This window comes from Neisseria macacae ATCC 33926 (genome assembly GCF_022749495.1).
In the GTDB taxonomy this organism is placed as follows: Bacteria; Pseudomonadota; Gammaproteobacteria; order Burkholderiales; family Neisseriaceae; genus Neisseria; species Neisseria macacae.
Genome location: NZ_CP094241.1, coordinates 1034130 through 1091634 on the forward strand (window position 1 = coordinate 1034130; position 57505 = coordinate 1091634).

General features: G+C 50.0%; 58 protein-coding genes and 1 tRNA gene (2 of these 59 only partly in view). 43 read left to right on the forward strand and 16 right to left on the reverse strand.

Annotated features, from left to right (window positions below; translation table 11 throughout):
- Both MON40_RS04975 and MON40_RS04980 read left to right on the forward strand, forming a co-directional pair.
- Window positions 1-201 carry the final stretch of an efflux transporter outer membrane subunit gene (locus tag MON40_RS04975; RefSeq protein ID WP_003779302.1) on the forward strand. It extends 1254 nt beyond the left edge of the window, so 201 of the gene's 1455 nt are visible here — the last part of the coding sequence; its start codon lies off the left edge, out of view; its stop codon occupies window positions 199-201.
- Window positions 202-343: 142 nt separating this feature from the next.
- Window positions 344-760 (forward strand): hypothetical protein, encoded by a 417-nt coding sequence (locus tag MON40_RS04980; RefSeq protein WP_242926013.1) that lies wholly within the window; start codon window positions 344-346, stop codon window positions 758-760.
- A gap of 159 nt (window positions 761-919) precedes the next feature.
- Here MON40_RS04980 and MON40_RS04985 read toward each other — a convergent pair.
- Both MON40_RS04985 and MON40_RS04990 read right to left on the reverse strand, forming a co-directional pair.
- Window positions 920-995 (reverse strand) — tRNA-Asn (locus MON40_RS04985).
- A 175-nt stretch (window positions 996-1170) separates the two neighbouring features.
- Window positions 1171-1659, reverse strand: coding sequence for a hypothetical protein (locus tag MON40_RS04990; protein WP_003779305.1), 489 nt, complete (start codon window positions 1657-1659; stop codon window positions 1171-1173).
- Between the two features lie 371 nt (window positions 1660-2030).
- Here MON40_RS04990 and dapF point away from each other — a divergent pair, with 371 nt between their 5' ends.
- The 4 genes from dapF (at window position 2031) to MON40_RS05010 (ending at window position 5248) form a co-directional block, all read left to right on the forward strand.
- Window positions 2031-2882 (forward strand): diaminopimelate epimerase, encoded by an 852-nt coding sequence (gene dapF, locus MON40_RS04995; protein ID WP_003779306.1) that lies wholly within the window; start codon window positions 2031-2033, stop codon window positions 2880-2882.
- Window positions 2879-3487 (forward strand): hypothetical protein, encoded by a 609-nt coding sequence (locus MON40_RS05000; RefSeq protein WP_003769226.1) that lies wholly within the window; start codon window positions 2879-2881, stop codon window positions 3485-3487. The genes dapF and MON40_RS05000 overlap by 4 nt, the downstream gene beginning before the upstream one ends.
- A gap of 114 nt (window positions 3488-3601) precedes the next feature.
- Window positions 3602-4534 (forward strand): cysteine synthase A, encoded by a 933-nt coding sequence (cysK, locus tag MON40_RS05005; protein ID WP_003779307.1) that lies wholly within the window; start codon window positions 3602-3604, stop codon window positions 4532-4534.
- A 201-nt stretch (window positions 4535-4735) separates the two neighbouring features.
- Entirely contained in the window at window positions 4736-5248 is a 513-nt protein-coding gene (locus tag MON40_RS05010) for a lipoprotein (RefSeq protein ID WP_003779308.1), read from the forward strand.
- A gap of 69 nt (window positions 5249-5317) precedes the next feature.
- On the opposite strand, the gene MON40_RS05015 is transcribed toward MON40_RS05010, so the two are convergent.
- Complete coding sequence (locus tag MON40_RS05015; RefSeq protein WP_003755567.1) at window positions 5318-5716, reverse strand: YkvA family protein; 399 nt, start codon at window positions 5714-5716, stop codon at window positions 5318-5320.
- Window positions 5717-6214: 498 nt separating this feature from the next.
- Here MON40_RS05015 and sdhC point away from each other — a divergent pair, with 498 nt between their 5' ends.
- The 18 genes from sdhC (at window position 6215) to MON40_RS05105 (ending at window position 24865) form a co-directional block, all read left to right on the forward strand.
- Complete coding sequence (sdhC, locus tag MON40_RS05020; protein WP_003779309.1) at window positions 6215-6592, forward strand: succinate dehydrogenase, cytochrome b556 subunit; 378 nt, start codon at window positions 6215-6217, stop codon at window positions 6590-6592.
- Window positions 6586-6927, forward strand: a complete 342-nt coding sequence (sdhD, locus tag MON40_RS05025) for a succinate dehydrogenase, hydrophobic membrane anchor protein (RefSeq protein ID WP_003755562.1) — start codon at window positions 6586-6588, stop codon at window positions 6925-6927. The genes sdhC and sdhD overlap by 7 nt, the downstream gene beginning before the upstream one ends.
- 2 nt (window positions 6928-6929) lie before the next feature.
- A complete protein-coding gene (sdhA, locus tag MON40_RS05030) occupies window positions 6930-8693 on the forward strand; it encodes a succinate dehydrogenase flavoprotein subunit (RefSeq protein WP_003741796.1) in 1764 nt (587 codons plus the stop codon).
- Between the two features lie 124 nt (window positions 8694-8817).
- Window positions 8818-9525: a succinate dehydrogenase iron-sulfur subunit gene (locus MON40_RS05035; protein ID WP_003678833.1), complete on the forward strand. Its 708-nt coding sequence runs from the start codon at window positions 8818-8820 to the stop codon at window positions 9523-9525.
- A gap of 3 nt (window positions 9526-9528) precedes the next feature.
- The gene (locus MON40_RS05040) at window positions 9529-9777 is read left to right on the forward strand and encodes an FAD assembly factor SdhE (RefSeq protein WP_003779310.1); all 249 of its coding nucleotides are present in this window, start codon (window positions 9529-9531) and stop codon (window positions 9775-9777) included.
- Between the two features lie 117 nt (window positions 9778-9894).
- Window positions 9895-11178, forward strand: coding sequence for a citrate synthase (gene gltA / locus MON40_RS05045; RefSeq protein ID WP_003779311.1), 1284 nt, complete (start codon window positions 9895-9897; stop codon window positions 11176-11178).
- A gap of 207 nt (window positions 11179-11385) precedes the next feature.
- Entirely contained in the window at window positions 11386-14214 is a 2829-nt protein-coding gene (locus MON40_RS05050; protein ID WP_039863149.1) for a 2-oxoglutarate dehydrogenase E1 component, read from the forward strand.
- Between the two features lie 112 nt (window positions 14215-14326).
- Window positions 14327-15508, forward strand: a complete 1182-nt coding sequence (odhB, locus tag MON40_RS05055; protein ID WP_003779313.1) for a 2-oxoglutarate dehydrogenase complex dihydrolipoyllysine-residue succinyltransferase — start codon at window positions 14327-14329, stop codon at window positions 15506-15508.
- A gap of 192 nt (window positions 15509-15700) precedes the next feature.
- Complete coding sequence (locus MON40_RS05060; RefSeq protein WP_039405330.1) at window positions 15701-15970, forward strand: hypothetical protein; 270 nt, start codon at window positions 15701-15703, stop codon at window positions 15968-15970.
- Between the two features lie 195 nt (window positions 15971-16165).
- Window positions 16166-17599 carry a dihydrolipoyl dehydrogenase gene (gene lpdA / locus MON40_RS05065; protein WP_003779316.1) on the forward strand — a complete coding sequence of 478 codons (1434 nt, stop codon included), beginning with the start codon at window positions 16166-16168 and terminating at the stop codon, window positions 17597-17599.
- A 199-nt stretch (window positions 17600-17798) separates the two neighbouring features.
- The gene (locus tag MON40_RS05070) at window positions 17799-18086 is read left to right on the forward strand and encodes a hypothetical protein (RefSeq protein WP_003755543.1); all 288 of its coding nucleotides are present in this window, start codon (window positions 17799-17801) and stop codon (window positions 18084-18086) included.
- A gap of 98 nt (window positions 18087-18184) precedes the next feature.
- Window positions 18185-19351 carry an ADP-forming succinate--CoA ligase subunit beta gene (gene sucC, locus MON40_RS05075; protein ID WP_003779317.1) on the forward strand — a complete coding sequence of 389 codons (1167 nt, stop codon included), beginning with the start codon at window positions 18185-18187 and terminating at the stop codon, window positions 19349-19351.
- Between the two features lie 10 nt (window positions 19352-19361).
- Complete coding sequence (sucD, locus tag MON40_RS05080; protein ID WP_003745608.1) at window positions 19362-20252, forward strand: succinate--CoA ligase subunit alpha; 891 nt, start codon at window positions 19362-19364, stop codon at window positions 20250-20252.
- 348 nt (window positions 20253-20600) lie between these two features.
- Window positions 20601-23120, forward strand: a complete 2520-nt coding sequence (locus MON40_RS05085; protein WP_003779319.1) for a TonB-dependent siderophore receptor — start codon at window positions 20601-20603, stop codon at window positions 23118-23120.
- 232 nt (window positions 23121-23352) lie between these two features.
- Window positions 23353-23787, forward strand: coding sequence for an ElaB/YgaM/YqjD family protein (locus MON40_RS05090; RefSeq protein ID WP_003764337.1), 435 nt, complete (start codon window positions 23353-23355; stop codon window positions 23785-23787).
- A gap of 141 nt (window positions 23788-23928) precedes the next feature.
- A complete protein-coding gene (locus tag MON40_RS05095; RefSeq protein ID WP_003779322.1) occupies window positions 23929-24327 on the forward strand; it encodes a phage holin family protein in 399 nt (132 codons plus the stop codon).
- Window positions 24320-24589: a hypothetical protein gene (locus MON40_RS05100; RefSeq protein ID WP_242926014.1), complete on the forward strand. Its 270-nt coding sequence runs from the start codon at window positions 24320-24322 to the stop codon at window positions 24587-24589. Before MON40_RS05095 ends, MON40_RS05100 begins: the two co-directional genes overlap by 8 nt.
- Entirely contained in the window at window positions 24590-24865 is a 276-nt protein-coding gene (locus MON40_RS05105) for a hypothetical protein (protein ID WP_242926015.1), read from the forward strand.
- A gap of 373 nt (window positions 24866-25238) precedes the next feature.
- On the opposite strand, the gene MON40_RS05110 is transcribed toward MON40_RS05105, so the two are convergent.
- Both MON40_RS05110 and MON40_RS05115 read right to left on the reverse strand, forming a co-directional pair.
- A complete protein-coding gene (locus MON40_RS05110) occupies window positions 25239-25604 on the reverse strand; it encodes a DUF3969 family protein (protein ID WP_003779325.1) in 366 nt (121 codons plus the stop codon).
- Window positions 25605-25896: 292 nt separating this feature from the next.
- A complete protein-coding gene (locus MON40_RS05115) occupies window positions 25897-26703 on the reverse strand; it encodes an outer membrane protein assembly factor BamD (protein ID WP_003755523.1) in 807 nt (268 codons plus the stop codon).
- Here MON40_RS05115 and rluD point away from each other — a divergent pair.
- The 10 genes from rluD (at window position 26702) to MON40_RS05160 (ending at window position 35992) form a co-directional block, all read left to right on the forward strand.
- Entirely contained in the window at window positions 26702-27826 is a 1125-nt protein-coding gene (rluD, locus tag MON40_RS05120; RefSeq protein ID WP_003779326.1) for a 23S rRNA pseudouridine(1911/1915/1917) synthase RluD, read from the forward strand. The two genes, MON40_RS05115 and rluD, sit on opposite strands and share 2 nt — an antisense overlap.
- Before the next feature lies 1 nt (window position 27827).
- Entirely contained in the window at window positions 27828-28409 is a 582-nt protein-coding gene (locus tag MON40_RS05125; protein ID WP_039863151.1) for a hypothetical protein, read from the forward strand.
- 227 nt (window positions 28410-28636) lie between these two features.
- Window positions 28637-29407 (forward strand): peptidoglycan editing factor PgeF, encoded by a 771-nt coding sequence (pgeF, locus tag MON40_RS05130; protein WP_003779329.1) that lies wholly within the window; start codon window positions 28637-28639, stop codon window positions 29405-29407.
- Window positions 29408-29651: 244 nt separating this feature from the next.
- Window positions 29652-30362, forward strand: coding sequence for a class I SAM-dependent methyltransferase (locus tag MON40_RS05135; protein WP_003779331.1), 711 nt, complete (start codon window positions 29652-29654; stop codon window positions 30360-30362).
- Between the two features lie 73 nt (window positions 30363-30435).
- The gene (locus tag MON40_RS05140) at window positions 30436-30993 is read left to right on the forward strand and encodes a hypothetical protein (protein WP_242926016.1); all 558 of its coding nucleotides are present in this window, start codon (window positions 30436-30438) and stop codon (window positions 30991-30993) included.
- A gap of 57 nt (window positions 30994-31050) precedes the next feature.
- Complete coding sequence (locus MON40_RS13365; RefSeq protein WP_003779336.1) at window positions 31051-31179, forward strand: hypothetical protein; 129 nt, start codon at window positions 31051-31053, stop codon at window positions 31177-31179.
- Window positions 31180-31226: 47 nt separating this feature from the next.
- Window positions 31227-31607, forward strand: a complete 381-nt coding sequence (locus MON40_RS05145) for a VOC family protein (RefSeq protein ID WP_003779337.1) — start codon at window positions 31227-31229, stop codon at window positions 31605-31607.
- Between the two features lie 39 nt (window positions 31608-31646).
- On the forward strand, window positions 31647-34736 hold the full coding sequence (locus MON40_RS05150) for an ABC transporter ATP-binding protein/permease (protein ID WP_003779338.1): 3090 nt from the start codon (window positions 31647-31649) through the stop codon (window positions 34734-34736).
- Between the two features lie 175 nt (window positions 34737-34911).
- Window positions 34912-35262, forward strand: coding sequence for an MmcQ/YjbR family DNA-binding protein (locus MON40_RS05155; RefSeq protein ID WP_003779339.1), 351 nt, complete (start codon window positions 34912-34914; stop codon window positions 35260-35262).
- Window positions 35263-35299: 37 nt separating this feature from the next.
- Window positions 35300-35992 carry an aspartate/glutamate racemase family protein gene (locus tag MON40_RS05160; RefSeq protein ID WP_003779340.1) on the forward strand — a complete coding sequence of 231 codons (693 nt, stop codon included), beginning with the start codon at window positions 35300-35302 and terminating at the stop codon, window positions 35990-35992.
- A gap of 114 nt (window positions 35993-36106) precedes the next feature.
- On the opposite strand, the gene MON40_RS05165 is transcribed toward MON40_RS05160, so the two are convergent.
- The gene (locus MON40_RS05165) at window positions 36107-36565 is read right to left on the reverse strand and encodes a hypothetical protein (RefSeq protein ID WP_003779341.1); all 459 of its coding nucleotides are present in this window, start codon (window positions 36563-36565) and stop codon (window positions 36107-36109) included.
- 325 nt (window positions 36566-36890) lie between these two features.
- Between MON40_RS05165 and MON40_RS05170 the strand changes: the two genes are divergently transcribed.
- The gene (locus tag MON40_RS05170) at window positions 36891-38003 is read left to right on the forward strand and encodes an ABC transporter permease (RefSeq protein WP_003779345.1); all 1113 of its coding nucleotides are present in this window, start codon (window positions 36891-36893) and stop codon (window positions 38001-38003) included.
- Window positions 38004-38465: 462 nt separating this feature from the next.
- On the opposite strand, the gene pgmB is transcribed toward MON40_RS05170, so the two are convergent.
- The 3 genes from pgmB to MON40_RS05185 all read right to left on the reverse strand — a co-directional run bounded on the left by pgmB (window position 38466) and on the right by MON40_RS05185 (window position 42877).
- Window positions 38466-39131, reverse strand: a complete 666-nt coding sequence (pgmB, locus tag MON40_RS05175) for a beta-phosphoglucomutase (protein WP_003779347.1) — start codon at window positions 39129-39131, stop codon at window positions 38466-38468.
- A gap of 12 nt (window positions 39132-39143) precedes the next feature.
- Window positions 39144-41402 carry a glycoside hydrolase family 65 protein gene (locus MON40_RS05180; RefSeq protein WP_003779348.1) on the reverse strand — a complete coding sequence of 753 codons (2259 nt, stop codon included), beginning with the start codon at window positions 41400-41402 and terminating at the stop codon, window positions 39144-39146.
- 122 nt (window positions 41403-41524) lie between these two features.
- On the reverse strand, window positions 41525-42877 hold the full coding sequence (locus MON40_RS05185) for an SLC45 family MFS transporter (RefSeq protein ID WP_039863152.1): 1353 nt from the start codon (window positions 42875-42877) through the stop codon (window positions 41525-41527).
- Window positions 42878-43874: 997 nt separating this feature from the next.
- Here MON40_RS05185 and MON40_RS05190 point away from each other — a divergent pair.
- From MON40_RS05190 to ilvC, 8 genes are all read left to right on the forward strand, one after another.
- Window positions 43875-44990, forward strand: coding sequence for an ATP-grasp domain-containing protein (locus MON40_RS05190; protein ID WP_242926017.1), 1116 nt, complete (start codon window positions 43875-43877; stop codon window positions 44988-44990).
- The gene (locus MON40_RS05195; RefSeq protein WP_003779354.1) at window positions 44980-46068 is read left to right on the forward strand and encodes a GNAT family N-acetyltransferase; all 1089 of its coding nucleotides are present in this window, start codon (window positions 44980-44982) and stop codon (window positions 46066-46068) included. The genes MON40_RS05190 and MON40_RS05195 overlap by 11 nt, the downstream gene beginning before the upstream one ends.
- Before the next feature lie 185 nt (window positions 46069-46253).
- Window positions 46254-46706 (forward strand): hypothetical protein, encoded by a 453-nt coding sequence (locus MON40_RS05200; protein WP_003779356.1) that lies wholly within the window; start codon window positions 46254-46256, stop codon window positions 46704-46706.
- Window positions 46707-46787: 81 nt separating this feature from the next.
- Window positions 46788-47780: a Rieske 2Fe-2S domain-containing protein gene (locus MON40_RS05205; protein WP_039863155.1), complete on the forward strand. Its 993-nt coding sequence runs from the start codon at window positions 46788-46790 to the stop codon at window positions 47778-47780.
- Window positions 47781-48289: 509 nt separating this feature from the next.
- On the forward strand, window positions 48290-50014 hold the full coding sequence (ilvB, locus tag MON40_RS05215; protein ID WP_003779359.1) for a biosynthetic-type acetolactate synthase large subunit: 1725 nt from the start codon (window positions 48290-48292) through the stop codon (window positions 50012-50014).
- Window positions 50015-50025: 11 nt separating this feature from the next.
- Window positions 50026-50517, forward strand: coding sequence for an acetolactate synthase small subunit (gene ilvN / locus MON40_RS05220; protein ID WP_003766119.1), 492 nt, complete (start codon window positions 50026-50028; stop codon window positions 50515-50517).
- A gap of 62 nt (window positions 50518-50579) precedes the next feature.
- Window positions 50580-50873 (forward strand): putative quinol monooxygenase, encoded by a 294-nt coding sequence (locus MON40_RS05225; protein ID WP_003779360.1) that lies wholly within the window; start codon window positions 50580-50582, stop codon window positions 50871-50873.
- A 73-nt stretch (window positions 50874-50946) separates the two neighbouring features.
- The gene (gene ilvC / locus MON40_RS05230) at window positions 50947-51960 is read left to right on the forward strand and encodes a ketol-acid reductoisomerase (RefSeq protein WP_003755457.1); all 1014 of its coding nucleotides are present in this window, start codon (window positions 50947-50949) and stop codon (window positions 51958-51960) included.
- Between the two features lie 321 nt (window positions 51961-52281).
- Here ilvC and MON40_RS05235 read toward each other — a convergent pair whose 3' ends face one another.
- The 7 genes from MON40_RS05235 to mfd form a co-directional block, all read right to left on the reverse strand.
- A complete protein-coding gene (locus MON40_RS05235; protein ID WP_003779361.1) occupies window positions 52282-52851 on the reverse strand; it encodes a hypothetical protein in 570 nt (189 codons plus the stop codon).
- Between the two features lie 86 nt (window positions 52852-52937).
- Window positions 52938-53750, reverse strand: coding sequence for a hypothetical protein (locus MON40_RS05240; protein ID WP_003755453.1), 813 nt, complete (start codon window positions 53748-53750; stop codon window positions 52938-52940).
- A gap of 35 nt (window positions 53751-53785) precedes the next feature.
- Window positions 53786-54073 carry a hypothetical protein gene (locus tag MON40_RS05245; RefSeq protein ID WP_039863163.1) on the reverse strand — a complete coding sequence of 96 codons (288 nt, stop codon included), beginning with the start codon at window positions 54071-54073 and terminating at the stop codon, window positions 53786-53788.
- Window positions 54074-54281: 208 nt separating this feature from the next.
- A complete protein-coding gene (locus MON40_RS05250; protein ID WP_003755449.1) occupies window positions 54282-54857 on the reverse strand; it encodes a toxin-antitoxin system YwqK family antitoxin in 576 nt (191 codons plus the stop codon).
- Between the two features lie 187 nt (window positions 54858-55044).
- Window positions 55045-55491: a hypothetical protein gene (locus tag MON40_RS05255; RefSeq protein ID WP_003755447.1), complete on the reverse strand. Its 447-nt coding sequence runs from the start codon at window positions 55489-55491 to the stop codon at window positions 55045-55047.
- A 249-nt stretch (window positions 55492-55740) separates the two neighbouring features.
- On the reverse strand, window positions 55741-56310 hold the full coding sequence (locus tag MON40_RS05260) for a hypothetical protein (protein WP_003755442.1): 570 nt from the start codon (window positions 56308-56310) through the stop codon (window positions 55741-55743).
- A gap of 194 nt (window positions 56311-56504) precedes the next feature.
- A protein-coding gene (gene mfd, locus MON40_RS05265) for a transcription-repair coupling factor (RefSeq protein ID WP_003779363.1) crosses the window boundary here: on the reverse strand, window positions 56505-57505 show its 3' end. The gene runs 2683 nt beyond the window's last position; only the last 1001 of its 3684 coding nucleotides appear in the window; the start codon falls outside the window, past its right edge — the gene reads right to left on this strand; it ends in the stop codon at window positions 56505-56507.

Below are 57505 nucleotides of genomic sequence, written 5' to 3' on the forward strand. Positions count from 1 at the left end.
CAAACCGCCCATAATCAGGCAGCGCGCCACGCGGCCGATACGGAAAAAATGTTCCGCAACGGCTACAAAACGCTGGATGTCGCCCTTAAAGCCCATATCGCCGAAGGCCAAATGCAGGAAAACCTGATTGCGGCGCGGCTGGCAAGGGCGCAGATGCTGGTGTCGCTGTATAAGGCGTTGGGCGGCGGTTGGTCGAAATAAAAAAGCAAAAAGGTCGTCTGAAAACTTTCAGACGACCTGGGTTTATTAGAAGAATGGAAAATTCCTGATATCGGTATAAATAAGTTTGCCAATTAAAAAGGTTAGTGGGTATAAGACTAAATTTGTGTGTGAGGAAGTGGTGATGAATCGATGTGAACTGTATTTAGTTAGTGATGTTGTTGAAAGCGGAAGGATTGGTAAGCTTCATGTAGGGGATGATCAAGAAGATATTTGCCAAGAAATCAAAGGTTTTGTATTAAACCCTATGAGGATTTCTAAAAAATCAAAAATATTTTTAGATAATTATGAAAATATAATGTTCTCGTTAGAAAATAAAAAAATAATAGGTATGCAGATAAATTTTGAGAACAAAAATGCCAAATCTGTAGTTTTAAATGATTTGTTTTCAGAATTCTCGAGTATTGATGACTGGATAAATTTCGCTGAAAAGTACAATTGGCTATGTGAGAAGAACTCTTCAATATATGTATTTAGAAAAAATAATGTTTTTATCTATGTGAATGATCAGGGTATGCTTTATTTGATATCTGTTTGTTAAATTATTGATTTATATAAATTTTGATTAATGTTTGGTGTGTGTGGGACACGGGTGCAAGGATGTTGGGATTGGGGAAGCATTCGCAGAAGGATGCTGAAGAAACCAAAGTAGGATTGGTAAACAAAAAAGCCTGAACATTATATTCAGGCTTTTGAAATTTGGCTCCCCGACCTGGGCTCGAACCAGGGACCTGCGGATTAACAGTCCGTCGCTCTACCGACTGAGCTATCGGGGAATGGGGTGCATTATAGCGTCTGAAAAAAAAGTGTCAATATTATTTTTCAGATGGATCGTAGTAATATTACAAATAATTGAATGTTAAAAGTATTTATTTTGTGAATAGTTGTGTTTGAAACCAATAGGGCGCAAATGGCAACAGGCGTGGTTGGCATGTCGGGATGCTATTTTGTCTAATATTTGGCGTTGACAAGTTTGCCGTTGCGGAACTCTTGGTGTTGCATTACTGCGCCGTTATAGGCGTATGTGGTGAGTGAACCATTGCTTGGAGTAGCGCGGAATTGCATCAGTTGGCTGCGGCTTAAGGTATAGGGGTCTGTCCGCTTCCGGCTGTTGTCGCTGTAAAAATCTTGTACGGTATATTGATCGCCTCGTTTGTTTTTCAGTTGACGGTAGTAGCCGCCCTTGACGGTGCTGTTGCTGGGATTGCCGTGTGTATCGAAATAAGTCACGATTTGTTCGTCAATAATATTGATGCCGCCTGTATTGTTTGGGGCGGTTTTATTTTTGTCTAAGGCAATCGGTATGTTGACGGAAGTGCCGAGTCCGACATGGTGTCCGATACCGGTTCCTATGCCTAAACCGATGGACATGCCGGGCGTACCGGCGGTGCAGGCGCAGAGTGTGGAAGAGAGAAGGATGAGGGGGATTGAGGGTTTCATGGTATTTCCTCGCTATGAGTATGAACCTGATTGAGGCGATAACGGAAAGGCGTGGTTTTGCCTCGAATGGGCAATGATGTTATGAAAATAAAACCACATATGGTGACTTTTCTTATTGAATTATATCGTTTTTATTCGGTGGAGAGCGTTAGCTTTGATTAAGGTGGGAGAAAGAAGCATTAAGACTGTATGGATAATAAGGATATCGGCGTATGGCGGTATGAAGTCGGGAAAATCTGCGATATAGCATATATATAGTGTAGAATGCTGTTCAGACGACCCTTCAGACGGATTTTTCTGCAAAGTAAAAAGGTTAAGAATATTTGGATATTCGCTCCCTATTTAATCGATAACGAATTCTGGAAAAAACAATGAAAACCTTGAAATTTACCAAAATGCACGGTTTGGGCAATGATTTTATGATGGTAAACGGTATCGGGCAGGATTTTGATCCGCTGACTGCGCCGCTTGCCGAATGGTCCGACCGTTTTAGAGGGGTGGGCTTCGATCAGTTGCTGTTGGTAGAAAAACCGTCTTCCGATGCGGTGGATTTCCGTTATCGTATATTCAATGCGGACGGCAGCGAGGTGGAGCAGTGTGGCAATGGTGCGCGCTGTTTTGCCCGATTTGTGGCGGATAAAGGCTTGACCGATAAAAAGGAAATTTTGGTGGAAACGGCTAAGGGTGTGATTATTCCCAAGTTGTTGGATAATGGTTTGGTGACCGTGAATATGGGCAAACCGCGCTTTACGTCGTCTGAAATCCCGTTTGTGCCGGTTCCTGACGAAGCGGATGATGCTTTGACGCATATGGTGATGGTCGGTTTGGAGACAGTGCAGGTCAGTTGTGTGAATATGGGCAATCCTCATGCTGTGATCGTGGTTGAGGATGTACAGACTGCGCCCGTGGCTCATTGGGGTGAGGCGATTGAGTCACACGAACAGTTTCCGGAACGTGTCAACGTCGGCTTTATGCAGATTGTCGATAGGGAATCTATCCGCCTGCGCGTATTTGAACGCGGTGTGGGTGAAACGCAGGCTTGCGGTACGGGGGCTTGTGCGGCTGTGGTTTCGGGCGTCCGGTTGGGGCTGTTGGCGGAAGGTGTGCCAGTGAAGGTTTCGCTGCCGGGCGGGGATTTGTTTATTACTTGGTCGCATGGTGAGGACGTTTTGATGACAGGGCCTGTTCAAACGGTTTTTGAAGGCGAGTTGCAGTATTCATGATTTGGACGAATTTGGATTTTCTCGCCGTTGTTGCTTATGGGCTGGTGTTTTTTGGATTGATTTTCCGCGCTGAAATGTTCCAGTGGTTTTGGGCTTCGGTTGTTTTGTGGCTGGGCGTGTCGATTTTGGGATCGCAGCTTTTGCCGGGAATGTGGGGGATTACTCATGTCGGTCCGTTGTTTGTCCCGCATTTTTATCTGACTTTTGCCAGTGTGTTTTTCTTTGCTTTTCATTGGAAAAAGCAGGCGGATACTGATTTTTGGCAGGCGGATTTGCAGCATCCGTTTTTGAGCGTTTTTGCCGTCAGCAATGTATTGATGACTTTGGCTTTTGTGTCGATTGCCGCGATATTGTATTTTCTGATGCCGGGCCGTTCTTTGGCTTTTACGTTTCCGGCTTTGTTGAAACTGTACGCGCTCAAGCCTGTTTATTGGTTTGTTTTGCAGTTTGTCATGATGGCGGTTTTTTATCTGCACCGCAGAAGTATTGCCAAGCAGTCGCCGGCGGTGTTCAGTAAAGCGCAACTCAGACTGGGCTGGCTGATGGCTTTGGTCATGCAGACTTTAGTCACGGGGGCGATAGTCGGAGAAATCGGACTTCATTAGGACGCATCAAGCCAAACAACCAAAAGTTATAAATAAAGAAACATTCGATATTGGTTTTTCAGACGACCTGTCTTTAATATACAGGTCATATCACATCAAAATCTGGAGTAGAAAATGAAGATTGCAAACAGCATCACCGAGCTGATCGGCAACACCCCGTTGGTCAAATTAAACCGTCTGACTGAAGGTTTGAAAGCCGAAGTCGCCGTCAAACTGGAATTTTTCAATCCCGGCAGCAGCGTGAAGGACCGCATTGCCGAAGCAATGATTGAAGCCGCCGAAAAAGCGGGCAAAATCGGTAAGGATACCGTAATTGTTGAAGCGACCAGCGGCAATACGGGTATCGGTTTGGCAATGGTGTGCGCGGCGCGCGGCTACAAGCTGGCAATCACGATGCCTGAAAGCATGAGTAAAGAACGCAAAATGCTGTTGCGTGCGTTCGGTGCGGAATTGATTTTGACTCCTGCGTCCGAAGGTATGGCAGGGGCGATTGCAAAAGCACAAGCCTTGGTGGATGAACACCCTGATACTTATTTCATGCCGCGCCAATTCGATAACGAGGCGAACCCGCAAATCCACCGCGAAACGACCGCCGAAGAAATTTGGCGCGATACTGACGGTAAAGTCGATATTTTTGTGGCGGGTGTCGGTACGGGCGGTACGGTTACCGGCGTGGGCGAAGTGTTGAAAAAATATAAACCCGAAGTCAAAGTCGTTGCCGTCGAGCCCGAAGCTTCTCCGGTTTTGAGCGGTGGTGAAAAAGGTCCGCACCCGATTCAAGGTATTGGTGCCGGCTTTATCCCTACCGTGTTGAATACCAAAGTATATGACAGTGTTTCCCAAGTTCCGAACGAAGCGGCGTTTGAAACCGCCCGCGCGATGGCGGAAAAAGAAGGTATTTTGGTCGGTATTTCTTCCGGTGCGGCAGTATGGAGCGCGCTGCAGCTTGCCAAACAGCCTGAAAACGAAGGCAAACTGATTGTCGTGCTGCTGCCTTCTTATGGCGAACGCTATCTTTCTACGCCTCTGTTTGCCGATTTGGCATAATAGAGTTGGGAGAAGATAAGTGATAAAAAAGACCGCTTCGGCGGTCTTTTTTGCGGTCTTGCGGCATGATGTGGCGTAAAAATGGATTTAAACCACCATATCGTGTAAAGATTGGAATGTAAGGCGAAAGTTGTTGTAATTCAGTCAACAGAAAAAGTCAGATTGATATAGAATTTGGTTATCTGGATAATCCTGATTATAATGGTAGACATGAAAAAATATATCCCCATCTTATTTGCGTTGGCGGTACTTGCCGGTTGTGAGACCATTTATGTCCCAAGCTTGCAAGAAGTGCCTGTCCGTCCGACTAATGTTAAGCCTAATGTTAAAACGACTAAGGGTGAAAAATCTGCGGCGTTCAGTTTGGCTTCTTCGCATTGGAGTGATGTTTCAAAAATCCGCGATGAGGCAACGCGTTTGAGCTATCAGGTCAGCCAAGGAAAAATGACCAAGGTTCAAGCTGCCCAATATCTGAACAAGTTCCGCATTCAACTTGTCGGCCGTAATGTCGTGGATGACAGCGTATATGAGGTTTATCTGCGTTCTGCCGTTGACAGCCAACGAGGCGAAATCAATACCGAACAATCCAAGCTGTATATCCAAAACGCCCTGCGCGGATGGCAGCAACGCTGGAAAAATATGGGTAACAAACCTTCTAACCCGGCATTTACCAACTTCCTGATGGAAGTCATGAACATGACTCCGTTGAAATAAGTTCCTCATTTCAAACAAAAGGTCGTCTGAAAATTTTCAGACGACCTTTTGTTTTGTGGATGTCGATATTTATGATGTTTTACGCAGCAGCTTCTCGGTTGCCAGTCTTGCCCGCTCTTTGATGTCTTCCGTCAGGTAAGTTTTCATCTGGCTGTACACCAAAGTAATGACGGCAATGTCGTCGCTGAATCCCAAAGGACCCAGCAAATCGGGAATGCTGTCGATAGGGCTGAGGAAGTAAACCAATGCGCCGACGATAATCATTTTGGCGCGTCTGGGGGTGTGAGGGGAGTCCCAAAGATAATACAGCGCATACAACTGGCGTACGATGGGTTCGCCCAACCGACCTGCAAAACGGGCGAGTTTATTGAGAAAACCCGTTTTATCCAAATTGCGCCTTCTGAATTTGGGGATAAAGTTTTCCGGATCGGAAGACTGGGTGTATTGTTTTTCTTCGGAATGTTTCATAACAAGCCTCACAGTAATTGAGTGGGAAGGGTTTGCCGTAATGCGGGCAAAGTATAAAACGGAGTAAGGCAAAGAAATGTCAGTATAGTGCAGTTTTGTGATAGGTGCTGAAGAGGTCGTCTGAAACATACCGATCGCAGGCGTTGAATGTAATGTTTTTGCAGTTCGATTTATATTCGAATTTTGTGGTTATTGGATTATAAAAATAATATTTATTTCTATTTATATATTATAAAAACAAAGATATTAAGATGGTATTTCAGGGTATGAAAGCCATATGGAGGTTGCCGAACGGCAGTTGAAGCGGTATTGGTTCAATTATTAATGGATAGTGTTTTGTTATTGGTACAGTTTATGATGTTTTTTGGTAAAATTTATTAGATTGTTTATAAATTAGACTGTTCAAAATCGGATAAAACAGGTAAATTATAGTTTATGTAACTCGATGTAATTTGAGTTATTGGTTTTGAGCTGATAAAAAATACAGAGGAACTGGCTATGTCCGTCAAACCGCGTCCTGTCTTTTTGGAGATTCCCAATATACGGTTGCCTATACCGGGAATTGTCTCCATCTTGCACCGCATCAGCGGGGTAGGGTTATTTATAATGCTTCCCGTTTTGCTGTATCTCCTGTCCGGTACGTTGAGCCGCGAGTCGGCGTTTGAAACTTACCGTGCCATCGTTTCCAATCCTTTGGTCAAGTTGATTTTAATCGGCGTGTTATGGGCTTATCTGCACCATTTTCTCGCTGGTATCCGTTTTTTATTTTTGGATGCACACAAAGGCCTTGAGCTGAATACTGCGCGCAATACCGCCAAATTGGTGTTTGCTGCCGCATTGGTGCTGACCGTCGTTTTGGGAGCGTTGTTATGGTAGAGCGTAAATTGACCGGTGCCCATTACGGTTTGCGCGATTGGGCGATGCAGCGTGCGACTGCGGTTATCATGTTGATCTATACCGTCGCGCTTTTAGTGATTCTGTTTACCCTGCCTAAAGAATATTCGGCATGGCAGGCATTTTTCGATCAAGTTTGGGTGAAAGTGTTCACCCAAGTCAGCTTTATCGCCGTATTTTTGCACGCTTGGGTGGGTATCCGCGATTTGTGGATGGACTATATCAAACCCTTCGGCGTGCGTTTGTTTTTGCAGGTTGCCACCATCGTTTGGCTGGTCGGCTGCCTGGTGTATTCAATTAAAGTAATTTGGGGGTAAGTATGGGTTTTCCTGTTCGCAAGTTTGATGCCGTGATTGTCGGCGGTGGTGGTGCAGGTTTACGCGCAGCCCTCCAATTATCCAAATCCGGTCTGAATTGTGCCGTTTTGTCTAAAGTGTTCCCGACCCGTTCGCATACTGTAGCGGCGCAGGGCGGTATTTCCGCTTCGCTGGGTAATGTGCAGGAAGACCGTTGGGACTGGCACATGTACGATACCGTGAAAGGTTCAGACTGGTTGGGCGACCAAGATGCGATTGAGTTTATGTGTCGCGCCGCGCCTGAAGCGGTGATTGAGTTGGAACACATGGGTATGCCTTTTGACCGCGTGGAAAGCGGCAAAATTTATCAGCGTCCTTTCGGCGGTCATACTGCCGAACACGGTAAACGTGCAGTAGAACGTGCTTGCGCGGTTGCTGACCGTACCGGTCATGCGATGCTGCATACCCTGTACCAACAAAACGTCCGTGCTAATACGCAATTCTTTGTGGAATGGACGGCGCAAGATTTGATTCGTGATGAGAATGGTGATGTCGTCGGTGTTACCGCCATGGAAATGGAAACCGGCGAAGTTTATATTTTCCACGCTAAAGCCGTGATGTTTGCTACCGGCGGCGGCGGTCGTATTTATGCGTCTTCCACCAATGCCTATATGAATACCGGCGACGGTTTGGGCATTTGCGCCCGTGCGGGCATTCCGTTGGAAGATATGGAATTCTGGCAATTCCACCCGACCGGTGTGGCAGGTGCAGGCGTGTTGATTACCGAAGGTGTGCGCGGTGAGGGCGGTATTCTGTTGAATGCCGACGGTGAACGCTTTATGGAACGCTATGCACCGACCGTAAAAGACTTGGCTTCACGCGACGTGGTTTCCCGCGCGATGGCGATGGAAATCTACGAAGGTCGCGGCTGCGGTAAAAACAAAGACCATGTATTGCTGAAAATCGACCATATCGGTGCCGAAAAAATTATGGAAAAACTGCCGGGCATCCGCGAGATTTCCATTCAGTTTGCCGGTATCGACCCGATTAAAGACCCGATTCCCGTTGTGCCGACTACCCACTACATGATGGGCGGTATTCCGACCAACTATCACGGCGAAGTCGTTGTTCCGCAAGGCGACGAATATGAAGTGCCGGTGAAAGGTCTGTATGCTGCGGGCGAGTGCGCTTGTGCTTCCGTACACGGTGCGAACCGTTTGGGTACCAACTCCCTGCTTGACTTGGTGGTGTTCGGTAAAGCTGCCGGCGACAGCATGATTAAATTCATCAAAGAGCAAAGTGATTGGAAACCGTTGCCTGCCGATGCTGGCGAGCTGACCCGCCAACGTATCGAACGCTTGGATAACCAGACCGGTGGCGAAAATGTTGATGCACTGCGTCGCGAACTGCAACGCTCCGTCCAACTGCATGCCGGCGTGTTCCGTACCGATGAGATTCTGAGCAAAGGTGTTCGAGAAATCATGGCGATTGCTGAGCGTGTGAAACGTACTGAAATCAAAGACAAGAGCAAAGTGTGGAATACCGCGCGTATCGAAGCTTTGGAATTGGATAATCTGATTGAAGTAGCGAAAGCGACTTTGGTGTCTGCCGAAGCGCGTAAAGAATCGCGCGGCGCGCACGCTTCAGACGACCATCCTGAGCGCGATGACGAAAACTGGATGAAACACACGCTGTACCATTCAGATACCAACACCTTGTCCTACAAACCGGTACACACCAAGCCTTTGAGCGTGGAATACATCAAACCGGCCAAGCGCGTTTACTGATGCGTTTTCAGACGACCGCCGTATCACAAGGGGTCGTCTGAAAATCAAATACACCACCACACTGAACAGCCTGAACCCATAACATAAAACCATCAGGCGGTTTATGAGAAAAGGAACACTTCTCATGGAAAAAATGAGTTTTGAAATTTACCGTTACAATCCGGACGTTGATGCCAAACCATATATGCAACGTTACGAGTTGGAACTGGAACCTACCGACGTGAAACTTTTGGACGCGCTGGTGCGTCTGAAAGCGCAAGACGATACCCTGTCTTTCCGCCGTTCCTGCCGTGAAGGTATTTGCGGTTCGGACGGTATGAACATCAACGGCAAAAACGGCTTGGCGTGTCTGACCGATTTACGCAGTCTGAAACAGCCTGTGAAAATCCGTCCGCTGCCCGGTCTGCCCGTCATCCGCGACCTGATTGTGGACATGACCCAGTTCTTCAAACAATACCACTCCATCAAACCTTATGTCGTCAACGATAATCCGATCGATGCCGACAAAGAGCGTCTGCAAACGCAGGAAGAGCGCAAAGAGTTGGACGGCTTGTATGAATGTATTTTGTGCGCCTGCTGCTCGACTGCCTGTCCGTCGTTCTGGTGGAATCCCGACAAATTCGTCGGTCCGTCCGGTTTGCTGAACGCCTACCGCTTCATTGCCGACAGCCGCGATACCATTACCAACGAGCGTTTGGACAATTTGAACGACCCGTATCGCCTGTTCCGCTGCCATACCATCATGAACTGCGTGGACGTATGTCCTAAACACTTGAATCCGACCCGTGCCATCGGTAAGATTAAAGAAATTATGTTGAAACGAGCCGTTTAAGAAATGATGGTTTTTGACGATATTGCCAAACGGAAAATCCGTTTTCAAACCCGCCGGGGATTATTGGAGTTAGATTTGATTTTCGGCAGGTTTATGGAAAAAGAATTCGAGCATTTGAGCGATAAAGAGCTGTCCGAGTTTTCCGAAATCCTTGAGTTTCAAGATCAGGAGCTTCTTGCCCTGATCAACGGACATTCGGCGACAGACAAGGAACACCTTATCCCTATGCTTGAAAAAATCAGACGAGCTTGACGTATTGGAAATCCGCCTGCCTTTCGGCGGATTTCTAGGATACAGAGGTCGTCTGAAAATAAAGACCGTGCTGCATAGGCAGCAACGAAAGCCCCAACCTACAAAGGAGCGATAAATATGTCCAAATCAATTAAACTCAACGTACCCAATCAAGAGGATTTAGAACTGCCCGTATTGGAAGCGAGCATCGGTCATGACGTGGTCGATATCCGCGCACTGACGAAAAACACAGGCTTATTCTCATTCGACCCCGGATTCGTTTCAACAGCAAGCTGCGAATCCAAAATCACTTATATCGACGGCGACAAAGGTTTGCTGTATTACCGTGGTTATCCCATCGAACAACTTGCCGAAAAATCCGATTATTTGGAAGTCTGCTACCTGCTGATTTACGGCGAACTGCCGACGCCTGAGCAAAAGGCAGAATTTGACAATACCGTCCGCCGTCATACGATGGTGCATGAACAGCTGACTTGGTTCTTCCGCGGCTTCCGTCGCGATGCGCATCCGATGGCGATGATGGTTGGCGTGGTCGGCGCGCTGTCTGCGTTCTATCAGGACAGTCTGGACATCACCAATCCCGAACACCGCAAAATCGCGATTTACCGCCTGATTTCCAAAATTCCGACGATTGCAGCAATGTGCTACCGCTATTCCAACGGTCTGCCGTTCAATTATCCGAGAAACAACCTCTCTTATTCCGAAAACTTCATGCACATGATGTTCGCCACACCATGTGAAGACTACAAACCCAATCCCGTATTGGCACGCGCGCTCGACCGCATCTTTATCCTTCATGCCGACCACGAGCAAAACGCATCGACTTCGACCGTCCGTCTGGCAGGTTCTTCAGGCGCGAACCCGTTTGCCTGTATCGCTGCCGGTATTGCCTGTCTGTGGGGTGCGTCCCACGGCGGCGCGAACGAAGCCGTCTTGAAAATGTTGGACGAAATCGGCGATGTGTCCCGTGTTGCCGAATATATGGAAGGCGTGAAACAGCGTAAATACCGCCTGATGGGCTTCGGACACCGCGTGTACCGCAATATGGATCCGCGTGCCAGCATTATGCGCGAGACCTGTTATGAAGTGCTGAAAGAATTGGGCTTGGAAGACAGTCCGAAATTCAAGCTGGCAATGGAATTGGAACAAATTGCCCTGAAAGACCCGTTCTTCGTGGAGCGCAAACTGTACCCCAACGTCGACTTCTACTCCGGTATCGTCCTGTCCGCGCTGGGCATTCCGACCGAAATGTTTACCGTCATCTTCGCCCTGTCGCGCAGCGTGGGCTGGATTTCGCACTGGCATGAAATGATTGGCGATCCTTCGCTGAAAATCGGCCGTCCGCGCCAACTTTATACCGGTGCGGAACGCCGCGATTATGTGCCGGCGGATAAACGCTGAAAATCAGTATATTAATATGTTGTCAGAACTTCATTTGAGAAAGCCGAATAGTTTTTTTAAATAAGTTTGTCTGCAGCAAACGAAACAGATACAAGTAATTTGGCTGGAAATAGGGTAGAATGAAGTGTCATTTCAAACGGCATGGATTCCGTTGAAACACATGGAATTCTACCCTTTGTTTATATTTTAAAGAAAAGAGCTCGCGTCATGATGGATGAAAAACTCAATTTTTCTTATCTGTTCGGTTCAAATGCTCCCTACATCGAGGAGTTGTATGAGAATTTCCTGGAAAACCCCAATTCGGTCGATGAAAAATGGAAGCAGTATTTCACTGACTTAAGCAAGCAGCCTGGTGCGGCGGATGTTGATGTCGCCCATGCTCCGATCCGTGAATCCTTCGCCAATTTGGCAAAAACCAAATCGACAGCGGCTATTGCCGGCGGTATGGACGAAGCCATGATGAAGAAACAGGTCGGCGTACTGCGGTTGATTTCTGCTTACCGTATTCAAGGTGTGGGCGCCGCACAGCTTGACCCGCTCAAACGTATCCCTCCACGCAACATTGAAGCCCTCGATCCCAAATTCCACGGACTGAATGATGCCGATATGGCGGTTCAGTTCAATATGGGCGAGGGCGATTTTTCCGGCCAAAGCAAACTGCCTCTGTCCCAAATCATCAGCAACCTCAAGCAAACCTACTGTGGCCACCTCGCATTGGAATACATCTACATTCCCAATACCGAAGAGCGCCGCTGGTTGCGCAATTATTTTGAGGATGTGCTGTCCACCCCGAGTTACAGTGCCGAACAGAAACGCCGCATCCTGAAAGAAATGACCGCTGCCGAGACTTTGGAGCGTTATCTGCATACCAAATACGTCGGTCAGAAACGCTTCGGCGTAGAAGGCGGCGAGAGCGTGATTGCCGGTCTGAATTACCTGATTCAAAACGCAGGTAAAGACGGTGTCGAAGAAGTCATCATCGGTATGGCACACCGAGGTCGTCTGAATGTCTTGGTCAACATTTTGGGCAAGAAACCGGGCGATTTGTTTGCCGAATTTGAAGGCCGTGCCGAAATCAAGCTGCCCAGCGGCGACGTAAAATACCACATGGGTTTCAGCTCCGACATCGCTACGCCGAACGGTCCGATGCACGTTTCTTTAGCGTTCAACCCGTCTCACTTGGAAATCGTCAATCCTGTCGTTGAAGGTTCTGCACGCGCCAAACAAAAACGTCTGGGCGAAAACGGCCGCGACAAAGTATTGCCCGTATTGATTCACGGCGACTCTGCATTTGTCGGCTTGGGCGTCAACCAAGCGACGTTCAATCTGTCCAAAACGCGCGGCTATACCACCGGCGGTACGGTTCACATCGTCATCAACAACCAAATCGGCTTCACCACTTCCGATACCCGCGACACCCGTTCGACCGTGCATTGTACCGATGTGGCGAAAATGGTTTCCGCTCCGGTCATTCATGTCAACGGCGACGATCCGGAACGCGTTTGCTTCGCCATTCAAGCCGCGTTGGACTACCGTAAGAAATTCAACAAAGACATCGTGATTGATGTCGTCTGCTACCGCAAATGGGGCCACAACGAGGGCGACGATCCGACCCTGACCCAACCGATGATGTACAAAAAAGTATCGCAACACCCCGGTGCGCGTGCTTTGTACACTGAGCAACTGATTGCAGAAGGCGTGGTAACGCAGGCAGAAGCCGACGGCTATATCCAAGCCTACCGCGATGCTTTGGACAAAGGCGAACATGTCGAGCAAACGACGTTGAGCAACTTCCAACGTACGCAAATCGACTGGAGCAAATACCAAGGTAAAGACTGGCGCGAAGATGTGGAAACCGGCCTGCCTGCTGCCGACATCGAGCGTCTTGCCGAGAAATTTACCGCCGTTCCCGAAGGCTTTGCACTGCATCCGACTGCCAAACGCGTGCTCGAAGCGCGCAAAGGCATGGCTGCGGGCAGTCAGCCGATTGACTGGGGTATGGCGGAAACCCTCGCATACGCCAGCCTGGTCACCAAAGGCCACGGCGTGCGCATTTCCGGCGAAGACTCCGGACGCGGTACGTTCTCACACCGCCATGCCGTATTGCATGACCAAAAACGCGAAAAATGGGATGATGGTACTTATGTGCCGCTGCGCAATATGGGCGAAGGCGCAGGCGAATTCCTCGTTATCGACTCCATCTTGAATGAAGAAGCGGTCATGGCGTTCGAATACGGTTTCGCCTGCTCCGCGCCCGACAAACTGACCATTTGGGAAGCGCAGTTCGGTGACTTTGCCAACGGCGCGCAAGTGACCATCGACCAGTTCCTGTCGTCCGGCGAAACCAAGTGGGGACGTTTGTGCGGCCTGACTACCATTCTGCCGCACGGCTACGACGGACAAGGTCCGGAACATTCCTCCGGCCGCGTGGAACGCTGGTTGCAGCTCTGCTCCGAACACAATATGCAAATCATCATGCCGTCCGAAGCGTCGCAAATGTTCCACCTGCTGCAACGCCAAGTCTTGGGTTCGTACCGCAAACCGCTGGTGATTTTCATGTCCAAACGCCTGTTGCGCTTCAAAGGTGCGATGAGTCCGCTGGAAAACTTTACCGAAGGTTCGCGCTTCCGTCCCGTTATCAGCGATACCGCCGAGCGTGGCAACAATGAAAGCGTGAAACGCGTGATTCTTTGCGCCGGACAGGTTTACTACGATTTGGAAGCAGGCCGTGCCGAGCGCAAACTGGAAAACGATGTCGCCATCGTCCGCGTCGAGCAGCTTTATCCGTTCCCATACGACGAAGTGCGCGCGGAGTTGGCGAAATATCCGAACGCGAAATCCGTGGTTTGGGCGCAAGAAGAGCCGAAAAACCAAGGCGCGTTCTACCAAATCCGCCACCGCTTGGAAGACGTTATCGGCGAAAGCCAAAAACTGTCTTACGCCGGTCGTCCGAGCAGCGCATCGCCAGCCGTCGGCTATATGAGCAAACACGTCGCCCAGCTGAAACAACTGGTTGAAGACGCAATGACGCTGTAACGCAATACGGTGCGGCGTTCCGAATGAAACACTTCAGACGGAACGCCCGCCAAACAAAAGAGATAACACACAACAGGTCGTCTGAAAACCAACGACCATCCGGAGACACAAAATGATTATTGATGTAAAAGTACCTATGCTGTCCGAAAGCGTATCCGAAGGCACGCTCTTGGAATGGAAGAAAAAAGTCGGCGAAGCCGTAGCGCGCGACGAAATCCTGATTGACATCGAAACCGACAAAGTGGTTTTGGAAGTACCTTCCCCACAAGCCGGCGTATTGGTTGAAATCATTGCTCAAAACGGCGAAACCGTTGCCGCCGAGCAAGTATTGGCACGCATCGACACCGCTGCTACCGCTTCCGCTTCTGCTGAAGCCCCAGCCGCCGCTCCTGCGCCTGAAGCCGCTCCCGCCGCTGCGCAAACCAATGCCGCCATGCCTGCCGCTGCGAAACTGGCAGCCGAAACCGGCGTGGATGTGAACGCGCTGCAAGGTTCCGGTCGTGACGGTCGCGTCTTGAAAGAAGATGTGCAAAACGCCGCCGCCAAACCTGCCGCTGCGCCCGCTGCCGCTCCTGTACCTGTTCCCGCGGGTGCACGTCCGGAACAACGCGTTCCGATGAGCCGCCTACGCGCCCGTGTTGCCGAACGTCTCTTGGCTTCGCAACAAGAAAACGCGATTCTGACTACGTTCAACGAAGTCAACATGAAACCCATCATGGACTTGCGTGCGAAATACAAAGAAAAATTCGAGAAAGAACACGGCGTCAAACTCGGCTTCATGTCTTTCTTCGTCAAAGCAGCCGTTGCCGCGCTGAAAAAATATCCGGTGGTCAATGCCTCCGTTGACGGCAGCGACATCGTTTATCACGGTTACTTCGACATCGGTATCGCTATCGGCAGCCCGCGCGGTCTGGTCGTTCCGATTCTGCGAGATGCCGACCAAATGAGTATTGCCGACATCGAACAAGCCATCGTTGATTACGCCAAAAAAGCCAAAGACGGTAAAATCGCGCTGGAAGATTTGACCGGCGGTACGTTCAGTATTACCAACGGCGGTACGTTCGGTTCAATGATGTCCACCCCGATTATCAATCCGCCGCAATCCGCCATTTTGGGTATGCACGCGACCAAAGAGCGCGCAGTCGTGGAAAACGGCCAAGTTGTCGTCCGTCCGATGATGTATCTGGCACTCTCTTACGACCACCGCATCATCGACGGCCGCGAAGCCGTGCTGACTTTGGTTGCCATCAAAGACGCGCTGGAAGATCCGGCACGCCTGTTGTTGGATCTGTAAACGCCGCCAAAGGGATATAAAGCGGATAAAAACAGAGCAGTTTGAAATCGGGCTGCTTACTGGCTTTCAGACGACCTTGAAACGAAAAAGGTCGTCTGAAAACAGCAGGATGTTTGAAATCTAAGGGAGAAAGTTTGTTGCTGCCATTTTTCGTGCAGAAGCAAACGCTTGAAAATCCATAGGAGCGTATCCATGAAACCCATCTCCCTGTTTCCGCTTTTGGCTGTCGTTTCCCTGCTTGGCGCGTGTGCCGCATTCGAAGGCAAGGAATATTCCGTCAACGCTTATGATGCGCGCGGCAGAATGTTGAACAAGCGTTTTGAAATGGACAGCAACAAAGCAGGCATTCCCGTCGCCCGCAGCGTTTTGTGCAAACGTTATCTGCACGCTACCGTGCGCGTTTACAACAATTTTACCGGACAGGAAGTCAGGGAATACAGTCCGCATTCCTGCCGCCGCTGATGCGTCCGAACCAATCGGGCTGAAATTTGAATAGGTCGTGCCTGTGAGCAGGCTTCGCACTCTGAAAAAGGCAGAATAAGTTTTAATTTTGTTGAAGCCGCGTTTTCAGACGACCTCTCATGCAAAATATAGTGGATAAACTTTTGCTGAAGGTTTTCCTGCGGCAAAAATATCAAACAACAAAGGATTTTTCACATGTCTCAATACGATGTAGTAGTCATCGGCGCAGGTCCCGGCGGATACGTTGCCGCCATCCGCGCCGCCCAACTGGGTTTTAAAACCGCCTGTGTCGATGCGGGCGTCAACAAAGCAGGCGACGCGCCCGCGCTGGGCGGCACCTGCCTGAACGTCGGCTGCATTCCTTCCAAAGCTCTGTTGCAATCCAGCGAACATTTCCACGCTGCGCAGCATGATTTTGCCGAACACGGTATCAGCGTCGGCGACATCAAATTCGACGCGGCGAAAATGATTGCGCGCAAAGACGCCATCGTAACCAAGCTCACCGGCGGCGTGAAATTCCTGTTCCAAAAAAACAAAGTAACCAGCCTGTTCGGTACGGCTTCATTTGCCGGAAAAAACGGCGATGCCTACCAAATCGAAGTCGATAACAAAGGCGAGAAAACCGTTATCGAAGCCAAACACGTCATCGTAGCGACCGGTTCCGTGCCGCGTCCGCTGCCACAGGTTGCCATCGATAATGTAAACGTATTGGACAACGAAGGCGCATTGAACCTGACCGAAGTGCCCGCCAAACTGGGCGTCATCGGTTCGGGCGTGATTGGTTTGGAAATGGGTTCTGTATGGAACCGCGTCGGTTCGCAGGTCACCATCCTCGAAGCCATGCCGACCTTCCTTGCCGCCGCCGACCAGCAAATCGCCAAAGAAGCCTTCAAATACTTCACCAAAGAGCAGGGCTTGAGCATCGAGTTGGGCGTGAAAATCGGCGACATCAAATCTGAAGGCAAAGGTGTTTCCGTTGCCTACCAAACTGCCGCAGGCGAAGCCAAAACCGAAGTATTCGACAAACTCATCGTCGCCATCGGTCGTATTCCGAACACCAAAGGCTTGAACGCCGAAGCCGTCGGCTTGGAAAAAGACGAGCGCGGCTTTATCAAAGTGGACGGCGAATGCCGCACCAACCTGCCTAATGTCTGGGCAATCGGCGACGTGGTTCGCGGTCCGATGCTGGCGCACAAAGCCAGCGACGAAGGCGTGGCGGTTGCCGAGCGCATCGCCGGTCAGAAACCGCATATCGACTTCAACAGCGTACCGTTCGTGATTTACACCGACCCCGAAATCGCTTGGGTCGGCAAAACCGAAGAGCAGCTCAAAGCCGAAGGCGTGGAATACAAAAAAGGCACTTCCGGCTTCGGTGCAAACGGCCGCGCGTTGGCAATGGGTAAGGCAAAAGGTACGGTCAAAGTGTTGGCGGATGCCAAAACCGACCGCATCTTGGGCGTACACATGATCGGTCCGGTCGTCAGCGAATTGGTTACTGAAGGCGTCACTGCGCTCGAATTCTTCGCCAGCAGCGAAGACATCGCCCGCATCATTCATGCCCATCCGACCTTGTCCGAAGTGGTTCACGAAGCCGCACTGGCCGCCGACAAACGCGCTTTGCACGGCTGATGAGGTCAAGTAAAGCATAAAAGGTCGTCTGAAACTTTTTCAGACGACCTTTTCGGAAAGATGAATGTTCGGAAGCAATGTTCCGATAGGTATAGAGAGAAAATAGAGCGTATCAGTTGCTATTGTTCCCTGACCGGAATGACGATTTAAGCAGAATCTACTATATAATCGGCGACACATTCACAGACAGCATTTGATTATGAATAAAGAAGTAATCGGTATCCTGTTTATACCGATGGGCATCATCAGCATGTGTATGGCCGCGTTGTGGCAAATGTATGTGATGATGACCGAAACTTATACGCTCAACCGTTTCAAAGACAAAGAATTGGTTTGGCGCGTAGCATTGTTGTTTATCAGTTTCAGCCTTGCTGTTTACCTGCTCTGCCCGAATTCGCGTAAAAAAGGCATCGTCTTTTTTATCCTCGGGGGCGGCGGTGCAATCATGTATCTGCTTGCGCGGATGTGGTTGCCGTTCAGCAAGTGAAACGACGATTTTCCGACCGCCGAAAGGTCGTCTGAAACGCACGGGGTTGTCATTTATGGGCAGTCTCAGGGCATTCCACTAATCTAAAGGAGAAATCCATGAATCTACACGAGTATCAGGCTAAAGAACTGCTGGCAAGCTACGGCTTGCCCGTGCAAGGCGGTATTTTGGCGCACAACGGCGAAGAAGCCGCAGCCGCTTACGACAAACTGGGCGGCAAATTTGCCGTCGTTAAAGCCCAAGTCCACGCAGGCGGACGCGGTAAAGCGGGCGGTGTAAAAGTCGTCAAAAGCCGTGAAGAAGCCAAAGAAGTGGCGGAAAGCCTGATTGGCACCAATCTGGTTACTTATCAAACCGATGCCAGCGGTCAGCCGGTCAACAGCGTTTTGGTTTGCGAAGACATGTATCCGGTGCAAACCGAGCTGTATTTGGGCGCGGTGGTCGACCGTTCTACCCGTCGCATTACGTTCATGGCTTCGACCGAGGGCGGTGTGGAAATCGAAAAAGTTGCCGCCGAAACCCCTGAAAAAATCTTCAAAGTAACCGTTGACCCGCTGGTCGGCCTGCAACCTTGCCAAGCGCGTGAAGTTGCGTTCCAACTGGGCTTGAAAGACAAACAAATCAACGAGTTCGTCAAACTGATGACCGGCGCGTACAAAGCGTTTGTTGAAAATGACTTCGCCCTGTTTGAAGTGAACCCGCTGGCAGTCCGCGAAAACGGCGCGCTGGCCTGCGTGGACGGCAAAATCGGTATCGACAGCAACGCCCTCTACCGTCTGCCGAAAATCGCCGAATTGCGCGACAAATCCCAAGAAAACGAACGCGAGCTGAAAGCCTCCGAATTCGACCTGAACTACGTTGCACTGGAAGGCAACATCGGCTGTATGGTGAACGGCGCAGGTTTGGCGATGGCAACCATGGACATCATCAAACTGAAAGGCGGCCAACCTGCCAACTTCCTCGACGTAGGCGGCGGCGCGACCAAAGAGCGCGTGGTTGAAGCGTTCAAACTGATTCTCGAAGACAAATCCGTTAAAGGCGTATTGATCAACATCTTCGGCGGTATCGTCCGTTGCGACATGATTGCGGAAGCCATCGTGGCAGCCGTTAAAGAAATCAACGTTGACGTGCCTGTCGTTGTCCGTCTGGAAGGCAATAACGCCGAACTCGGCGCGAAAATCCTGAACGAATCAGGTCTGAAACTGACTTCCGCCGACGGCCTGAATGACGCAGCCGAAAAAATTGTCGCAGCCGTAAACGCCTAAGGAGAAAAGAATGAGCGTATTGATTAATAAAGACACCAAAGTATTGGTTCAAGGTTTCACCGGTAAAAACGGTACTTTCCACTCCGAACAAGCTCTGGCTTACGGCACTAAAGTCGTCGGCGGCGTTACCCCGGGTAAAGGCGGTCAAACCCACCTGAACCTGCCCGTGTTCAACACCATGAAAGAAGCCGTTAAAGAAACCGGCGCGGACGCATCCGTGATTTACGTTCCGGCTCCGTTTGTGTTGGATTCTATCGTTGAAGCCGTTGATTCCGGCGTAGGCTTGGTGGTTGTGATTACCGAAGGCGTGCCGACTCTGGACATGCTCAAAGCCAAACGCTACTTGGAAACCAACGGCAACGGTACACGTTTGGTCGGCCCTAACTGCCCGGGCGTGATTACTCCGGGCGAGTGCAAAATCGGTATTATGCCGGGCCACATCCACACTCCTGGCCGCATCGGCATCATTTCCCGTTCCGGTACATTGACTTACGAAGCCGTGGCACAAACCACCAAACTGGGCTTGGGTCAATCAACCTGTATCGGTATCGGCGGCGATCCGATTCCGGGCATGAACCAAATCGACGCGCTGAAACTCTTCCAAGAAGACCCCGATACCGACGCCATCATCATGATCGGTGAAATCGGCGGTACTGCGGAAGAAGAAGCAGCCGAATACATCCAATCCAACGTAACCAAACCTGTTGTCGGCTACATCGCAGGTGTGACCGCTCCTAAAGGCAAACGCATGGGCCACGCCGGTGCGATTATCTCCGGCGGCAAAGGTACTGCGGAAGAAAAATTCGCCGCTTTCGAAAAAGCCGGCATCGCCTACACCCGCAGCCCTGCCGAATTGGGCAGTACCATGCTGGAAGTGTTGAAAGCAAAAGGCTTGGCGTAATAACGCTTAGTCGTTTTGACTGAAAAACCGAAAGGTCGTCTGAAAACTTGGAAACAGGTTTTCAGACGACCTTTTTACTTGGTTTGCCATAATCTGCAAATTTCGTTAGGCGTTTGTTTCCAGCGTTATAGTGGATTATAGTGGTTTAAAGTTAATCCACTATATCGTACAGATTGTCGCATAAGCTACATAAATTGTCGGATATTCTATACTTTGCAGTGTTATCTTTAATTTTTATTCAATATATAATCATTCTCAAAAATAAATCAATCATATCAACATCTTCCTATCTTACTTTTTCAGACGACCTTACTCATATCTGAATTCATTTCCCATTAAGGAGCAGTTATGAACAGCCTGTGGCAGCCTAACTGTTTGAGTATCGTCATCGCTTTTGCATTTTCATCCGCATATGCTCAAACTGTACCCGATAAAGTCAATCTGAACGAAATTACCGTAAAGGGGGCAAGAAATACACCCGCCCAGAGTAATGGCAACTACACCGTAAAAGGCAGCACCTCGGCCACCAAACTTGACTTGAAACTCAAAGAAACCCCGCAAAGTGTAACCGTTTTCACCCAGCAGCAGATGCAGGATCAGAATTTGCAGAATCTTGATCAGGTGCTGGAAGAAACGCCGGGTATTACCGTCTTGCAGGACTCCGTTACCGGCATGGGCGAAGCCCAGTATTATTCGCGCGGCTTTCCCGTCGACAATTACCAGCTTGACGGTGTGCTGGCCAATAAATACCTGCTCGGCGGGCCGCGCTTTATTGCCGCACAGGACAGCTATCTTTACGACAGGGTGGAAATCATCCGCGGTTCGAACGGGCTGAGCACCGGAGTGGGCGATCCGGCGGCCAGCGTCAATTTCGTGCGCAAACGCCCGATGGCGAAAAAATCGGGGGAATTGAACCTGAAATACGGTTCTTGGAACAACAAACGTGTCGAATTCGATTACGGTGGTGCATTGAACAAATCCCAAACCTTGCGCGGCCGCATCGTCGGAACATGGGAGGACGGCGACAGCTTTATGGACAGAATCAAACGCAAATCCCATGCCTTCTACACTGTATTCGATTGGACGCCAACCGACAAAGACAGCTTTACGTTTGGCTTCAGCCGTCAGCACCGCAACGTTACCGGTGCGCCGACCAAGGGGTTGATGCGTTATTCGAAAGTTACCCAGGATTATGATTTCGAGTTGGGGGATTCCCCGACACATTGGATAGATGCCCGCGACGTTCCCCCGAGCTTCAACAACGGGGCGGAATGGGCGTTTAACAAAGCCACCAGCGACAATATGTTTGCCGAATACAAACATCATTTCAACGACCATATCAAGCTGCAAACTGCCTATACCCGCAGCCGCACCAAAAGCGACTTGCGTTACGGCGATATGGGGGTAAACGGCTACGCGCCGCAATTTAACGCGGCAACTTATGATTTCGGCCGCGAACGCGACAAATACGACGACAAGGCGTTCGATATCCATCTGGACAGCCGTTTCAAACTTTTTGAACAGGATCAGCAGTTTATTGTCGGTTTTAGCGGCATCCGCCATACCCAGACGAGGGACGATTATAATTTCAGCAGCAGCGGCGAATTGAATGTCGATGATGCCAAGCCTACAGGTATTGCGGCCATGACGGGAGAACCGATAGACCGTAATTTCTATTTATGGCAGGCGATTCCGCTTGATTATTGGAATAACGGCAGCTATCCCATGCTGGGGTACAACCGGGCTTGGGAGAAAAAATTGGGACCGGACGGATTGATTTCCCGCGATCATTTGGCTTCGGAGCAATACGGACCCTATTTTGCCCTGAAACTCAAGCCGGCCAAGTGGCTGACGGCAGTGATAGGCGGGCGTTGGCTGACATGGCGGGACAAAGGGGGCGGGAAATGGTCGTTTTACAAAAACAAAAACAACGTGATAACGGACGATACGGTTGAAATGCCCGACGAAGGGTACGCCCCCGATCACAATAAAAGCAGGATGTATCACGATACGGTGCGCAAATTCGTTCCGTATGGCGGCGTGATTGTAGAACTGACGCCGACCATCAATGCCTACGCCAGCTATACCGGCATCCTGAAAACCAACAATGTCTTAAGGAACAGGCCGGCCTATGGCGAGGGCGGCGGATGGCTGCCGCCGATTACCGGCAATTCCAAAGAAGTCGGCATCAAAGGCGGCTTGTGGAACGACAAGCTGAATTTCGCCCTGTCTTACTTCACCATGACCCAGAAAAATTACCCCACGCTCGAACCTACAGGCTCGCGTTGTTACGAATGGAAATACGGCGGGGAAAACGGCAACGAACCGTGGTGCTTCCAAGGTGATTGGGAATACGGTACAGGCAAGGGCTATACCAGCAGGGGGTTCGACATTAACCTTGCCGGACAGATTACCCCGAAATGGCGGATGCAGGCGGGCTTTGTCAAACTGAAGATAGACAAACCTTACGACGCGCCCAACTCCTCCAACGACTTGGGGGACGACATGAATCTGGAGTACGGCGGCACCTATACCGCGCCGGATAAAACCTTCAAATTCTTCACCAGCTACGACTTTACGCCCAAGCTGACGATGGGGGTGGGGATGCGTTGGGTCAGCGGCACCAAGCCCAAACCTTGGGGGCATGGTCTTTCCAACGGGCAATATTACGTTTCCGACAAACCCAAAGCCCTGTGGCAGCCTTCCTACTCGATATGGAACGTCATGGCGCGCTATAAAATCAACAAACACGCCGCACTGGCGGTCAACGTCGGCAACCTGACCAATAAACGCTATTACACCAACTCCCGCAGCAATTTTTACGGCAAGCCGCGCAACGCCTCTGTTGCCTTGAAAATTAAGTGGTAGGCTGTTTGCATGGAACCCTTCCAAGAAGCAGTTTGTATGATAGAAAAGTTTTAAAGAGGCCCAACGGTCGTCTGAAAGTTTTCAGACGACCTTTTTATCTCCCGCGTCAATCTTTACATGTTTTCAAACCACCTTTAGCCGAATTGACTTGAGAAGAAGTGTAAAGGGGTTATAATCGATTAACAGATGAACAATCTGTTATTTCAACGGTAAGGACATCAAGGAGAAGGTAATGAAAAAACATGATTTTGAATCCCGCAAAGAAGCTTTGTTGAAAGACATTCAAGATGTAATGAACGATGTCGAAGAGCTGTACACCAAAGGCGTGGAAGCCGGTTCGGAAGAAGGTAAAAAAGCCAAAGCCAAATTGCAGGAAAAACTCGAAGCCGCCAAAGAGCGTTTGTATCGTTTTGAAGACGAAGCAGGCGAGCGCATCAGACATCATGCCGACCGCGCGCGCGAAAAATACGACGAATTTGAAGAATTGGCAGAAGAGCGTTTCAAAGAAGGCAAAAAACGCTTTGCCGAGTTTGGAGAAGAAGCGGGTGACCGCATCAAACGCGGCGCGCGCCAAGCCGATGCAGCCGTACACGACAAACCTTATTACGCAATGGGCTTTGCCGCACTGGCAGGCTTGGTCGTCGGCGTCTTGCTGAACCGCCGATAATCGGTCAAACAGGAATGCCGTCCGGACACGATTTCCCAAAGTCTTGTTCCGGCGGCGTTTGCTTATGAGGGGCGGCGAAGGTTTCAGACGACCCCAAAGCCTTCGGATTGTCCGTTTCGGAGCAATCAGGGAAATCGGAATATGGGTATCAGACAAAATATCGAACATACAAAAACGCTGCTGAATCAAGGTATTGATTTGCTTTTGCTGCGGTTGCAGATTTTGAATCTGGATTTGGCGGAGCAGGCGGAAAACGTGTTCCGCATTATCATATGGCTGGTCGTATCGGGCATATTGCTGCTGATTGCATTCATCAGCCTATTGTTCGGGCTAAACCGCGCGTTGTCGGATACCGCGGCGATATGGGTATTTTTCGGGATAACCGTCCTCAGCCTGATCGTCATTGCGATTTTGTTCGGTAAAGTGTCAAAAGATTGGCGCAGCCAAAACAACCAAATCGCGGCAACCTTGCAGGACATCCGGGCAGACATCGCCTGCCTGCGCGGTCAAGATATGCAGGAAGGAGGGGACGATGAGTAAAACGGAACGCGATGAAGCACGCGAACTGCTGCAACTGGAAGCCAAACTCGTCCGCCTGAGGATTGAGGCATCGTATTTGAAACAGCGAAAATTGAAGGAACAGGAAGAACGCAAGTCGGACACGCTGATGAAGCTGCTGGATTTGGGCAACGAGTTGACGCAGACAAGCCTGCTGTATAAAACGGCAGGACTCGCCATTCCGCGCAAATACCGCTTCGGCGCACTGCTGGCAGCGTTTGCGTTGAAGGCTGCGATGAAGTAGATGGGATTAGAAAGAAGGTCGTCTGAAAGTTGGGTTTCAGACGACCTTTTTGTATTTGTGGAGTTCGTGGGCGAAGCCCACGCTACGGTGGGTTTCAGACGATTTTGGGTTGTCGGCGTGGGTTGGGATAACCGTATCCGACGGGATATTTGTCTGCCGTCATTCCCGCGCAGGCGGGAATCCACTTTTGAATTTTGGCAACTGTTTTTGAATATCTGTTTCTTAGGGTTTCCGATGGATTCCCGCCTGCGCGGGAATGACGGCTGCTGGAGGTAATTGTGGGTTGGATTGGCAGCGTTTGCGTTGAAATTTGCTGAAGTGAGTGAGGTCGTGGAGAGGTCGTCTGAAAAACTAGGTTTGTGTTTCAGACGACCTTTTTGTATTTTTGGAATTCGTGGGCGAAGCCCACGCTACGGGTTGTAGCTTTGGTCGGAGAATGGAGGTATAGAGGCTTTTGTTTGCATTCGTTATATTTTTGAAATGTCGCACTCGGTCAGGCGATGTAGGAGCGGTAGCGTGGGCTTTGCCCACGAATAACGATTGCTTGAAACATAAAAAGGTCGTCTGAAAGTTGGGTTTCAGACGACTTTTTTAGTTTGGGGATTCGTGGGCGAAGCCCACGCTACGGCTACCATACGATTACTATGATTCATTTAACCAAATATTCAGTCTTATCAAACAACAAGGTAATGTTAATTGGGTCTTGTTTGGATAGAGATATAGATTGATAGTTATTTAATATTGTTTTTTGTATAGATTCCAAATAATCATCTAATTTATCAGGAAATAAACTTGCTATATCTTCGATTTCCGTACCTTGGTGAATAATATCTGAGTATATGGATTCAATAGGAATCAATTTTAAAAGTTCAATACTCTTCGGCCCAAACATTAAATATTCTATATCATCAATATTTGCTTTCTTTTGCAATAGCGATGTTACTCCCCCCAGGAGTAAGGTATTAAGCAAAAATTTAAACTGATCTAGATTGCTTGTATCTATTGAGATTTTCATAGTCGTCTTTCTCTTCGTTTAAATGTCAAAGCACATATTATCAATATTACTATGAATGACCTTATCTTTGCTTTGGTTTGCCATCAAAAAAACAAACCGGTTTTCGTATGTTCAAAATAATACAATCTCCAAAACCATCATAACCAGGAAGGTAGCGTGGGCTTTGCCCACGAATAACGATTGCTTGAAACATAAAAAGATCGTCTGAAACTGTATTTTTCAGTTTCAGACGACCTTTGGTTTCAGAAAAGCATAGGGCGATACGGTATCACTATGCTTTAAACTTCAAGCCTTAACGCCAGTAGCGCCACCAAGGCATATCGTTCGGCTGCCATTGGTGTTGCAGAAACGGGCTTTGCGGGAAGTTGGTTTCCAAGACGCGGCGGGTGTCGGCGGCGAGTTGGGGTTTGTCCAGTTTTTTGTAAGCCAGCTCCATCATAGCGAGCGATTCTTCGACGTAGCGGGTATTTTGGTAACGCTCGACGATTTTTTGGGCGCGGTTGACTGCGGCGAGGTAGGCGCCGCGTTTCATGTAGTAGCGGGCAACGGAGATTTCGTTACCGCCCAAAGCGTCCACCAGTTTTGCCATGCGCTCGGTGGCGTCGGCGGCGTATTTGCTCTCCGGATAGCGTTGTACCAATTCGGCAAACGCTTGGTATGCGCTGCGGTTGGCTTTAGGGTCGCGGTCGGACCAGTCTTGGGAGGCGAGTTTGTTGAGGAAGGATTGGTCTTCGTTGAACAAAACCAAGCCTTTGAGGTAAAGCGCGTAATCCATATTCGGATGTTGCGGGTGATGGCGCTGGAAGCGGTCGATGGCGGCGAGGGCTTTTTCAGGCTCGTCGTCTTTGTAATAGGCGTATGCGGTATCCAGTTGCGCCTGTTGCGCGTAGCGGCCGTTGGGGAAGCGGGATTCTAAAATTTCGTATAACTTGATGGCTCGCGTATAATTGCTGCTGTTCAACTCGTCATGCGCTTCGGCATAGAGTTTTTCCACGTTCCAATCTTGTGTGATTTGCGCGTCTTTATCGACCGTACCTTTATTGCTTGCACAGGCACCCAGTGCCAGACTTAACGAAACTACTAAAAGAATTTTTTTCATGCAGAATACTTCCTTTGATAATGAAGCCGATTATAGCGACGATTTAGACTTTACGTCAGCCCCCGAAGCAGAAAGTTGTGTTAATTTGACTGTTCCGCTGGAGCTTGCGGGCGGGCGGCTGGATGCTTTGTTGGCAAAGCTCATGCCTGATTATTCGCGCAGCCGCCTGACATCGTGGATTAAAGAAGGCGCGGTCATTGTAAACGATAAGCCCGCCCAACCCAAAGACAAAATGATAGGCGGAGAATCCATCAGCGTAACGGTACGTCCGAGCGAAGAGAATCTCGCGTTCAAACCCGAAGCGATGGATTTGGATATTGTGTACGAAGACGATACCGTCATCGTCGTCAACAAACCCGCCGGACTGGTCGTCCACCCCGCCGCAGGCAACTGGACGGGGACGCTGCTCAACGGTTTATTGGCGCATTGTCCCGAATTGAGCCAGATTCCGCGCGCGGGCATCGTCCACAGGCTAGACAAAGAAACCAGCGGCCTGATGGTGGTCGCCAAAACCCTGCCCGCACAAAATTCCCTCGTGCAACAGCTTCAAGAGCGCACGGTCAAACGCATCTACCGCGCCGTCGCCAACGGCATCGTTCCCTTTGACGGCAAAATCGAAACCCAAATCGGACGCGATCCGCACAACCGCCTGAAAATGGCGGTCGTCAAATTCGGCGGCAAACCTGCCGTGACACATGTCAAAGTGTTGGAACGCTATCTTGCCCACAGCTACATCGAATGCTCGCTCGAAACAGGCAGGACGCACCAAATCCGCGTCCATATGCGCGAAGCCAACCACCCGCTTGCCGCCGACCCTGTTTACGGCAACCTGCGTCATCCGTGCAGCGAACCGGTAAAAGAAGCCGTTAAAAGTCTGGGCGCGCGTCAGGCTTTGCACGCCTACCGCTTAAGTTTCGTCCATCCGAAAACCGGCGAAACCGTCTCTTTTGAAGCCCCGATTCCCGACGATATTTACCACCTGCTCTCCGTCCTGCGCCTCGAAGCAGGCTTGGATTCGTCTTTGAGCAACGAAGAAGAATGGCAGGACAAACTCGGCACGGATGACGACGATGATTGGAACGAAGACGACTACGATGTCGAAGTGGTTTATGTGAGGGATTAAGATGTCTTCTTCAGATTTGGTAAATCTTGCACAAATGGACGGCGAAATGCAGTGGCTGGCGGGTTACGGCAATTTGACATCTGAAAAAACATATCGACTTCCCACTAAAGCTGCCATCGTTTACATGATTGCGCTGCCCGTATGGTTGGGTACGCGGAACATGGAAGATATGGAGATTCTGAACATAGGCTCCGGTGTCTTCATGCTGTCATATCTTTTGATAATGATTTTGTCCTTCCCGTATGTGTCTCTATCATCCAAAAAAAGAGCATTGGAAAAATTACAGGATAAGTTTTGGAGATACGACCCTGTCAAACGAGTCCTGACGCATTGGGAAGGCAGCGAAATCGTTATGGAATATCTTCTTTCTGAAAATGACCACTTATCGGCAATTAGATGGAGAGGCGATCTCTATGGAGAATTTTTTACGCTGGAATATCGCCGTCCATATCCCGCACCATACGTTCGAATTTTGACTTTTATTCATAGCAAACCGTCAGACAAAGAAGATTTCGCGGCTGCCGCACAAAATATTGCCAAGCAGATGAATCTGCCTTTAGATGAAAACGGTTTGTACAACTAGTCTGATCGAATGTTCAAATAGCTTTCACGCAGTAGATGAAAAGGTCGTCTGAAAAAGTATAGTGGATTAACTATAAACCAGTACGGCGTTGCCTCGCCTTGCCGTACTATCTGTACTGTCTGCGGCTTCGTCGCCTTGTCCTGATTTAAATTTAATCCACTATACAATGTGGCTTGTCGAGACTGATAGACGCATTCTTTTCAAACCTTTCCTTACTCAGATAAAACATGAAAACCATCACAGAAACCCTAAACCTCGCCCCGCAAGGCAAAAATTTCCTGACAGCCGACTGGCCTGCGCCCGCCAACGTGAAAACCCTGATTACCACCCGCAACGGCGGCGTGAGCCAAGGCGTGTATCAAAGTTTGAACCTCGGTTCGCACGTCGGCGATGATCCTGATGCCGTGCGCCGCAATCGTGAAATTGTGCAGGAACAGGTCGGGCTGCCCGTTGCCTACCTCAATCAAATCCATAGCACCATCGTCGTCAATGCCGCCGACGCATTGGGCAACACGCCCGATGCAGACGCTTCGGTGGACAACACAGGCAAAGCCGCCTGCGCCGCAATGACTGCCGACTGCCTGCCTGTCTTGTTCTGCGATAAAGCCGGTACGGTCGTCGCTGCCGCACATGCAGGCTGGCGCGGTTTGGCGGGCGGCGTATTGCAAAACACCATAGCCGCGATGAATGTCGCGCCCGTCGAAATCATGGCATATCTCGGCCCTGCCATCGGCGCGGACGCATTCGAAGTCGGACAAGACGTGTTCGACGCATTTTGTACGCCCATGCCCGAAGCTGAGGACGCATTCGAAGACATCGGCGGCGGTAAATATCTTGCCGACATCTACGCACTGGCGCGTTTGGTTCTGCGCCGCGAAGGGGTGGACATGATCTACGGCGGCACACACTGCACCGTCTTGGAGCGCGACACTTTCTTCTCTTACCGCCGTGACGGACAAACCGGCCGCATGGTCAGCCTGATTTGGTTGGCGGAATAATGCGCGGTAAACCGTGTATCCGATATTTGACTGAAAAAAGCCGTTGTTAAGCGTATCGGTTCCAATATCGTTAAGGTCGTCTGAAAATATCGGTTTCCTCAATTTCAGGAACGGTTTTCAGACGACCTTTGTTCGTTGTATCCTTTAGATAAATCAGGCGGTATTTGTCATTGCATATGACGCTATTGAGGCCGTCTGAAAACAAGGAAACCGTATATTTGATTTGAAAGAAAGGATAATTAATATGGATACCCAGTCCATACAAAATCAATTCAACGCCGTATCCGCACAATACGACGGTCAACGCCGCGCCCTGATACCCTGCTTTGACCTGTTTTACCAAACCGCCGCCGACTTGGCCGCAGGTGTGCCTAATGTGCGCCGCGTACTTGATTTGGGTGCGGGTACGGGTTTGATGAGTGCATTTGTACACGCACGTTGTCCTGATGCCGAATATACTTTGGTCGATATTTCCATGCAGATGCTTGCTCAAGCCCGGCAGCGTTTCCAAGGCCTGCCGAATTTCCGTTATATGGCGCAGGATTTGGCGCGGTTGGACGAAGCTGCAGGCCTGCCGGAGGGTGATTTCGACCTGATTGTGTCCGGTTTGGCCATCCATCATTTGGAAAACGGGCAGAAACAATCGCTGTTTCATCAAGTTGCCCGCCTACTTGCGCCAAACGGCCGCTTTATCAACGCCGACCAGGTGTTGGGCGAAACCGCAGCCTCCGAACGCACCTATACCGAAGCATGGCGGCATCATGTTATGCATAACATCGCGCTGACCGAAGCCGAGAAAAATGCCGCATTCGAACGCATCAAACTCGACCGCATGGCTACGTTATCCGACCAGTTCCAATGGCTGCGCGACGCCGGGCTTCAGGCCGATTTGTATTTCCAACATTATAATTTTGTTGTTTTCGCCGCTGTCAAACCGTCAGAATGTGGGAGATAATCCGATGAACGATGCCCTTATCCAAACTTTCGCCCTGACCTTCGGCTTTCCCTACACTTAAACGCGGCAAGAATTGCCGCCGTTGGAAGGCGGGCGGCATCTGCATTTGGGCGCGTTGGACGGGTTTTACCGCCATATGGACGGTATGTGGCAGGGAAAAAATCCTAGTGTTGATTATTGGCTAGAAATGGAAACCCAGTTTTTGCAATGGCTGACTTATGCAAGGCTGCCGGATATTTGGAACGATTGGGCTTTTGGTTGGGACATCAGAGCTAAACAATATTTGCCGATAGAAGGCTGGCGCGAAGAATGGGCGGTGTTTGGCGTAATGTTTGACGATTCGATTCTTTTTGCCGATACCGTCGCACCCGACAGCCCTGTTTATTGGCTGATGACCGGTTACGGCACGGTGGAAAACCGCCGCCTTATCGCGCCGTCTGTGGCTGCGTTGATGCAAACTTTATTGGCTATTTCTGATTTTGAACAAAAATGGCAGGCGGAGGGCAGGGCGGTTTATGATGAAGAAGGCTGTTGTACGGCTGCAGAATTAAGTGCGGCATTGCACGATTTGCTGTACCGAGAACTGTCGCTCGAATGTGCGGCGGGATTTGAAGAAGCGTTTTGGGGATGATGTCGGTTTGAGGTCGTCTGAAAGCAGGGCGGATGATTTTCAGACGACCTTTTCGGAATGACAGACTACGTTCCCGACGATTTACAGATTTTGTTGGCGGATTCGGGCTTTTACGGAGAAAAAGAAGGCGAATACACGCCTGCGGGTAAAACGTTGGCAGAAGTTTTAAGTCGGAAGCCTGATTAATTCGTTGCTTGCAACCAAGTCAAAACGGAACTAAGGAGATACAAAAAATGAAGATTACTTCGCTGGATCATTTGGTTTTAACCGTTGCCGATATTTCCCGCAGCATTGATTTTTATACCCGTATTTTGGGTATGGAAGAAATCACGTTTGGCGAGGGGCGCAAGGCTTTGTTGTTTGGCAGGCAGAAAATCAATCTGCACATGCGCGGGGCGGAAGCTGTGCCTCATGCTGAAAATGCTGCCTGCGGTACGGCGGATTTGTGTTTGTTGACGGAGACGCCGTTGGAGCAGGTTTTGGAAGAATTGGCTTCGCACGGTGTGGAAGCCATCAGCGGGATTGTTCCGCGCACGGGAGCGGTCGGCGCGATACGGTCGGTTTATTTGCGCGACCCTGACGGCAATCTTTTGGAAATCAGCCGTTACGAATAGGTCGTCTGAAATCCCGTTTTCTGCAAAAAAGGCTGCATCATGAACACCGTTTCTATCCAAAACCTTTCCCACCGCTACGGCAAGACCCTTGCGCTTGACGATGTGTCGCTGGACATTCCGAAAGGCGCGACGGTCGGTTTGATCGGGCCGGACGGGGTGGGCAAATCGACGCTGCTCTCGTTGATGGCGGGGGTGAAGGTGATTCAGGACGGACGGGTGGAAGTGTTGGGCGGCGATATGGCGGACAAGGACGTGCGGCGGGATTTGTCGCACCGCATCGCCTTTATGCCGCAGGGTTTGGGGCGCAACCTGTATCCTACCTTGTCGGTGTATGAGAATATCGATTTCCACGCGCGGCTGTTTGGTTTGGACGGGCAGGAACGCACGCGGCAGATTGCGCGGCTGATGGAGGCGACCCGCCTTGCGCCGTTTTCCGGCAGGGCGGCTGGCAAGCTCTCGGGCGGGATGAAGCAGAAGCTGAGTTTGTGCTGCGCGCTGGTGCACAGTCCGGATTTGCTGATTCTGGACGAACCGACCACGGGTGTGGACCCTTTGTCGCGCCGCCAGTTTTGGGCGTTGGTGGACGATTTGCGGCGGGAACACGCGGGCATGACCGTGATTGTGGCGACCGCCTATATTGAAGAGGCGCAGCGTTTCGAGCGGCTGCTGGCGATGGACGCGGGCAGGCTGCTGGAAAACAAGCCTACTGCCGACGTGCTGGCGGACTACGGCACCGACGTATTAGAAGAGGCCTACGTCAAAATGCTGCCGCCGGAAAAACAGCAAGGTTCGGGCGGTTTGGACATTACGCCGTTCGTCCCCGATCCCGATGCGCCGCCCGCGATGGAAGCGCACGGGCTGACCAAGCGTTTCGGCGATTTCACTGCTGTGGACCATGTCAGCTTTACCATTCAAAAAGGCGAGATTTTCGGCTTTCTCGGCAGCAACGGCTGCGGCAAGTCCACCACCATGAAAATGCTGACCGGCCTGCTGGAAGCGACCGAAGGCGACGCCACGCTGTTGGGCAAGCCGATAGACGCGGGCGGCTTGGACACCAAAATGCGCGTCGGCTATATGTCGCAGGCGTTTTCGCTGTATGAGGAACTGAGCGTGCGCCGCAATCTGGATTTGCACGCCAGACTTTACCAGATGGGCGCTAAAGGCGCGGCGGCGGTGGAGGAAGCCCTGCAACAGTTTGATTTGGCAGACGTTGCCGACACCGCGCCTGCATCGCTGCCGCTGGGTATCCGCCAACGCCTGCAACTGGCCGCCGCCTGTCTGCACCATCCCGAAGTGTTGATTTTGGACGAACCGACTTCGGGGGTCGATCCCGCTGCGCGCGATATGTTCTGGCGGCATCTTCTGAAACTCTCCCGCGAAGACAAAATCACCATTTTCGTTTCCACCCACTTTATGAACGAAGCCGCCCGCTGCGACCGCATTTCCTTTATGCACAAAGGCCGCGTGTTGGCGGTGGGCACGCCCGCCGAACTGGCGGCAAGGCAGAATGCGCCGGATTTGGAAGAAGCGTTTGTGCAGTATCTGATTGAAGCGGAAGGCGGGGAAGGTGGGGAAAGGTCGTCCCGTCAGGAGGCTGCGCACTCTGAAAGTGATCAGCGCGAGTTTCGCCAAAATACAGACGGCGTGCGTGAACAAGGTTCGCACACCCTACCGGCGGAAACTCTGACCGTAGGGTGTGTGGCGCAAGCCACGCACGCGGAAGGGGAATCGGACGACAGGCATTCTGAATTTTCAGACGACCTTCAAGGAAAAGATACAGGGTCGTCTGAAACCCAAAACGGCGTGCGTGAACAAAGTTCACACACCCTACCTGTGAACAATAAAGCGGAATTGTCCGAACCGACCGTAGGGTGTGTGGCGCAAGCCACGCACGCGGAAGTGGAATCGGATGACGGGCATTCGGAGTTTTCAGACGACCCTGAAAAACACCATCCGAGGCCGTCTGAAAATCCGTCGGCAACGCCCGACACCCAAAACTTCAAATACCGTTTCTCCATGATTTGGACCTTTGCCCGCCGCGAAGCCAAAGAGCTTTTGCGCGACAAAATCCGCCTGTTTTTCGCCGTGTTCGGCCCGCTGATTATCATGGCGTCGGTATCGTGGGGGATTTCGTTTGACGTGCGGAATCTGAAATTCGCCGTTTACGACCGCGACCAAACTGCCGCCAGCCGCGAGCTGGTTGAGTATTTCGACGGTTCGCGCTACTTCCTCCAACAGCCGCCGATACGGTCCGAAGCCGAAATCGACACCGTGCTCAAAAGCTCCGGCGCCATATTGGTCATCGATATTCCGAGCGGTTTCGGGCGCGATTTGGCGCGCGGGCTCAAACCCGAAGTTGGGTTTTATGTGGACGGTTCCATGCCGTTTAACGCCACCAATATCCGCGGCTACATCGGCAGCCTGATCACCGCCTACACCAAAGACCGCATCGCCGAAAGCGGGCTGCCCGTTTCGCTCAAAGCCCCCGCCGGCATCGAACCGCGCTTTATGTACAATCAGGATTTCGACAGCATCAACGCCATCGCCCCGGGCGTGATGATGCTGGTGTTGATGATGATACCCGCCATGATGTCGGCGGTCGGCGTGGTGCGCGAACGCGAAATCGGTTCCATCGCCAATTTCTACGCATCGCCCGCCGCCGTGGCGCAATATCTGATCGGCAAACAGCTTCCCTATATCGCCGTCGGCATGGTCAATTTCGCCGCCATGATGCTGATGATTATTTACCTGTTCGGCGTACCGCTCAAAGGCTCGTTTGCCGGACTCGCCGTCGGCACGCTCTTGATGGTGTCCGCCAGCACCGCGCTGGGGCTTTTGATTTCCTGCTTCGTGCGCTCCCAGCTCGCCGCCATCTTCGCCACCGCCATCATCACTATGATCCCCGCGCAAACCTATTCCGGCTTTCTCTACCCGCTGTCCACCATGGAAGGCGGCGCGCTGGTTATCGGCAAAACCTTCCCGTCGTCGTGGTACTACACCGTCAGCGTCGGCAGCTTCACCAAAGGGCTGCACACCGCCGACCTGCTGCATGAATACGCCGCCATCGCCGCCTTTGCCGCCACCAGCCTGATTCTGGCGTGCGTGTTGTTGAAGAAACAGGAGAAGTGAGAGGTCGTCTGAAAACTCAGCAGGCGGGTATTGATGCCTGATTTATTCCTTAAATATAGTGGGTTAAGTTTAAATCAGGACAAGGCAACGAAGCCGCAGACAGTGCAAGTAGCACGACAAGGCGAGGTAACGCAGTACTGGTTTAAACTTAGCCCACTATAAAGGAAGAAACGCCATGAACCGAACAATCCTGTTTGACGGACTGGCCGAACGCTACGGCGCGGCGGCGGAATATCCGTGGGTGAAATCTCCCGACTTTGCCGTGTTCCGTCACACGGGCAACCGCAAATGGTTCTGCCTGTATATGCCCGTACCGTCTGAAAAACTCGGCATGGGCGAGGGCGGTCTGACGGAAATTGTCAACGTCAAATGCCGCCCCGAACACATCGGCGCATGGCGCGCGACGGTAGGCATCCTGCCCGCCTACCACATGAACAAAGAACACTGGTTGAGTATCGTATTGGCGCAAACGCCCGCAGAAAACGTGTGGCGGCTGATAGACGACAGCTTCGTGCTGACACGCTAGGATTGATTAACTCCACACATCAAACGAAAGGAAAAACATGAAAACCATAGGCATCATCGGCGGCATGAGTCCCGAAAGCACCGTGCTTTACTACCAAATCATCAACCGCGAGACCAACCGCCGCTTGGGCGGCAACCGCAGCGCCAAAATCCTGCTCGACAGCGTGGATTTTGAAGAAATCGTCCGTTTGCAGAAAAGCGGCGATTGGGCGGCGGCAGGAAACGTGTTGGCGCAAAGCGCGCGGAAGCTGGAAGCGGGCGGCGCGGATTTTTTGCTGCTCGCCACCAACACCATGCACAAAGTCGCCCCCGCCATCGAACAGGCGGCCGGCATCCCCTTGCTGCACGTCGTCGATGCCACCGCCGCCGCCATCAAACGGCAGGGCTTGTCCGCCGTCGGCCTGCTCGGCACGCGCTTTACCATGAGCGACGGTTTTTATACGGAGCGCATGAGTTCGCAGGGTGTGCAAACCATAACTCCGACCGCCGCCGAACAAGACGAAATCCACCGCATTATTTTTGACGAACTGTGTCTGAACCGCATCCGCCCCGAATCCGCCCGCTACTTTTACGACGTGATAGGTCGTCTGAAAAAGGAAGGCGCGCAGGGCGTGATACTTGGCTGCACTGAAATCTGCCTGCTCGTAAACGAAACCGACAGCCCGCTGCCCGTGTTCGACAGCACCGCCATCCATGCGCTTGCGGCGGTAGATGCGGCGCTGGCGGAATAAGTGGGACTGCTGATTAAACTGCTACGGAGTGGGTTTTCCATTTCGTATCAGTTTATCCGTAGTCCCACCCATGATGCGGCAAACGCCAAATTTCAGGATATAGATGTTATCCGCTTATGAAGAGTAAACTTTGTGAATAATTTTGACGGTTTTTCCGTTGAGGTTAAATTCCGTATTGGTATGAGCGCCTGAAGCGCAATCCAAACTTTGGTATTCCATATTGATATGATTGAGATTTTTACGGCGCAGTTTGAAGGACCATTCAAAGGTTTCGGGTTGTGCGTTTTCCGTGTTGCCGCAGTCCATTTTTTCTTTACCGTTCAGAGTCAGGTTTTTACGCGGCAGGGTGGAAGGAACGGTTTTAGGGTAGGGCGCTTCGCCGTTGTAACCTTGCTTCATAAAGGCGGAGTAGGCTTGTTGCAGCGAACCGGTATAACGGCATTCGTAGCGGGTTATGATGGCATCGAGTTCGGGGTTGCCCGTGGATTTCGGGCTTTCATGGCAGGACAGATTGCCGGCAAAGGCGGTAGGGGAAGCGAGAAGCAGGCAGAGCAGTAAAGGTTTGACGGACATCATAGTTCCTTAGATTGGATTGATGAAATAGGTCGTCTGAAATCAAAGCTGATCCCAAATGACCTTATTTGAAAAACATAATTATACATCGTCGGTCTGACTAAACGAGTCGGATTGACCAATCGGCATGGTAGCCGATTCCATATGCGTTGTCTTTATCCGCTGCGTTTCGACGGATTTTTTAGGAAAAAACAGACTCTATTGTGTGTACACAGCGAACCTGCTGTCGGACTTTTAATGGGAAAACCGAGGCTGTAAAGCTGAAAAACAGCCGGACAATTTTTCAGACGACCTTTGAGAAGGCAAGCTACCAACAGGAATCCCCATGCGTACCCTGAAAAACATTCTGACCCTGATGCTCAAAGAGTTCCGCAGCGTGCTGACTGATCCGGTGCTGATGGTGCTGATTGCGTACATCTTCACCGCCACGATTTATCAGATGTCGCAGGTCGGCGCGGATTTGAAAAACGCCACCGTCGGCATCATCGACCAAGACCGTTCGGTTTTGTCCATGCGCATCCGCGATGCCGTGCAGCATCCGTTTTTCAAACCGGTAGAGGACGTGCGGCGCGAGGATTCGGACGAATTGATGGACAAGGGCGAATTCACCTTTATTTTGGAAGTGCCGCCCAATTTTCAGCGCGACATGGCGGCGGGGCGCAATCCTGATTTGCAGCTTTTGGTTGATGCGACGTCGATGACGCAGGCGGGGGTGGGCGCGTCTTATCTTTCGCAAATTATCAACCGCGAAATTTACGAATTCACCGGCGTGACGCGACCGGAGTTAATCAGCCCCGTCATTAACACTTATTACAATCCCAACGGCGAGAGCGCGTGGTTCATGCCGACTTCGCAAATCGGCTCGATGTCATGTATGTTGCTGATTTTATTGACGGGGGCGGCGGTTATCCGCGAACGCGAACGCGGCACAATCGAGCATTTGCTGGTGATGCCGGTCAATGCGTTCGAACTGATGATGGGCAAAGTGCTGGCAAATGCCGCCGTGATTTGGGTGGCGGCGTTGTCGTCGCTGTGGTTTATCGTGCATTTGAGCATAGGCGTGCCGCTCATCGGCTCGGTGCCGCTTTATGCGGTAGGGCTGGCGTTGTTCCTGTTTTCGGTGGCGTCGCTGGGCATCATGATTGCCACGTTCGCATCGACGATGGGGCAGTTTGGTATGCTGATGCTGCCGGTGTATATCGTGATGAACTTGTTTGCCGGCGGCGCATCCCCGCGCAGCAACATGCCGCACGCGGCGCAACTGATCAGCGAATATTGGCCGCTGACGCAGTTTGTGAAATTCTCGCAAGACATCCTGTTCCGCGGCGCGGGGATTGAAATCGTGTGGGGACATATGCTGATCATGGGCTGTATCGGCGTAGGATTCTTGTGGCTGGCATTGTTGCGGTTTCAAGGGATGTTGGAACGGCAGGGTTGAGGTTGACCCGCCAAGTATTGCTAAAAAGCAAACCTGACGGTTTGCTGCCCTCTCCCTAGCCCTCTCCCACGGGGAGAGGGGAGTGAGGATGCTGAAACCCAACCGTGTTTGGGATTTCCAGCCAATTTTGTCCCCTCTCCCCGTGGGAGAGGGTTAGGGAGAGGGCGGTAAGCCGCAGGCTTACATTCAGGTTTCGCAAAAAATCTTCTGAAAGGTCGCTCCAACAGGAGAACGCACATTCTGAAGCCGTTGCGGCAAATTTTATAGTGGATTAACTTTAAAACAGTACGGCGTTACCTCGCCTTGCCGTACTATCTGTACTGTCTGCGGCTTCGTCGCCTTGTCCTGATTTAAATTTAATCCACTATATTTATGTGTAAGATAAACAAAAGGTCGTCTGAAAACGTTTTATCCTGTTTTCAGACGACCTTTTTACTTCCTTAACACTTTACCTGACGCGCTTTACCTGCCCGACTGTGTCCACACGTTTTGCAGGTAGGCGTAGGTCAGCTCGGCGGTGCCGGACACCAGCGCGATGTCGCTGCCCAAGTCTTCGGCTTTGCCCACGCCGATGGGCAAGGCGCCTGAGGCTTTGATGGCGGCGACGCCGGCGGCGGCGTCTTCAATGCCGATGCAGCGGCGGATGTCCGCGCCCACGCCTTCGGCGGCAGCGAGGAAGATGTCGGGGGCGGGTTTGGAATGCGCGACGGCGGCAGGGTCGGCGACGGCGTCGAAGAAGTGGGTCAGCCCCATGCGTTCCAGCAGGAACGGGCCGTTTTTACTGGCGGACGCAAGGGCGATTTTTTTGCCGTTTGCCCTCAATGCTTCCAGCAGCGGCAAAATGCCGGGGTACACGTCTTCGGGTTTGACTGCCTGAATCATCTCGACGTAGTTGTCGTTTTTGCGGCGGGTCAGTTCGGCGAACTCGGCTTCGCCGACGGTTTTGCCGCCGTGCGCGAGGATGCGTTTGAGCGAATCGTCGCGCGACACGCCTTTGAGCTGCTCGTTAAACTTGCGGTCGATGCTGATGCCCAGTTCTTCGGCGAGCTTTTTCCATGCGCGGTAGTGGTATTCGGCGGTGTCGGTGATGACGCCGTCGAGGTCAAAGAGCACTGCGGTGAAAGTCATTTTGCATCCTCCTTATTTGTTTAACGCGGCGGTGTGGCTGCCGTTGAGCGTGATGTCTTTGCCGTACACCTGCAAATCGAGCGGTTCGCCTTTGAGCAGGGTGAAGACGACGTTTTCTTTGCCGACGGCGACTTTAATCAGACGTCCGCGGTAGTTGATGTGGAAGGCGTAGCCTGTCCACGCACTCGGCAGGAACGGGGCGAAGCTGAGTTTGCCGCCCCAGGTTTTCATTTGGGCGAAACCTTGAACAATGGCGAGCCACGAGCCGGTCATGGAGGTGATGTGCAGGCCGTCTTCGGTGTCGTTGTTGTAGTTGTCCAAGTCCAGTCGGGCGGTGCGCTGGTACATTTCCACGGCTTTTTCTTCTTTGCCCAGTTCGGCGGCAAGGATGGCGTGGATACACGGTGACAACGAACTTTCATGCACGGTCATCGGTTCGTAGAAGTCGAAGTTGCGGCGTTTTTCGTCGATATTGAAACGGTCGCCGAAGAAGTAGATGCCTTGCAATACGTCCGCCTGTTTGATGAAGGGCGAACGCAGGATTTTGTCCCACGACCATTTCTGGTTGAGCGGCAAATCGTCGGGCGAAAGCGCGGACACGGGGCGGATGTCTTTGTCGAGGAAGCCGTCGTGCTGCACGAATACGCCGAGTTCTCCGTCATGCGGACGGTACATATTCGCGCTGATGTCCGCCCATTTTTCCAACTCGGCGGCACTCACGTTCAAATCCGGACGCGGGTATTTCGCCAAGGCTTCGCGGGTGTAGTCCAATACCCATGCGGCGAGGGTGTTGGTGTACCAGTTGTTGTTGATGTTGTTTTCGTATTCGTTCGGGCCGGTTACGCCGTGAATCATGTATTTGCCGTTGCGTTTGGAGAAGTGGACGCGGTCCGCCCAGAAGCGGGACACTTCGACCAAGACTTCCAAGCCTTCTTTGGCAAGATAGCTTTCGTCGCCGGTGTAGTTGGTGTAGTTGTAGATGGCGTAAGGAATCGCGCCGTTGCGGTGGATTTCCTCGAAGGTGATTTCCCATTCGTTGTGGCACTCGATGCCCGTAAACGTTACCATCGGATAGAGTGCGCCCGCCAAGCCCTGTTCGCGCGCGTTGTGCTGCGCCTGCGGCAGTTGGTTGCGGCGGTATTGCAGCAGGTTGCGGGTAACTTCCGGTTCCGCCAGTGCGAGGTAGAGCGGCACGGCGTAGGCTTCGGTGTCCCAATAGGTCGCGCCGCCGTATTTTTCGCCGGTAAAGCCTTTCGGGCCGATGTTCAGGCGCGCGTCTTCGCCGTAGTAGGTGGAGAACAGTTGGAACAGGTTGAAGCGGATGCCTTGTTGCGCTTCGTCGCTGCCTTCAATAACCACGTCGGCGATTTCCCAACGGTGCAGCCAGCCTGCTTTGTGCGCGTCCAGCAAGGTTTCAAACGCAACGCCTGCAATTTTTTCCGACAAGGCGCGGCCTGCGGCTTTCACCGCTTCCAAGCCCTGATAATCGCGGCTGGTGGTAACAATCACGCGTTTTTCGAAGGTTTCGGGCGTGCCGCCGACTTCGGCTTCGAAAGAATTGGAGACCTGCCAGTCGGTTTGGCTGCCGCCGAGGGCTTTGAAGCTGCCGGCGAAGGTTTGCTCGGCGTTGACGATAAATTGTTCCACGCCGAAGGGATTGGCGACGGTTTGGGTGGCAATGTAGGAGCGGTCGTCTGAAACGCCTTTGTCCAATACCTGCCAGAATTTTTCTTCGTAGTTGGAGTCTTCGTTTTTCACGTCGGCGTCGATGATGGAATCGATGCGGACTTGGTGGGTTTTGCCGTCAACAGATACGGCTTCCCAGCGGATAAGAGCCAGCTCTTTTTGCGCGACGGACAGGAATTTGCACACATCGAAACGCACGCCGAATATGGTGAACGAGCGGCGCAACACGCCGTGCTGCATATCGAGTTCGACGGAGAAGCCGGCAACGTCGTTTTTCGCCAAATCCACTTCCTGCCCGTCGACAAAGATTTTGACTTTGCTGAAATTGAGCGCGTTGATGGCTTTGCCGAAATATTTGGGATAGCCGTTTTTCCACCAGCCGACGCGGGTTTTGTCGGGGAACCACACGCCGGCGATGTAGGTGCCCAAGTGGCTGTCGGCAGAGTAGGTTTCCTCAAAGCTGCCGCGCATACCCATATAGCCGTTGCCCAAGCTGGTCAGGCTCTCTTGCAGCCGTTTGTGTTCTTTTTCCAGTTTTGCCGAACGCAGCGTCCAAGGGCTGACTTCCATGATTCTTGTATACATCGTAAAGCTCCTGTTTTGATGGTTTTATGGCAAACCGTTTTGAAATACGGTTCGTCTTATTTAAATCAAATAAAGCGTCGGCAGAAGTTTCAGACGACCCTCCTGCCGATAAATGAAGAAAATTATGCGCCGCCGTGTGTCTCTTTAATCAGGAACACGGAAAACGCGCCCAGCAGCAGGGCGACGCCCCCTACCAAGAACATATTGGCCTGCAACTCGCCCAGCATCGGGAACAATTTGACGGTCGACAGCGAAGCGACGATTTGGGGCATACAGATGGAGCCGTTGAACAAGCCCAAGTAAGTGCCCATGTGTTTGCCCGACAAGGCGTTGGTCACAATCGTCAGCGGATAAGTGATGATGCCCGCCCAAGCGATGCCGATTAAGGTGTAAGACAACACCAGCGCGTATTGATTACTGATGTAGCAAACGGAGAAAAAGCCGAGCGCGCCCAAAGCCAGGCAGCTGAAATAACCCGCCTTATGGTATCGGTTGGGGATTTTCGCCAATACAAACGAACAAATCACCGCCGCAACCGACTGCACTGCCGCCAATACACCATACCAGTTGCCCGCTTCCTGATAGCCTACGGAAGACGCATTGGTCGCGTGCCAGACGTTTTCCGCGATCGCGCCTGTGGAATAAATCCACATATATTGGAAGGCGAACCAGCAGAAAAACTGCACCAGAGTGACCGTCCAAAACGCCTTAGGCGCGGTTTTCAAGAGTTCGAACCAGTTGGCTTTTTCCTGATTCGCCGCCACGTCGATGCCGTGGTAGCGGGCGTAGGTCTCCGGATCGTATTCCTTCACTTTGAAAATCGTGAACGCGCTGGTAATCACCAGCAACGCTGCGCCCACATAAAACGCCACGACCACGGTCTGCGGCACGACGCCTTTCTCGGCAGTATTCGCCAAACCGATATACGCAAACACAAACGGCAGAATCGCCGCCAAAACCGCGCCCGTATTCGCCAAGAAGCTCTGAATCCCGTAGGCGTAGCTTTTTTGCTCCTCATTGACCATGTCGCCGACCATCATTTTAAACGGCTGCATCGCCATATTCGACGACACGTCCAACAGCGCAATCATCAGCGCGCCGAACGACAAAGCCGCCAGCGACGCATAACCGAAACCGAAGCTGCCCGAGTTCGGCATCAGAATCATCACGATGACCGCAATCAGCGTGCCGTAAAGCAGATACGGCAGACGGCGGCCGCCCAAGCGCGGCTTCCAAGTGCGGTCGGAGTAATAACCGACAATCGGCTGCACCAGCATCCCTGCCAACGGCGGCAGGATAAAGAACCAGCCGAGGCTGTGCGGGTCGGCGCCGAGCGTCTGGAAGATGCGGCTCATCTGCGAGCTTTGCAGGGTAAAAGCCGTCTGAACGCCGAGAAAACCGAAACTGAGCATCCAAATCGTGCTTTTCGGCAGCGAGGGCAAGCCCTGCCGCGTGGGTTGCGTATTGTCCGACATGAGGTAGTCCTTTCGTTTTTTTGTAATAAAACCGGTTTCGGTAAACATCATCGAGCGATGGATACCGATAAAAAGGGGCGTGTTGTGACAGCGCATGATGTTGAGTCGCGCGGGTCAAGGGTCGTCTGAAAATGAAGACAGAAGACGGTTTCAGACGACCTGGTGTCCACATCACACTAAGCTATTTTTTAATCAACAGTTCGGGCAATTCAGCCCCATCGGTGCAATTTCGGTAACGCAGGCAGCGGCTAAACCATAATCATCGTTATGATGAAGTCGGTTTGGGAGAGGACATCGGGCTGCGAAGCGGCAAGAAATTGTTTAAGGAATTCAATTAAAGAGGAGGCGTCCTCACTTGGATAACAGTCGGATAAAACCATTTTCCGCGCTTGTCACGGATAGAAAGCGTAGCGTTCAAACATTTGTTTTCAGACGGTTTTGAGTAACGTGTCATCAGTAAAAACGCGCAGGGGATGTTGTCGGAAGAGTAGGGTGGGCGCGATTTGCTGAGGGATGGTATTGTTGTTGTGAAGCATCTGGTATAGATAAGCGGGGTCATTATGTTTTAAAACATACATGCTGGCAAGTGGCTATCAGTACCATAGTTGACTATCCGCAAAGTTTGAGTCGAGAAGCAAAGAAACGGCTTGTAAGCTGTTTACTGATTCGTCCTATTTTCCGTAGGACATATCGGGAAGGCGGCAGAGAGTTTGGGGTAAGGTATGCAGGTCGTCTGAAAACGGTTCATCCTGTTTTCAGACGACCTTTTTTGACAATGTGATACACTGTCATTCTGACGACATAAATTATAGTGGATTAACTTTAAATCAGGACAAGGCGACGAAGCCGCAGACAGTACAGATAGTACGGAACCGATTCACTTGGTGCTTCAGCACCTTAGAGAATCGTTCTCTTTGAGCTAAGGCGAGGCAACGCCGTACTGGTTTAAAGTTAATCCACTATATCGATGCAAAGCCAAACGCTTCAGGAATACAAATTGAACATCCTCATTACTTCTCCCCGAGCGCCCGTTGCGCTGGAATGGGCGCGCTTCGCCAAACGCGGCGGACATCAGGTTGTGTTTTGCGACAGCCTGCATTTTCCGGTCGGTATTTTTGCCGGATTGGGCGGGTACCGCCGCATTCCCGCGCCGCGTTTGGATTTCGCCGGCTATGCGCGTGCTATGACGGAATTGGTGGCGCAGGCGGATTGTGTGATTCCGACCTGTGAAGATATTTTTTATTTGGCGAGGCTGGATTTGCCGGAATCGGAGCGCGCCAAATGTTGGATGCCCGATCATGAAACGCTGTTCACCCTGCATGACAAATTCCGTTTTTTCGAACGGATGCCGCAGGATACGACGGTGCGTTTTCCGGCTACGCGCCGAATTACATCGGTCGGTGAGGTCGGATACGACAGCGTAAAGAAAACGGTATTGAAGCCCGTTTATTCGCGTTTCGGGCGTTCCGTAATACGCGGCGTAACGGAAGGTCGTCTGAAAAACATCCATATCAGTGCGGATTATCCTTGGGTGCAGCAGGATTTCATTACGGGGCAGGGGGTGTGTAATTATGTGATTTGCGAACACGGCAGCGTGTTGGCGCATGCCGCCTACCGCCCGCGCTACCTGCTCAACGATTCGGCATCAACCTATTTCGAGCCACTTTCCGACCCGCGTTTGGACGAATTTGTGACGAAATTTGCCGAGCAAAACGCGTTTCACGGACAGGCGGCTTTTGACTTTATCGATGACGGAAACGATTTGTGGCTGTTGGAATGCAACCCCCGCGCGACCAGCGGTCTGCATCTTTTACGCGAGGATTTGATATTTGACGGAGCAGGGCGCTTGCAGCAACGGGAACACAACGCGCCATCCAAACCTTTACGGGTCGGCGCGACCTTGCCGCTGCTTTTCGGTTATCGGGCTTGGAAAGAGGGAAAATGGACGGCGCTTTGGCAGGACTTCCGCCGAGCCGATGATGTGATTGCCGATTTGCCTTTCTATGCGCAATGGCTGGCATTGGGCGAGATGATGTGGCGCAGTATCCGGCATCATAAGCCTTTAACCAGCGCCAGCACTTTCGATATTGAGTTTGACGGCGATGAAAACTGATCTGTCCCACGAATTTGCGGCATTGTTCCGAGACATTCCGCTGCAACGCCTGTTTGCCAATATGAATGCCCGCGCCGAGGTTTTGAATATCGACGGTTTGGATATTCCCTGCACCGTCATCGACCGGATCACACCTAATTGCTATACCGCGTCGCCGCATTCGGCAATCGTGGATTATGCGAGGGACGAGTTGGTCAAACTGCCCGGTGGACAGCGTATGCTTGCGGCCGGTTTGTTGTCGGCGTTAAGCGGCATTCTGCGGCTGAATCAGATCGACCGTATGGTGACGCTGAACAATTATTGCCTCTCTACCAATAGCTTCTCTGAGGCTTTTCAGACGACCCCAATATCGAAGCTGACCCAAGCCGCCGTCGCAAAATGGCCGAAACATGCTTTGTCCGTCCGTTCGCTGAATCCGCGCCAACATAAGGATTTGATTGAACGGCTGGAACAGCTCGGTTGGAAAATGATTGTGACGCGGCAGGTTTACATTATGGACGATTGGCAGGCAGTCATGGCAAAAACCAATACCAAACGCGACCGCAAGATATTTAATGACGGACGTTATGTTTTTGAGCGCTTGAGTGCCGACAGCCCTGATGCGGATTTTGAAGCGGCGGTGCATTGGTACAACCGCCTGTATCTGAACAAATATTCCAAGCAAAACGTACAATTTACCGTTGAATTTATGCGCGAAGCTGTATCGCGCGATATCTTGAATTTATTTCTACTGCGTGACAGCAAAACCGATGAAAGTGCTGGAGTATCAGGCGTGGTCATCGACAGCAATACCGCTACTTCGCCCATCGTCGGCTACGATGATGCCAAGCCGCAAAGTGATGCCTTATACCGCCGCTGCATGATGCGTTCCATGCAAACCTGTATCGAAGCGGATGTCCCTTTAAATTTCAGTTCCGGTGCGCCCGATTTCAAAAGGGTACGCGGCGCAGTACCTGAAATCGAATATATGGCGGTCTATACGTCCCATCTCCGACCTGCGCGCCGGCTTATTTGGAAGCTGTTACACGCATTGAGCCAAGGGTATTACAAAAAAATCCTGATTAAATACAAACTGTAAACATATAGTGGATTAACTAAATCAGGACAAGGTGACGAAGCCGCAGACAGTACAGATAGTACGGAACCGATCCACTTGGTGCTTCAGCACCTTAGAAAATCGTTCTCTTTGAGCTAAGGCGAGGTAACGCCATCCTGGTTTAGTTAATCCACTATAAATATTGAACTTAAAACACGGAGTACATCATGAAAAAAACGTTTTTACTCATCTGCCTTGCCGCCACTGCGGCCGCATCCGCCGAAACGATATCGTTGGAAGTATCGGGCAATCCGGCATTCCGTCAATATTCCGCAAATGCAAAGGTAGAGCCTGCGTTCAAATCCATACAAAACGAATGCGGTGATTTTGCCGTTGCACCTGTTTCGCTTTCCCCGAAAAAGGACGCCAAATATTTCGTCGCAGTCTGCACAATGGGCGGCAGCGCATCGACAGAATTCCAAATCCTCTCCAGCGGACGCGGCAAATCAAAGGTCTTGTTGGAAGACGGAGGCTATGGAATCAATATCTTGCCGCAACAACATAACGGCTTGCGCGATATCGCCGTTACAGAAGGCAATGCAAGATATTGCACCGAAACGCGTTACCGCTTTAATGGAAAAGCTTACCGCCCCTATAAACGTAAGAGCTGCCTAGGTTAATCCATGCTGTAAGTTTCAAAAGAGGTGTATCAACATAAAAAAGTTGATTTGCCATCACAATCAAATAAAACGACACAAACCATGAATATAGAAAAAATGAAACGCGCTTGGTATCCGTTGATACCGAGCAAGCAGCTGAAAGACAAACCCGTTCATCGCGAATTGTTGGGACAGCAGCTGGTGTTGGTACGGCTGAACGGACAGGCAGCCTGTATGGATGATTGCTGTCCGCATCGGCATGTGCCGCTGAGTGCGGGCAAAATCGTTTCGGGCAAACTCCAATGTTGTTATCACGGCTGGGAGTTTGACGCGCAAGGCAAAGTTTTGACTGTTGTCGGCGGGATGTGTGCTTGTGAAGAAGCTGAGAGTGTTCCTACGTTTCCATGCCGAGAGTACGACGATTGGGTGTGGGTTTGTCTGGTTTCTGATATTCCTTTTGAACCGTATGCCGATTTTGAAGCACCGGAAGGTTTTGAAACCGCCAACGCCGTCCGATATATGGAAGGCGATTTCATCCACGCCATCGAAAACTTCCTCGACCCGACCCATACGCGCTATATCCATGCCAAACTGCTGCGCAACAACGGCAAACAAAGCATGCAGATCAGCCAGAGCCACCATGAACGCGGTTTCGTGACGCATTATCGTCTCAATCAACAGCAAAACGGATTGATTAACAAGCTGTTCGACAAAGGCATTACCGTTAACGATGCGGCATTCACTTTCCCGGGTTTGGTGCGTATCGATTACTTCACACCGAACAGTCATGAATATCGGATTTCCGCCTTCTTTATCCCTCAAAGCAAGGGCAGTATGGGCTTAAATGTCCGAGTTCATTTCCCTAAAAGCCGCTTTCCTTTGCCCATCAAATTCCATCTGTTCCGCCCGTTTCTTGAACGTCTGATGGTTCAGGATTCCGCCATTATCAAAAGCCAATACCATCATCACAAAGAACATTATGCGAATAGGCCTTATTGCAGCACCACCAATGATTTGGTGATTGATCATTTGTTGCATCTCTTCTTGGAAAACATGCCGGAGGGCATAGACAAAACGGGAGAAATGAGTTTATAGAGAATGCGAAACCGGAGGAGAAGGGTGGTAGCCTGAGGGTCGTCTGAAAACAGTGTATAGTGGATTAACTTTAAACCAGTACGGCGTTGCCTCGCCTTGTCGTACTATCTGTACTGTCTGCGGCTTCGTCGCCTTGTCCTGATTTAAATTTAATCCACTATAAAACGGGTTTCAGACGACCCCTTCTATAAAAACTGTCAACAATTTTCATTAATATATTCTGAATACCTGAATATTTATTTTATAAAAATCAATACTCAATCTTTTCGGTATTCGGATAATGTTAAAAGATGAAAGATTTTGTCTTGATTGAACAGGCGGTTTGCGTTATCGTTTACATTCTTTCAATCATAAACTCTGTGTTTCATTCCAATTGATTGGACAGTCTGACTGTCGCCGTGTTCCTTCAATGCGCGTACCCTAAACCGCTGCTTGGAGGGCTTGCATTACAGGTGCTGTGGCGAGGCGGGTTGCCCCTATTGGTTTGAAGCCGTATAAAAGAGGTCATTATGCAATTATCAGGTGCACAAATCATAGTGCAAAGTCTCAAAGCCGAAGGTGTAGAGTACGTTTTCGGCTATCCGGGCGGCGCAGTCATCGAAATCTACGACGCTATTTTCCAACTCAATAAATTCAAGCACATCCTGACTCGACATGAGCAGGCGGCGGTACACGCGGCAGATGCGTATGCGCGCGTCAGCGGCAAAGTCGGCGTCGCGCTGGTTACTTCCGGTCCGGGCGTGACCAATGCGCTGACAGGCATCGCCACCGCATACAGCGATTCGATTCCGATGGTGGTCATCAGCGGACAGGTCGGCAATTCGCTCATCGGTACGGATGCGTTTCAAGAGGTGGATACGGTCGGCATTACCCGTCCGTGCGTCAAACACAATTTCTTGGTAACCAACGTCAACGAGCTTGCCGAGACCATTAAAAAGGCATTCCAAATCGCCGCCAGCGGCCGACCCGGCCCGGTCGTAGTCGATATTCCCAAAGATGTAACGCAGGCGATGGCGAAATTCAGCTATCCGCAGGAAGACATCTTTATCCGCTCTTACCAACCTGTCGTACAAGGCCATATCGGGCAGATTAAAAAAGCCATCCAAATGTTGGCTTCCGCCAAACGTCCGATCGTTTATTTCGGCGGCGGCGTGGTATTGGGCAATGCTTCGGAAGAGCTGACGAAGTTTGTCCGCATGACGGGCGCACCATGTACCGGCACACTGATGGGGCTGGGCGCGTACCCTTCAAGCGACCGCCAATTCTTGGGCATGCTGGGTATGCACGGCACTTACGAAGCCAACCTCGCCATGCAAAACGCAGATGTCGTGTTGGCAGTGGGTGCGCGTTTTGACGACCGTGTCGTCTCCGTTCCGTCCAAATTCTTTGAAAAAGCCAAAAAAGTCATTCACATTGATGTTGACCCGTCCAGCATCGCCAAACGCGTCAAAGTCGATATTCCGATTGTCGGCGACGTGAAAAACGTCTTGTCCGAAATGATTGCCTTGTGGGGCAAACAGGATGCGCCTGCCGCCGACTCTTTGGACAAATGGTGGAAAAACATCGAAGAATGGCGTTCGCGCAACTGCCTGTGGTTTGACAACGACAGCGAAATCATCAAACCGCAATATGTCGTGCAGAAACTTGCCGAAGTTACCGGCAATTCCGCCATCATCACTTCGGACGTGGGACAACACCAAATGTTCGCGGCGCAATATTATCCGTTCGAACGCCCGCGCCAATGGCTCAATTCCGGCGGCTTGGGTACGATGGGTGTAGGCCTGCCGTATGCGTTGGGCGCGAAACTCGCCGCTCCCGACCAAGACGTATTCTGTATTACGGGCGAAGGTTCGATTCAGATGAACATCCAGGAATTGTCCACCTGCTTCCAATACCATGTCCCGATTAACGTCGTTACCCTCAACAACGGCTACCTCGGCATGGTTCGCCAATGGCAGGAGCTGTATTACGGCAACCGTGAATCGGAAACCTATTTCGATTCCCTGCCCGATTTCGTCAAACTGGCGGAAGCATACGGACACATCGGCATCCGCGTGGACAAAAAATCCGATGTTGAAGGCGCGCTTTTGGAAGCGGTCAAACAAAAAGACCGTCTGGTATTTATCGACTTCTTGACCGATAAAAAACAAAACGTGCTGCCTATGGTCGGCAACGGCAAAGGTTTGGACGAAATGGTCCTGCCGCCGCATATGCGCGAAAACCCGAAAGCGTAAGGAGAACGACAATGCGACATATCTTATCTGTTCTGATGGAAAACGAATCAGGCGCGATGAGCCGCGTGGTCGGCCTCTTCTCCGCTCGCGACTACAACATCGACTCCTTGGCAGTAGCCCCGACCGAAGACAAAACCCTTTCGCGCATGACTATCGTTACCCACGGCGACGAGCAAGTCATCGAACAAATCACCAAGCAACTCAATAAATTGATTGAGGTTGTCAAAGTGGTCGATTTGAACGAAAGCCGTTTTGTCGAACGCGAATTGATGCTGGTAAAAGTCCGCGCCGTCGGCAAAGACCGCGACGAATTTTTACGCCTGACTGAAATCTACCGTGGCAGCATCATCGACGTAACTGATCGCAGCTACACCATCGAAATCACAGGCTCGACCGACAAACTCGACTCCTTCCTCGAAACCGTCGGACGCGCCCAGATTTTGGAAACCGTACGCACAGGCGCAGCCGGCATCGGCCGCGGCGAGCGTATTTTGAAAATTTAACGCCGTCAGGTTTTCAGACGACTCGATAGGTCGTCTGAAAACAGAAACGGCAGGAGAGATTGATGTCAAACATTAAAATCGTCGCGCTGGTTACCGTCAAACCCGAATACACGGAAACGCTGAAACCCTTGTTCCAAAGCCTGGTCAAAGCCAGCCGCGCGGAAGAAGGCAACATCAGCTACGATTTGCATCAGGAAATCGGCAAACCCGAACGTTTCGTCTTCGTCGAAAACTGGAAATCCCAAGCAGCCATCGACGCGCACAACGCCAGCGAACATTTCCAAGGTTTCGTTAAAGCCATCGACGGCAAAACCGACGTGCTCGAAATCGTTTTGATGGAAGAACTCTCCGTTTAACCCTTTACCCTCAATCCAACCGTCCGGCATCCTCAACATAAAGCCGGAATCCATTTTACCCAAAGGAAATCAAATGCAAGTTTATTACGATAAAGACGCCGACCTGTCCCTGATCAAAGGCAAAACCGTCGCCATCATCGGCTACGGCTCACAAGGCCACGCCCACGCCGCCAACCTGAAAGATTCAGGCGTAAACGTAGTAGTCGGCCTGCGCCAAGGCGGCTCTTGGAAAAAAGCAGAAGCAGCCGGCTTCGAAGTATTGTCCGTAGCCGATGCCACCAAAAAAGCAGACGTAGTGATGATTCTGCTGCCCGACGAAAACCAACCCGTCGTATACAAAAACGAAATCGAGCCTAACCTGAAACAAGGCGCGGTACTCGCTTTCGCGCACGGCTTCAACGTACACTACAACCAAATCGTACCGCGCGCCGACTTGGACGTGATTATGGTCGCCCCCAAAGGCCCCGGCCATACCGTACGCAGCGAATTCCTGAAAGGCGGCGGCGTACCTTCGCTGATCGCCGTTTACCAAGATAAAAGCGGCAAAGCGCGCGACATCGCCCTGTCTTACGCAGCAGCTAACGGCGGCACCAAAGGCGGCGTGATTGAAACCAACTTCCGCGAAGAAACCGAAACCGACCTCTTCGGCGAACAAGCCGTATTGTGCGGCGGCGTGGTCGAACTGATCAAAACCGGCTTCGAAACCCTGACCGAAGCAGGCTACGCGCCCGAAATGGCATACTTCGAATGCCTGCACGAAATGAAGCTTATCGTTGACCTGATTTACGAAGGCGGCATCGCCAACATGAACTACTCCATTTCCAACAATGCGGAGTACGGCGAATACGTTACCGGCGTGGAAGTCATCAACGACAAATCCCGCGAAGCCATGCGCAACGCCCTCAAACGCATCCAAACCGGTGAATACGCCAAAATGTTCATCCAAGAAGGTGCCGTCAACTACGCCAGCATGACCGCACGCCGCCGCCTGACTGCTGACCACCAAATCGAAAAAGTCGGTGCGCAATTGCGTTCCATGATGCCTTGGATTGCCAAAAACAAACTGGTCGACCTGGACAAAAACTAATCTGACTCGGTTTAGCCATAAGCAAACCTGCCCGACGATTCGGGCAGGTTTTTTGTTACGTTGAGATTTTGAGAAATCAAAAATCCAGTGGAGGAAAGGTCGTCTGAAAGACGAATTGACGATTTCAGACGACCTTTGGTTGAATTGGAAGTTATAGTGGATTAACTTTAAATCAGGACAAGGCGACGAAGCCGCAGACAGTACAGATAGTACGGCAAGGCGAGGCAACGCCGTACTGGTTTAAAGTTAATCCACTATATAGTGGCTCAGTTCAAAAGAACATAGCAACAAAGCTTTATCTGTGGTTTGTAGCGTTCTTTTTTATTCATGAATTCCAGGTCCGAAATCGGCTGTGACAAATTCTTGAACAATCATGACCGCGCAGTTGTCTTTACGTTTTTTCATAAAAAGCAGTTTTGCCTTTGCCGGAGCAGGTAACGTAAGAATGGATATGTCTTTACCGTCTAAATGGCCGATAAAGCTGGGGTTGCCTGCGAACTCTTCATAGTTTGTAGGTGGTAACGGACAGCGGTTATGGTGAAGTTCAAATTCAAGCTGCTTCATCTTGCCTTTTTCAGACGACCATTCGGCAAACGAAATACTGCGGATACCGTATTGTTGATGGGGTTGTTGGTTAACATGGTATGTGCTGTTGAACTGCTTGTCGTTTTTTATCGTATGGTTAGCAGTTCGATTGATTTCATGCGCCAACTCGGGGATGTCAATACTGCGACCGATTTTATCCAAGTCAATAAAACTGCCATCGCGGGCAGCTTCTACCAAAACCTTAGACAAAGATTTATCGTACATACGCATGGTTTCCATCGTATCAGCCTTGGCGATATTGACAGATGTAAGCAATGCGCAAAATATCAAAAAATGAGATTTCATTATAAATCCTTGTTATTAAATAGAGTTTAAGAATAAAACAAAATTGTCTGCATAAAAGATGGGATATTATAAGGTATACCAATAATTTATTGAAATTTCCCCAACATTATTTTTCTTATGGATGAAAAACTTTTTGATGAATTATTTTTAAGTGCTATATAAATTTCATCATCAATTTTGTTTTGTGTTAATACCATATCTTCAATATATGGAATAATTTGTTCACAGTTGATTGAAATTAAATAGGCAGCTATCTCAATATAAATATATGATTCTACGCGAGAATGGTCTAATCTGTTCAATAGCAAAGTTTCAATCGATTTCGAGTGATAGATTTTTTCTTTTAATGCATACACAATCCAAGAGATAACTTTGGGGTGTCTGCTATTTAAATTTTTTATTAGATATTCTTCAATATAATCCCTTTTGGGAAAAAATGCAGAGCTGAACGCAGTAGCAATAACAATAGAATATCTATATATTTGCCAAATTAATTTAATTTTTTCTTCTATTACGCAGAATTCTTCCTCTCCTAAATCATAATTGTGAAACAAATGCCCTAAAGAAGATATCGCTGAGGATTTTACCTTAATGCTTTTATCGTTGTTTATAAAATCAATTAAAAGAGATAAAACCTCTTCAAGTTCAGATTTATCAAGCTTATTTTGAATTTGTCCGAGAATAAAAACAGCAAGTTCCCTATGCCGACTATACTGGCTTGTTAAGAGAACATTTTTAATGATGTCTTTGATTTCACGATACTGGAAAAATTGCAATCTTCTAGCTGCTTCGTATTGAGTTTGAGTATTAGAATTCAACAGGATATTGAGTAATTCAGTAGATGATAAATCTTTACATGCCAAATAAGCATCAAAACTCAGAGAATCTCTATTTTTCATAATAGTTTACCTTGTCTTGTTTCTAATGCAGGAGGCTATCTTGAAAAATGTGATTTGATTTCATGAGTTTTAGCGTTTATGTGGACTTCAATAATTCCATGTCCACCTCTATGATGAGGATTTAATACTTGGGGAGAGTAGGTAAAAACATAATATTTGTTTTCTGTTTTATCAATGTAAGTGCTACATGATATATTGTAGTCGGAGATGTTTAATCCTTTAGCCTCTATCTCTTTCATGGAGAGGAATAGAGGCTGGGAGTATTCTTTTTCTATCGATAGTTTTTTACCCGAATATCTGTAAATTTCAAAAGAATCAGCCATAGTATTTTGCGGTATAAAGAATATAAAGAGTAAAGTAATCAGATATTTTTTAAGATTCATTTTTAGTATTAACTCGATAGGATTTAAAATTGAAGGAACCAAGTTTCATGGTTTATAGCAAGCTGTTGGATCAGCAGATGTAGGTTGGGTCGTGACCCAACATTCAGGTTGTTGTTGGGTTTGCCAACCCAACCTACGCTTACTATTCTTACGGATATTCCCGCAGATAAACGCGCTCGCCCTTGTCGTCATAACGCTTAATCAGACGCAGGCGGCCGTTTTTATCGTATTCGCGTGCCTCGCCGAAATACACGCCGTGGCGGTGCGGCAGCGTGTATTTCAATTTGCCGTTGGGATAATAGCCTTTGACCACGCCGTGGACTTTATCGTTTTCGTCATACGGCATCACGGTTTCCAACACGCGCTGACTGCCGTCGGTATAGTGGTACACCGTATAGCCGCCGTCCGCATGGTTTTCTCTGCGCATTGTGCCACCCTGTCCGTCTGCTGTTCCGCTGTTTTGCCAACGCCGCTGCCTCAACCGTTCTTCTGCCTCGCGGCCGCGCTGTATTTGCATTTCCAGCTGTCTTTGCTGCGGTGAAACAAAGCTGCCCTCCGGCACGCAGTTCATATTGCCGTACATCTGCAGGCAATGCGCTATCCGGTTCTGTTCCTGACGGTCCGCGCGCGCATTGGCCGCCGAATCCGCCCATGCCGCCTGAAACGGCAATGCCGCCAGTATGGATAGTGCAACGGATATTTTTTTCAAAACAGATATTTTCATATAAATTCCTTAGCAGATGTAGGTTGGGTCGTGACCCAACATTCAGGTTGTTGTTGGGTTTACCAACCTAACCTACGCTTACCATGCCAACAAATAATGATTTGAGTATATTGGATTTGAAGTTAATAGAATAGTTTATAGCAAGTCATATGAAAACTCTAAATTAGCCTGCATGCGTACTACACTCTTATAACTCTTCCGAATCTGAGAGATCCTCAAATCCAACAACATCATCATCGTGGTAGTTGATTAAAATGCCGTATGGCTCGGCAATAGGGAGCTGACTTTCTCTAAATACGATATCCCAATCTTTTGTTTTTTCATGAAACATAAACTCCGGAAAAGAAATCAATTCTTTGGTTTCGTCTAATTTATCTTTGTAATGATTAAATCCAAGTTGTTTGGGTTGGGTATATAAAATATTTCTTAAGAATAGTTCAGTTTTTGCTTTGATCTGAGGAAAGTTATTCATTTTACTTTGAATAAAGTTAAAATCTATTTCCTCCAAATCAAATGGTTGACTAACTTGAATAGAGAAAGACATTTCATTAAATATACCTTGAAGAAAAGATGTGTTTGTTGTTTCTTCAGTAATAAAGGTCAATTTGCCCAGAGGGGTATGAAATTTACCCATATTAGTGTCCTATATAAGGTATTAAATATTTAGAGTAAGCAAAATAGTTATTAAAGGTCGTCTGAAAAATTTCAGACGACCTTTTCTTCAATATCCTCTAATTTGCTATCACTCTTTCTTTCAAAGTCTTCAATAATCTCTTTATAACCTTAATCTGTATCTTAATACCCTTGTGGGTTAGATGGATGAGCACCAATTTTTAAGAAACGTGATAGTTTATAAATAATAATGTAAGACATTAATTTTGGGTTATTTAATATTTTTCATTATATTGGAAAGTTCTATTGGTACGGGTATATCATGTTCACTTGAACGTGAAATTTTTAGCAAATAACTATGTAGAATAAATTCAAAATCAGAAAATATTTTTAATTTGATTAGGCAACATATTTTTAACTCTTGGATTTTTAAGTCTCGCCAATTTTGATGGCTGGATAGTTTTGAAAAGTAATTATCCGGAATTTGCTCTATCATATCAAGGCAATGATTAAATTCCTTTAAGTCATAATAAATATGTGCTAGGTAGGCTTTGGCAAACATAGCATTTTCAGAATCAGAAGTAGCCTTTTTAAAGGGAATTTTTGCTTGTTCTAAAAGGGAAATTCTATTTTTATCTTCTGATAGATTAGCTTTTAAATATAAGTTATATCCTAAAAGATATGGGTAATTATTTAAATTTAATAAATTATTTAGAAGATAATCTATAAGGATTAATTTTGTTCGATTCTCCTCAGTCAATTCGATTACCTCAGTTATTACATAAGGATTGTTAGTTGATATTGAGTCTAAAGGGGAGTCGATATATTCCAAAGCATTCATAATATTAACTTATGGTTGTACTGTTTTCTTATAGTATATTCTCTGTTAGTTATATATTTTGCTATTGAATCATTCACTTACTTTACATCGATAATTGTAGGTTAGATCCCTAAAACCGTCATTTTGTATATAACAGGTTTGTAATATATGGGTCGTCTGAAACAGTTTCAGACGACCTTTTTCTTTATTTCTCTCTATTCTTTCAGCACCCTTTCTTTCAAAGTCTTCAACACACTCTTTACCGTCTTAATTCTCATTTCCACATCCTCCATCTGAGCCGTAAACTTCAACTTATCCGCTCCAGCCAGCCGATATTTTTTATCCGTCTGAATCAGCAGGATGATTTCTGTCGGATCGATTTGGTGGTGTTTGCCGAAGGTAACGGTGACGGCTTCGCTGGTCGCGTCGATGGCGTCTATGCCCAATTCTTTTGCGGCGAGCCGCAGGTGGTGGCTTTCGATGAGGGTTTTGACGGGTTGTTCGGGCAGGCCGAAGCGGTCGACGAGTTCTTCGTGTATGGCGTTGATTTGCTGTACGGTTTCGCAGACGGCGAGGCGTTTATAGAGGACGAGCCGTTCGTGGATGTCGGGGCAGTAGCTTTCGGGCAGCAGGGCGGGGCTGTGCAGTTTGATTTCGGTGGTGATGCCCAGCGGTGCGTCGAGGTCGGGCTGGCGGCCTTTTTTGAGGTCGCGCACGGCTTGTTTGAGCATTTCGGTGTAGAGCGTGAAGCCGACCTGCATCATTTCGCCGGATTGTCCTTCGCCGAGGATTTCGCCTGCGCCGCGGATTTCCAAATCCTGCATGGCGAGGGTGAAACCTGCGCCGAGTTCGTCTGCCGCCGCGATGGCATCGAGGCGTTTTTCTGCGTCTTTGGTGATGTATTCGGGTGTGAGCAGGTAGGCGTAGGCTTGGTGGTGGCTGCGGCCGACGCGCCCGCGAAGTTGGTGCAGTTGCGCCAATCCGAATTTGTCGGCGCGGTTGATGATGATGGTGTTGGCGTTGGGGATGTCGATGCCGGTTTCAATGATGGTGGAACAGAGCAACACGTTGAATCTTTGCTGCAAAAAGTCGCGCATGACTTGCTCCAGCTCGCGCTCGCGCAGTTGTCCGTGCGCCACGCCGATGCGGGCTTCTGGCAGCAGAGCTTCCAGCCGCTCGCGCATGTTTTCGATGGTATCCACTTCATTATGCAGGA

Bases quoted from the DNA above. Each gene is read 5' to 3' on its own strand.
- MON40_RS04980 (WP_242926013.1), top strand. From the start codon at position 344: ATGAATCGATGTGAACTGTATTTAGTTAGTGATGTTGTTGAAAGCGGA.
- MON40_RS04990 (WP_003779305.1), bottom strand. From the start codon at position 1,659: ATGAAACCCTCAATCCCCCTCATCCTTCTCTCTTCCACACTCTGCGCC.
- dapF (WP_003779306.1), top strand. From the start codon at position 2,031: ATGAAAACCTTGAAATTTACCAAAATGCACGGTTTGGGCAATGATTTT.
- MON40_RS05000 (WP_003769226.1), top strand. From the start codon at position 2,879: ATGATTTGGACGAATTTGGATTTTCTCGCCGTTGTTGCTTATGGGCTG.
- cysK (WP_003779307.1), top strand. From the start codon at position 3,602: ATGAAGATTGCAAACAGCATCACCGAGCTGATCGGCAACACCCCGTTG.
- MON40_RS05010 (WP_003779308.1), top strand. From the start codon at position 4,736: ATGGTAGACATGAAAAAATATATCCCCATCTTATTTGCGTTGGCGGTA.
- MON40_RS05015 (WP_003755567.1), bottom strand. From the start codon at position 5,716: ATGAAACATTCCGAAGAAAAACAATACACCCAGTCTTCCGATCCGGAA.
- sdhC (WP_003779309.1), top strand. From the start codon at position 6,215: ATGTCCGTCAAACCGCGTCCTGTCTTTTTGGAGATTCCCAATATACGG.
- sdhD (WP_003755562.1), top strand. From the start codon at position 6,586: ATGGTAGAGCGTAAATTGACCGGTGCCCATTACGGTTTGCGCGATTGG.
- sdhA (WP_003741796.1), top strand. From the start codon at position 6,930: ATGGGTTTTCCTGTTCGCAAGTTTGATGCCGTGATTGTCGGCGGTGGT.
- MON40_RS05035 (WP_003678833.1), top strand. From the start codon at position 8,818: ATGGAAAAAATGAGTTTTGAAATTTACCGTTACAATCCGGACGTTGAT.
- MON40_RS05040 (WP_003779310.1), top strand. From the start codon at position 9,529: ATGATGGTTTTTGACGATATTGCCAAACGGAAAATCCGTTTTCAAACC.
- gltA (WP_003779311.1), top strand. From the start codon at position 9,895: ATGTCCAAATCAATTAAACTCAACGTACCCAATCAAGAGGATTTAGAA.
- MON40_RS05050 (WP_039863149.1), top strand. From the start codon at position 11,386: ATGATGGATGAAAAACTCAATTTTTCTTATCTGTTCGGTTCAAATGCT.
- odhB (WP_003779313.1), top strand. From the start codon at position 14,327: ATGATTATTGATGTAAAAGTACCTATGCTGTCCGAAAGCGTATCCGAA.
- MON40_RS05060 (WP_039405330.1), top strand. From the start codon at position 15,701: ATGAAACCCATCTCCCTGTTTCCGCTTTTGGCTGTCGTTTCCCTGCTT.
- lpdA (WP_003779316.1), top strand. From the start codon at position 16,166: ATGTCTCAATACGATGTAGTAGTCATCGGCGCAGGTCCCGGCGGATAC.
- MON40_RS05070 (WP_003755543.1), top strand. From the start codon at position 17,799: ATGAATAAAGAAGTAATCGGTATCCTGTTTATACCGATGGGCATCATC.
- sucC (WP_003779317.1), top strand. From the start codon at position 18,185: ATGAATCTACACGAGTATCAGGCTAAAGAACTGCTGGCAAGCTACGGC.
- sucD (WP_003745608.1), top strand. From the start codon at position 19,362: ATGAGCGTATTGATTAATAAAGACACCAAAGTATTGGTTCAAGGTTTC.
- MON40_RS05085 (WP_003779319.1), top strand. From the start codon at position 20,601: ATGAACAGCCTGTGGCAGCCTAACTGTTTGAGTATCGTCATCGCTTTT.
- MON40_RS05090 (WP_003764337.1), top strand. From the start codon at position 23,353: ATGAAAAAACATGATTTTGAATCCCGCAAAGAAGCTTTGTTGAAAGAC.
- MON40_RS05095 (WP_003779322.1), top strand. From the start codon at position 23,929: ATGGGTATCAGACAAAATATCGAACATACAAAAACGCTGCTGAATCAA.
- MON40_RS05100 (WP_242926014.1), top strand. From the start codon at position 24,320: ATGAGTAAAACGGAACGCGATGAAGCACGCGAACTGCTGCAACTGGAA.
- MON40_RS05105 (WP_242926015.1), top strand. From the start codon at position 24,590: ATGGGATTAGAAAGAAGGTCGTCTGAAAGTTGGGTTTCAGACGACCTT.
- MON40_RS05110 (WP_003779325.1), bottom strand. From the start codon at position 25,604: ATGAAAATCTCAATAGATACAAGCAATCTAGATCAGTTTAAATTTTTG.
- rluD (WP_003779326.1), top strand. From the start codon at position 26,702: ATGCAGAATACTTCCTTTGATAATGAAGCCGATTATAGCGACGATTTA.
- MON40_RS05115 (WP_003755523.1), bottom strand. From the start codon at position 26,703: ATGAAAAAAATTCTTTTAGTAGTTTCGTTAAGTCTGGCACTGGGTGCC.
- MON40_RS05125 (WP_039863151.1), top strand. From the start codon at position 27,828: ATGTCTTCTTCAGATTTGGTAAATCTTGCACAAATGGACGGCGAAATG.
- pgeF (WP_003779329.1), top strand. From the start codon at position 28,637: ATGAAAACCATCACAGAAACCCTAAACCTCGCCCCGCAAGGCAAAAAT.
- MON40_RS05135 (WP_003779331.1), top strand. From the start codon at position 29,652: ATGGATACCCAGTCCATACAAAATCAATTCAACGCCGTATCCGCACAA.
- MON40_RS13365 (WP_003779336.1), top strand. From the start codon at position 31,051: ATGACAGACTACGTTCCCGACGATTTACAGATTTTGTTGGCGGATTCG.
- MON40_RS05145 (WP_003779337.1), top strand. From the start codon at position 31,227: ATGAAGATTACTTCGCTGGATCATTTGGTTTTAACCGTTGCCGATATT.
- MON40_RS05150 (WP_003779338.1), top strand. From the start codon at position 31,647: ATGAACACCGTTTCTATCCAAAACCTTTCCCACCGCTACGGCAAGACC.
- MON40_RS05155 (WP_003779339.1), top strand. From the start codon at position 34,912: ATGAACCGAACAATCCTGTTTGACGGACTGGCCGAACGCTACGGCGCG.
- MON40_RS05160 (WP_003779340.1), top strand. From the start codon at position 35,300: ATGAAAACCATAGGCATCATCGGCGGCATGAGTCCCGAAAGCACCGTG.
- MON40_RS05165 (WP_003779341.1), bottom strand. From the start codon at position 36,565: ATGTCCGTCAAACCTTTACTGCTCTGCCTGCTTCTCGCTTCCCCTACC.
- MON40_RS05170 (WP_003779345.1), top strand. From the start codon at position 36,891: ATGCGTACCCTGAAAAACATTCTGACCCTGATGCTCAAAGAGTTCCGC.
- pgmB (WP_003779347.1), bottom strand. From the start codon at position 39,131: ATGACTTTCACCGCAGTGCTCTTTGACCTCGACGGCGTCATCACCGAC.
- MON40_RS05180 (WP_003779348.1), bottom strand. From the start codon at position 41,402: ATGTATACAAGAATCATGGAAGTCAGCCCTTGGACGCTGCGTTCGGCA.
- MON40_RS05185 (WP_039863152.1), bottom strand. From the start codon at position 42,877: ATGTCGGACAATACGCAACCCACGCGGCAGGGCTTGCCCTCGCTGCCG.
- MON40_RS05195 (WP_003779354.1), top strand. From the start codon at position 44,980: ATGAAAACTGATCTGTCCCACGAATTTGCGGCATTGTTCCGAGACATT.
- MON40_RS05200 (WP_003779356.1), top strand. From the start codon at position 46,254: ATGAAAAAAACGTTTTTACTCATCTGCCTTGCCGCCACTGCGGCCGCA.
- MON40_RS05205 (WP_039863155.1), top strand. From the start codon at position 46,788: ATGAATATAGAAAAAATGAAACGCGCTTGGTATCCGTTGATACCGAGC.
- ilvB (WP_003779359.1), top strand. From the start codon at position 48,290: ATGCAATTATCAGGTGCACAAATCATAGTGCAAAGTCTCAAAGCCGAA.
- ilvN (WP_003766119.1), top strand. From the start codon at position 50,026: ATGCGACATATCTTATCTGTTCTGATGGAAAACGAATCAGGCGCGATG.
- MON40_RS05225 (WP_003779360.1), top strand. From the start codon at position 50,580: ATGTCAAACATTAAAATCGTCGCGCTGGTTACCGTCAAACCCGAATAC.
- ilvC (WP_003755457.1), top strand. From the start codon at position 50,947: ATGCAAGTTTATTACGATAAAGACGCCGACCTGTCCCTGATCAAAGGC.
- MON40_RS05235 (WP_003779361.1), bottom strand. From the start codon at position 52,851: ATGAAATCTCATTTTTTGATATTTTGCGCATTGCTTACATCTGTCAAT.
- MON40_RS05240 (WP_003755453.1), bottom strand. From the start codon at position 53,750: ATGAAAAATAGAGATTCTCTGAGTTTTGATGCTTATTTGGCATGTAAA.
- MON40_RS05245 (WP_039863163.1), bottom strand. From the start codon at position 54,073: ATGGCTGATTCTTTTGAAATTTACAGATATTCGGGTAAAAAACTATCG.
- MON40_RS05250 (WP_003755449.1), bottom strand. From the start codon at position 54,857: ATGAAAATATCTGTTTTGAAAAAAATATCCGTTGCACTATCCATACTG.
- MON40_RS05255 (WP_003755447.1), bottom strand. From the start codon at position 55,491: ATGGGTAAATTTCATACCCCTCTGGGCAAATTGACCTTTATTACTGAA.
- MON40_RS05260 (WP_003755442.1), bottom strand. From the start codon at position 56,310: ATGAATGCTTTGGAATATATCGACTCCCCTTTAGACTCAATATCAACT.